Genomic DNA, 56812 nt, shown 5'->3' on the forward strand with positions numbered 1-56812 from the left:
GTTCGGCCTCGCCATCATGAGTATGAAGATCAGCGACCTTCAAGGACCAGTTGGGTGGCGAACATCCGAAGAACTGGCGAACGTTCCGTTCGGCGTGTTCGGCGTGGTCGGCCCGGATCTCGTAGGAAAGGACCGCGCCCTCGGGTCCGACGGCCTGCAGGAGCGAGCATGTCAGCGCGCCGGAACCCGCTCCGGCCTCCAGCACACGGGCGCCCGGGAAGATGTCACCCCACATGAGGATCTGGGCGGCGTCCTTCGGGTAGATCACCTGCGCCCCGCGCGGCATCGAGAGCACGTAGTCGGCCAGCCGCGGCCGCAGCGCGAGGTAGGGGGTGCCCACCCGCGAGATCACCACGCTGCCTTCCGGCTTGCCGATCAGGTCGTCGTGGGCGAGGCCGCCGCGGTGGGTGTGGTACTGGCCCCCTGTCTCCAAGGTGAGCGTGTAGTGCCGGCCTTTCGGATCGGTCAGCTGCACGCGGTCGCCGGGACGGAACGGGCCACCCCGCGCAGCGAGAGCGGGCGCCTCATCGGAGAGCGGTGGCAGCGGTCTGGACACGAGGCACAACGCTAAAGGGTGGGGACGACGCCGGTCGCAGCGCCCGGCCGGACCGATTCCCGTTCGTGATGCGGGCATCGGACGCAACGGCGTCGTCGCGACCCGCTGTACACGACGGCCCGGCTCCCGAGCGTCCCGGCGCCGCCCAGAAGTGTCGGGGGTGTCGCCTACCCTGCGGAGCGTGACGGACACACACGGCGCAGGCCACGGGCTCGGCACGGCCACCGCCGAACCCGCCACCCCGGATCCCACGGCGATCACGCATGGGTCGATCCCCGAAGAGACAGTCACCGAAACGTCCACCGAAGCCGGCACCGCGCCGTCCGCGACCCAGAGCGCCACTGACTCCACCACTGACTCCACCACGGGCCGTCCACGGCGCCGGCCGGCCCTGTCGCCGTCACGGGCGGGCGATTTCAAACAGTGCCCGCTGCTCTACCGGTTCCGCGCGATCGACCGGCTGCCCGAGCGGCCCACCAGGGCCCAGGTCCGCGGCACGGTCGTGCACGCCGTGCTGGAGCGGCTCTACGACCTGCCCGCTGCGCAGCGGTCCCTCGATGCCGCCTGCGAGCTCGTGGCGACGGCGTGGGAGCAGCTGTGTGCGCAGGAGCCGGAGCTGGTGGGGCAACTGTTCGAGGGCGCGGAGGATCCGGAGCTCACGCCGTGGCTGGAGTCCGCTGCGCCGCTTCTGGAGGCGTACTTCCAGCTCGAGGACCCTCGCCGGCTGGAGCCCGAGGCGCGGGAGCTGCTGGTCGAGACCGAGCTGGAGTCCGGCCTGCTGCTGCGCGGCTACATCGACCGGCTCGACGTCGCCCACACCGGGCAGATTCGGGTGGTCGACTACAAGACCGGCGCGGCGCCACGGCCGGTGGCCGAGGCGCGGGCGCTGTTCCAGATGAAGTTCTACGCCCTCGCGCTCCTGCACCTGCGCGGAGTGGTGCCCACCCAGCTGCGGCTGATGTACCTCGCCGACACCGAGTCGCTCACCTACGAGCCCGAGGAGGCGGAGCTGCGCCGCTTCGAGCGCACGCTCGACGCCATCTGGCAGGCCATCCGCACGGCAGGGGAGTCCGGGGATTTCCGTCCCAACCCTAGCAAGCTCTGCGAGTGGTGCAGCCACAAGGCGCTCTGCCCGGCCTGGGACGGCACCCCGCCGCAGTACCCGGGCTGGCCTGCCGACCCTGCCGACGTCAACGCCGAGGAGAGTGCCCTCGAGCGGGCAGGCTGAACCCACCGGCCTGGGCGGCGCCTGGCTCGGGGCATCATCGAGGGGTGCCAGCCGACGTGCCCGAGCTCGAGCCGTTCTACCGGCCGCTGGACGGCGCCGCCGGCGAGCGCTTCCACGCCACCACGTCCACCACCGGGCCGTGGTTCGCCGACGCACAGCACGTCGGGCCGCCCTCGGCGTTGCTGGTGCGGGCGCTGGAACGCTGCCCGAGCGAGGCGAGCACGCAGCTGTCCCGGATCACCGTGGAGGTTCTCGGTCCCGTACCCGCTGGAGAGGTCCGAGTCTGCGCCGGCATCGAGCGCCCGGGACGCACGGTCGAGCTGCTCTCGGCCGAGATGCACGCAGGCGGCCGCACGGTACTCAAGGCCCGTGCGTGGCGCCTGGCCCTCGGCGACACGAGCGACGTGGCCGTCGGAGAGGCCCAGCCGCTACCGCCGCCGGAGCGGGGGACACCCCGCCAGGAGCTGCCGACCGGCTGGCTGCCGGGCTTCATGAACTGTGTGGAGTGGCGCTGGCTGCGCGGCTGGTTCGGCGAGCCCGGCCCGGGCACCACCTGGGGACGGCTGCGGGTGCCCCTCGTCGAGGGCGAGAAACCCAGCCCGCTGCAGCGGCTGGCAGTGCTCGCCGACACCGCCAACGGCGCGGCCTCCCCGCTGGACCTGACGAACTGGCTCTTCGTCAACACCGAGCTCACGATGCACCTGCACCGGCCCCCGGCCGGGGAATGGATGGCCGTGGCCGCCGAGACCGTGCTCGGCCCGACCGGCACGGGCACGGTCTCGGGCCTGCTCTTCGACGAGCGCGGGCACACGGGGCGCTCCGCGCAGAGTGTGGTGCTGCGGCCCCGCTGAGAGAGCTCAGATCCCGATGCCGGTGCCGTCCACCGCTCGGCAGGAGCGGATCTCCGAGGTCAGAATGGCGCGCACGCCGAGCGCGGCAAGATCGTCCATCACCTTGTTGGCACACGACCGGCTCACCATGGAGCGGACCGCGAACCAGCCCTTCTGCATCAGCGGCGACACGGTGGGCGCCTGCATGCCGGGCGTGATGCGCTTGGCTTCCTCGAGCACGTCTTCCGGGCAGTCGTAGTCGAGCATCAGGTACTGCCGCGCGTAGACGACCCCTTGGACGCGTGCCGTGAACACCTGCTTGGCCGACTTGACCTCGACGGTCTCCTCGCGGTCGGGACGCGGCTCGCGCTCGATCAGCGTGGCCTGCGACGCGGCTATCGCCGCGCCGAACGGCTTCAGGCCGTGCTGGCGCAGCGTGCGCCCGGAGGAGACGACATCGGCGATCGCATCGGCCAGCCCGAGCTGGACGGAGATCTCCACGGCGCCGTCGAGCTTGATGATGTCGGCGCGGACGCGGTTGCGGGCGAGGTGGGCGCGGACCAGCCGGGGGTAGGACGTGGCGATCTTCTTGCCCTCGAGGTCCTCGAGCTTCCAGTCCCGGCCGTCCTCCGTGCGTTCGGGGGCCGCGAACCGGAACTTCGACGCACCGAAGCCGAGCTCGATGACCCGCTTCACCTGGCTGCCCGACTCGTCCATGAGGTCGGCACCCGTGATGCCCAGGTGCAGGTCGCCGGAACCGACGTAGGTGGCGATGTCCTTGGGCCGCAGATAGAAGAACTCGATCCCGTTCTCCTCGTCGAGCATGCTGAGGTCGCGCGAGTCCGACCGCTGCCGGTACCCCGCCTCACGCATCATCGTGGCGGCAGGCTCAGCCAGCGTTCCCTTGTTGGGGAGTGCGACGCGGAGCATCAGAGTTCTCCTAGTGCCTTGCTTGTGGTCTTACAGGTACTTGTAGACGTCTTCGAGCGAGATATTGCGCCCGAGCATGACGACCTGGATGCGGTAGAGCAGCTGGGAGATCTCCTCGGCCAACGCGTCGTCGGCCTCGTGCTCGGCAGCCAGCCACACCTCGCCGGCCTCCTCGAGTAGCTTCTTGCCCTGCTCGTGCACCCCCGCGTCGAGAGCCGCGACCGTGCCCGAGCCTTCCGCGCGGGTGGCGGCCTTCTCGGTCAGCTCGACGAACAGTTCGTCGAAGGTCTTCACGTTCGCTCTCTCCCTCACAACATCATCAGTCTGATACGTCGACAGGGTCGACGCGAACAGTGCCACCGAGCGTGCTGCGCCCGGCGCACGTGCTGCGCCGGATGGTTCGCCGAACGGTCGCTGTGCGCATTATGGGGTGCGCGATTCATTCGGCGAACGGCGGCATTGCCAACGCCCAACGGCGCCATCTCCGACAGCGCACACGGCCCGCTTTCGGCGTCAGGCCACGCGATCGGTGCGCACCCGAGCGTAGGCGTCGCGCACGTCGTCCGCCGTGAGTCCAGCGAGGGAGCGACGCTGGACACGCGCCGGACCTGCTGGAACTGCCACCTCACACGGCACCACGAGCACGGCCGCGCCCGCATGCTCGGCCGCGAGCGCCCCGGTCGGGGAGTCCTCCACCGCGAGGCAATCGTCGGGAGCGACACCGAGCAGTTCCGCCGCCCGCAGGTACGGATCCGGATCGGGTTTACCGTGTGGCACCTCATCGCCACAAACCGTGACGAGAAAATGCTCACGCCCGATGGTCTCCAGCGCCATCTCCGTGAGCACCCGCTCGGTGTTCGTGACCAACGCCATAGGCCAGCCCGCCGCACGGACCATGCGCAACGCGTCGAGCGCGCCCGGCCGCCATTCCAGGCCGGCCGCGAACAGCTCGCCCGTGCGCGCCGTCATCCACTTCTCGGCCTCCGCCATCCGGACCGGATCGCGGTCGAGCCCCAGGTCGTCGAACATGAGCACCAGCGTGCGGGCCATGTTCGACCCGATCATGGCCTCCCGGGCCTCCGGGCTCAGCTCTGCGCCGAGCCAGCGAGCCGTCTCCGCGAGCGAGATGCTCCAGACCTTCTCCGAGTCGACCAGCGTGCCGTCCATATCCCACAGCACGGCCGCGGGAAGATCGGCATCGATGTTCGGGCGCGGCAAGCGACCCTCAGCATCGATATTCGGGCCCGGCAAGCGACCCTCAGCCTGCATTGAAGTACTTCGCCTCGGGGTGGTGCGCGACCATCGCGTCGGTGGACTGTTCCGGATGCAGCTGAAGCTCCTCGGAGAGCTCCACGCCGATCCGCCCGGGCTCCAGCAGCTCGACGATCTTGGTGCGGTCCTCGAGGTTGGGGCAGGCGCCGTAGCCGAGCGAGTAACGCGCCCCGCGGTAGCCGAGCTTGAAGAACTCCTCGACGTCGGCGGGGTCCTCCTTCGCCACGGCGTCACCGGTCGGGAACCTCAGCTCCTCGCGGATGCGCCGGTGCCAGTACTCGGCGAGGGCCTCGGTGAGCTGGACGCCCAGGCCGTGGACCTCCAGGTAGTCGCGGTAGGCGTCCTTCGCGAACAGCTCGTTGGCGTAGTCGGCGATCGGCGAGCCCATCGTCACCAGGTGCAGCGGCAGCACGTCCACCTCGCCCCGTTCGACGGCCAGCGTGCGCGGCCGCCAGAAGTCGGCCAGGCACAGGTGCCGGTCGCGGCGCTGGCGGGGGAACTCCAGCCGGAACCGCTCCGCCGCGTCGGCGCGCGGCTCCTCCAGCACGAGCAGCGCGTCCTTCTCCGACACCGCCGGGAAGTACCCGTAGACGACGGCGGCGTGCGCGAGCACGCCCTCGGTGGACAACCGCTCCAGCCAGTACCGCAGCCGCGGGCGGCCCTCGGTCTCCACCAGTTCCTCGTAGCTCGGGCCGGAACCGCCCTTCGCCCCGCGCAGACCCCACTGGCCCAGGAACAGGGCGCGCTCGTCGACCATCCCGGAGTAGTCGGCCAGGGACACGCCCTTGACAACGCGGGAGCCCCAGAACGGCGGGGTGGGCAGCGGGTTGTCCACGGTGACGTCGGAGCGCTCCGGGAGCGGGCCTGCGACCTCGGCCTCGGCCGCCTTCCGCTTGGCCGCCACCCGCTGCGACCGCTCGTGGCGGGCGCGGCGCTCGGCCTTGCGGGCCTCCTCCTCGGAGTCGACCTCAGGTGCGTCACCGCGGGCGCGCGCCATGGTGGCGTCCATGAGGCGCAGGCCCTCGAACGCGTCGCGGGCGTAGGCGACTCGGCCGTCGTAGACGTCGGAGAGGTCGTTCTCGACGTAGGAGCGGGTGAGCGCGGCCCCGCCGAGCAGCACCGGGAGCTTCGTGGCGACCCCCCGGGAGTTCATCTCCTGGAGGTTCTCCTTCATGATCACCGTGGACTTCACCAGCAGCCCGGACATCCCGACCGCGTCGGCCCGGTGCTCCGCGGCAGCCGACAGGATCGTGGAGATCGGCTGCTTGATCCCCAGGTTGACCACGTTGTAGCCGTTGTTGGTGAGGATGATGTCCACGAGGTTCTTGCCGATGTCGTGGACGTCGCCCTTCACGGTGGCGAGCACGATCGTGCCCTTGCCGTCGCTGTCGGTCTTCTCCATGTGCGGCTCGAGGTGCGCCACCGCCGTCTTCATCACCTCGGCGCTGGCCAGCACGAACGGCAGCTGCATCTGACCGGACCCGAAGAGCTCGCCGACGGTCTTCATGCCCGCCAGCAGCGTGTCGTTGATGATCTCCAGCGCCGGGCGGGACTCCAGCGCCTCGTCGAGATCGGCCTCCAGCCCCAGCCGCTCGCCGTCGACGATCCGCCGCTCCAGCCGCTCGAACAGCGGCAGCCCGGCGAGCTCCTCGGCCCGGCCCGCCTTCGCCGACGAGGCCGTGACGCCCTCGAACAGCTCCATGAAGCGGTTGAGCGGGTCGTAGCCCTCCCGCCGCCGGTCGTAGACGAGGTCGAGTGCCACGGACCGCTGCTCGTCGTCGATCTTGGCCATCGGAAGGATCTTTGCCGCCGACACGATGGCGGTGTCCAGCCCGGCGTTCACGCACTCGTGCAGGAACACCGAGTTCAGCACCTGCCGCGCGGCGGCGTTGAGGCCGAACGACACGTTCGAGACACCCAGCGTGGTCTGCACGTCCGGGTAGCGGCGCTTCAGCTCGCGGATCGCGTCGATGGTCTCCAGCGCGTCGCGGCGGACCTCCTCCTGACCGGTGGTGATCGGGAACGTCAGGGTGTCGACGACGATGTCCTCGACGTGCATGCCGTGGTTGGTCGTGAGGTCGCGGATGAGCCGGTCGGCCACCCGCACCTTCCACTCGGCGGTGCGGGCCTGGCCCTCCTCGTCGATGCACAGCGCCACGACCGCTGCCCCGTGAGCGCGCACCAGCTCCATCGCACGCTGGAACCGCGAGCCGGGACCGTCGCCGTCCTCGTAGTTGACCGAGTTGATGATCGAGCGCCCGCCGAGCCGCTCCAGCCCGGCGCGGAGCACCTCGGGCTCGGTGGAGTCGAGCATCACCGGCAGCGTGGACGCGGTGGCCAGCCGCCCGGCGAGCTCGGCCATGTCGGCCACACCGTCGCGCCCGACGTAGTCGACGCACAGGTCGATGAGGTGCGCGCCGTCGCGGGTCTGCTCCCGGGCGATCGCGACGCAGGCCTCCCAGTCCTCGGCGAGCATCGCTTCGCGGAACTTCTTCGACCCGTTGGCGTTGGTGCGCTCGCCGATCATCAGCACCGACGTGTCCTGGCGGAAGGGCACCGACGCGTACAGCGAGCTCAGCCCGGGCTCCGGCCGAGGAGACCGCGGCGCGGGGACGAGGTCACGGACCGCCTCGGAGACGGCACGCACGTGCTCGGGAGTGGTGCCGCAGCAGCCGCCCACCAGGCGAAGGCCGTAGTCGCGCACGAACGTGGACAGCGCCTCGGCGAGCTCCTCTGCGGTGAGCGGGTACTCGGCGCCGTTCGGGCCGAGCCGCGGCAGGCCGGCGTTGGGCATCACCGACAGCGGGATGCGCGCGTGCTTGGACAGCGTGCGCAGGTGCTCGCTCATCTCGGCGGGGCCGGTGGCGCAGTTGAGCCCGATCAGGTCGATGCCGAGCGGCTCCAGCGCGGTGAGCGCCGCCCCGATCTCGCTGCCCAGCAGCATCGTGCCGGTGGTCTCGACGGTGACCTGCGTGATCAGCGGGACCCGGCGGCCCTCGTCGGTCATCGCCTGCTTCATGCCGAGGACCGCGGCCTTGACCTGCAGGAGGTCCTGGCAGGTCTCGACGACGAGGGCGTCGGCGCCGCCGGCGAGCAGCCCGCGCCCGCACTCGGCGTAAGCGTCACGCAGCCGGGCGAAGGTCTCGTGGCCGAGGGTCGGCAGTTTGGTGCCCGGCCCGACCGAACCCAGCACGTAGCGCGGACGGTCCGGCGTGCTCATCTCGTCGGCGACGCCGCGGGCGAGCTGCGCACCCTTCAGGGCGAGCTCCCGGATTCGTTCCGCAATTCCGTACTCGGCCAGGTTGGGCAGATTCGCCCCGAAAGTGTTGGTTTCGACGGCGTCGGCGCCCGCCTCGAAATAGGCGCGGTGGATGCTGCGCACGACGTCGGGGCGGGTGGCGTTGAGAATCTCGTTGCAGCCGTCGAGGCCGTCGAAGTCGTCGATGGCGAGGTCGGCGGCCTGCAGCATGGTGCCCATCGCGCCGTCGGCGATCACCACCCGCTCCGACAGGGTCTCCATCAAGGTGGTGTCGAAGGCAGGCGGTGACTGGGTGCGGATGTCAGGCTGCACAGTGGACACGGTAGCGGCCGGGGGAGGCGGCCATCGCGCTGCGGCCTCCGGCCGTAGGCTGGGCGGATGACCGATCGCGAGCCGGAAACCGGAGCGGAGAACGAACTGCCCCGCCTCGTCGACCCGGTGCTGATCGCCGCGTTCGAGGGGTGGAACGACGCCGGAGAGGCGGCCAGCACGGCGCTGGAGCACCTGGAGCTGAGCTGGGACGCCGAACCTTTGGTCTCGATCGATCCGGAGGAGTACTACGACTTCCAGGTCACCAGGCCGCATGTGCGGCATGCCGGAGGTGTCACGCGCAAGATCGAGTGGCAGACCACCCGGCTCTCGGTGGCCACACTTCCCGGCACCGACCGGCACGTCGTGCTCGTCAACGGAATCGAGCCCAACCTGCGGTGGCGCACCTTCTGCGCCGAGTTGCTGGGTTATGTCGAGAAGCTCGGTGTGACAAAGGTCATCACCCTCGGCGCCCTGCTCACCGACACCCCGCACACCCGGCCCACACCGGTCAGCGGGATCTCCTACGACGTGTCCTCGGCGGGCGACCTTCAGGTGGAGCCGTCGAGCTACCAGGGACCCACCGGGATCGTGGGCGTCTTCCAGAACGCCTGTGTCGAGGCGGGCATCCCCGCGGTGTCGTTCTGGGCGGCGGTGCCGCACTACGTGTCGCAGGCCCGGGTGCCCAAGGCCGCCGTCGCGCTGCTGCACCGCGTCGAGGAGCTGCTGGACGTGGAGGTCCCCCTCGGGGGTCTTCCCGAGCAGGCGGAGGAATGGGAGCGCACCGTCTCGGAGATGGCGGAGGCGGACGACGAGGTGCGTGAGTACGTCCGGCAGCTCGAGGAGCAGGCCGAGGCCGACGCCGACGTCCTCCCCGAGGCCGACGGCGACGCCATCGCCGCCGACTTCGAGCGTTACCTGCGCCGGCGCGGCACCGGGGGCTCGGGCAACTGATCGACCCGCCGCTAACCCGCGCGTCCCCCCGGACGCGTCTCGCCAGGGCCGGTCTCTACGCCGGAGCAGCTCTGGGCCCCTTCGGAGGCGGGATCACCGTCGCGATGCTGCCGGAGCTCGGTGCGTCGTTCGACGTGTCGGGGGCTACGGCGTCGCTGTCGATCACGGCCTACACAGCGCCGTTCGCCGCCGTGATGCTGGTGTCGGGCACGCTCGGCGAGCGCTGGGGACGCCGGCGAACGGTCACGCTCGCCTACGTCGCGTACCTGATCACGTCGGTCGTGTGCCTGCTGGCGCCCACGCTGCCGCTGTTCCTCGCGGCTCGCGCGTTGCAGGGAGCCGCGAACGCGTTCACCACTCCCCTGCTGCTCGCGGCGCTGGCCAGCAGCGTGCCCGCAGGCCGCCTCGGCCGGGCGCTCGGCTGGTTCGGCTCGATGCAGGCGGTGGGTCAGACCTCGGCGCCGCTGATCGGGGGCCTCGCGGCCGAGGTCGACTGGCGGATCGCGTTCGCCGGGGTGGCAGTGGTCGCCGCCCTGCTCGCCGTCATCGGTGTCCCCTCGGACAAGCCGGTCGGGCAGCTGGCTGCACGGCCCAGCCTCCGAACGGCGTGGCAGCCCTCGGTCCTGCGTGCCGGCGTGGTCGCGGCCGTGGGTTGGGGCTGCATCTCCGGGCTGAACTTCCTCGTCGCGCTGCGGCTGGAGGAGGAGTTCGGCGTCGGCGCCGGGGCGCGAGGCCTGCTGCTCACCTCACTCGGGGTCGCCGGCCTGCTCACGGCGCGGCTGGTCGGCGGCGGGATAGACCGGATCGGGGCCCGGCGCAGCGTCCTGCTCGGCTCCGGGCTCGGGGTACTCGTCGTGATCGGGGTGGGGCTCGCACCGACGGTGTGGCTGATCGGCATCGTCTGGGCGGTGGGCGGGGTGGCCACTCAGTTCGTCCTCGTGGGCGTCAACGCCATGGTGTTGCGCCTTGCCCCGGAGAACACGGGCGGCACGATGTCGACGGTGCAGGCGGTGCGCTTCAGCGGAGCGGCGCTCAGCCCGGTGGTGATCACGCCCGTCTATCACGCCGAACCGCTGGCGGGCTTCCTGCTGCCGGCCGTGCTGCTGGCAGTGGCGGTCCCGACGCTGATCCCTCCCGAACGCCGCACCTGACGAGGCGCCCGACAGCCGCGACATGGACACGTGACGCTGTTCGTACGCGCGCAGAACAGCGATACGTGTCCATGTCGCGGCAAGGTCACGCTGCCCGGAGTGCCGCCTCTACCGTGTAGATCATCTTCCTGGGGTTGGCCAGCAGCGGTTGCGTCACGAACACGACGTCCCACCCGGCGGCATGCACCCGGTTCAGCCGCTCCCGGTCGTGGTTGAGCGCCCAGAGCTGCCCGTCGCGCCACTCACCGTCGTACTCGACCGCGACCTTCCGCTCGGGAAAGGCGAGATCGACACGGGCGAGCCGACCAGAACGGTCTTCGATCCAGTACTGCGGAACCGGATGCAACCCGGCCAGCTCGAGCCACACACGCACCTTCGACTCGGGCCTCGACTCCGCCCTGGCATCGGCCAGCTCGACGACCCGGCGGGCGGTGACGATGCCGCGGTCCGACCGTGCCCCGACCAGCGCGGTCAAGGCGGTGCGCTCGACCAGCCCGGCCCGGAGAACGGCATCGAGGTCGGCGACGGCGTCCGGGAGCGGACGGGCGAGCATGAGGTCGAGCGCCATCCGCAGCGGAGAGGCGATCCGGCCGCTGTGCCACGGCTCGGACTCCTCGCGGGCGAGCTCGGTGCGTCGCAGCCGAATCCCCTCGCTCCAGGTGATCCGGCGCCGCAGCGGCGCGACCACCTCCACCGGGTCATGCGCCCGTGCGAGCTCGCAGCCGCGAATCGTGGCAGCGGAGCGGCCCGTGATGACGGCGTCCGGTGGTAGCACGAGGGTGGCGCCCCGGCAGCGGACCGGGTGCGTCACCGCGATGCGGCCATCCGCGTAGACGTCCCGGAACAGGTTCGTGACCAGCGGGCCGCGTAGTTGGGCATGGGTGAGATGACCGGCCGCAACGGCCTCCGATCCCCGAAAGATCATGGGCACACGATCGGCGGGATGCCGTGCTGCGTCGAACGCCTGTCCACACCCCGCGAGCCCGGAGGGCAGATGTCCCCAGAGCCGGGATTCCCCTTGTGCCGGCCGCGCATCCTCGTCCCCGCGCGACATGGACACGTGACGCTGTTCGTACGCGCGCAGAACAGCGATACGTGTCCATGTCGCGCGCCCGGGGCCCTGTGTCAGCCCGAGGTCGCAGCGTGGCGGCGCAGGTCGTCGAGGTCGACCCAGTCGAGGGTGCGGACGTGCGTGGCCTCCAGCACCACGGGCGGTGCGACTCCCGCTTCGAGCGCCTCGGCCCAGCGGGAGGCGCAGACGCACCAGCGATCGCCCGGCCGCAGTCCGGCGAAGCCGTACTCGGGGCGCGGAGTGGACAGATCGTTGCCGCGCTGGGCGCTGAACCGGAGGAACTCCTCGGTGACCATGGCGCACACGGTGTGCACGCCGGCGTCTTCCGCGTCGGTCTCGCAGCAGCCGTTGCGGGTGAAACCGGTCATGGGGTCGGTGCTGCAGGTCTGCAGCTCACCGCCCAGCACGTTGCCCGCCATGTGCTCCACCCAACCAGAACGGGTAGGCCGACGACATGACGCAATCGCCGCATCCCGACCCGGAACCGCCCCGCCCACCCGGCGTACCGGAGCGGGACCTGGAGATCCCGATCGACACCGGCGACAAGGAGGTGCCGGACGACACGGACGTGCAGCCCGACGCGGGAACGGTCGAGCCGCCGGACTGAGGTCGTGCCCCGCCGGCGGCCCGAGCTCCCTACAGCGCCACCCCGAGTAACGCGTCGACGGCGTCGCGGACGAGAGCGGGCGCGTTCGCGTCGCCGCCGCGGCGCTCCAGCGCCTCGGATGCCCACGCGTCGACGGCGGCCAGAGCCGCGGGGGTGTCCAGGTCGTCGGCGAGGTGGGTACGCAGCCGGAGCACGAGGTCCTCGGCGCTGGGCCCGGCGTCGAGGGCGGCGGCTTGGCGCCAGCGGGCGAGCCGGGCCTCCGCCTGTGCGAGCAGGTCGGCGGTCCACGGCCGGTCCTCGCGGTAGTGGCCCGAGAGCAGCGCGAGGCGTATAGCAGCCGGATCGACGCCTTCCGCCCGGAGCTTCGAGACGAAGACCAGGTTGCCGCGTGACTTGGACATCTTCTCGCCGTCGAGACCGATCATCCCGGAGTGCGTGTAGTGCCGGGCGAACGGGTGCTCGCCGGTGAACGCCTCGGCGTGGGCGGCTCCGAACTCGTGGTGCGGGAAGATCAGGTCGGACCCGCCGCCGTTGAGGTCGATCTGGGTGCCGAGCCGGTTGAGCGCGATCGCGGCGCACTCGACGTGCCATCCGGGCCGTCCCGGGCCCAGGTCCGACGGCCATGACGGCTCGTCCGGACGGGCCATGCGCCACAGGAGGGCGTCGGCGGGGTGCCGCTTGCCCGGGCGGTCCGGGTCGCCCCCGCGCTCACGGGACAGCTCGATCATCGTGGCTTCGTCGAGGTTCGACTCGTAGCCGAAATGACCGGTGACGGAGCTGTCGAAGTAGACGTCCGGGTACTCCGGGTCGTCGATCCGGTACGCCGCTCCCGAGGCGAGCAGCTTGCCGACGAGCTCGGCGATCTCCCCCATCGCCTCCACGGCGCCGATGTAGTGGCGCGGGGGAATCACCCGTAGCGCCTCCATGTCCTCGCGGAAGAGCGCCGTCTCGCGCATGCCGAGCACGACCCAGTCGTCATGGTCGCGGGCGGCGCGCTCGAGAAGGGGGTCGTCGATGTCGGTGACGTTCTGGACGTAGTGCACGTCGTGGCCCAGGTCTCGCCACAGCCTGTTGACCAGGTCGAACGCCAGGTAGGTGGCGGCGTGGCCGAGGTGTGTGGCGTCGTACGGGGTGATCCCGCAGACGTACATCGTGGCGGTGGGCCCGGGCGCGGTCGGGCGGGTGCGGCCGGTGGCGGTGTCGTGCAGGCGCAGCGGCGGACCTCCGCCGGCGAGCCGTGGGACGTCGACGGTTGCCCAGGTTTGCATGACGAACAACTTACGCGTTCAGGACGGCCGACCCGCCACCGTCGTCGCCCGCTTCACTGCCGACCGGCAGGCAGCCTTGCCTCGATGTCGCGCAGGTGCCGTCGCGTGCAGTCCGGGCAGAGCCAGCGCACTTGCCCGTCGGGCTCCCGCTCGTGCACCCAGGTCAGGGTGGCTGCGGTGCCGTTCTCGCAGATGGTGTGGCAGTGGTGACAGGTGGGCACGCCCACAGCATGCACGCTTGCCCAGCACGGGCGGCGTCTGCCAGTCTGAGGCAAGTCGTCTAGACCAAACATCTAGCCGGGTAGGAGTGCAGTTGCGGACCGTCATCGGCATCGACATCGGTGGCTCCAAGACCCACGGCGTCCGCTCCGTGGACGGAGTGCCGGTGGGCGAGGCGGTCGCCGGGAGCGCGAACATCGCTGCTGTCGGCGTCGCCGAGGCGGGGCGCCAACTCGACGCGCTGATCGCCCGTCTCGATCCTGCGGGCGTCGACGCCGTGTGCGCGGGGGCAGCAGGCGCCGACGGGGCCGACTCGATCGGAGCCCTGGAACGCCTTCTCGCGGAGCGCGTGCCGGGCGCGAGCGTGCTGGTCGTCCACGACGCACGGCTCGTCCTCGCCGCCGCGGGGCTCGACGCGGGGGTCGCCCTGATCTCCGGCACCGGCTCGGTGGCCTGGGGGTCGCGTGCCGACGGCACCGAGGCCCGCGCCGGCGGCTGGGGCCACCTCCTCGGCGACGAGGGCAGTGGCTACCGCATCGCGCTCGACGCCGTGCGGCACGCCCTCGACCGGATGGATGCCGGGGCGCCGGTCGACGCGCTCACCGCCGCGCTGCTGGAACGCTGCGGCCTCGCGGCTCGTGAGCAGCTCATCGACCACGTCTACGCCACGCAGGACCGGCGGTACTGGGCAGGTCAGGCAGGCGCCGTCGTCGAGCTGTCCGGTGCCGGTGACCCGGCCGCCGGCGCGATCCTCGACGAGGCCGCCGACGCGCTCGCCGCGCTGGCCGCGCGGGTACTCGACCGGTTGGGGAACCCAGGGCCCGTGGTGCTCGGTGGTGGCGTCCTCGTGCACCAGCCGCTGTTGCAGGAGGCGGTCCGCAACCGGCTCTCACACGTCGAGGTCCGGGTGCTCACCGAGGCGCCGGTGGCAGGTGCCGTGCGGCTCGCGGCCACGCTCGGCGCGGCGCGTTCCGAGCAGCCGCGGATCGGCGCGGGCGCCGGGGAGCCGGGGAGCATGACAGCCGTGGCAGCGCAGAGTCCTGGCCGACTCATGGCGGCCGAGATCGCCGAACAGCCCGCCGTCTGGCGCAGGCTGCTGGCGGACGGGCCAGGTGCCGGGCTGGACGCCGCGGCCGCGGAGATCCGCCACCGCGCGCCGCGCACCGTGCTGTTCGTGGCCCGCGGCACCAGCGACCACGCCGCGCTCTATGCCAAGTACCTCGTCGAGATCGGCCTCGGGCTTCCTGCGGGGCTCGTCTCCCCCTCGACGATGACGGCCTACGGCGCCCGGCCCGATCTGCGCGACGTGCTGATGATCGGGGTCAGCCAGTCCGGTGGCTCACCGGACCTCGTCCGGTCGCTGGAGGTCGCCCGTGCCCAGGGCGCGCTGACGGTCGCGGTCACCAACGACGCCGGCTCCGCCCTCGCCCGTGTCGCCCACGTCCACGTCGACGTGCTGGCCGGCGCGGAACGGTCCGTCGCCGCCACGAAGTCCTACACGGCCCAACTGCTCGCGCTGTACCTGCTGCTGGAACGGGTGCGGCAGGCCGGCGGGGCCGGACGGGGCGGTGAGCTCGCCGCCGCGCTGCCAGACCTGGCCGACGGGGTGCTGGCCCGCGACCGTGAGATCGCCGCGACCGCCCAGCGCTACCGGTTCGCCCAGCGGATGATCACCACCGCCCGTGGTTACTCCTACGCCACCGCGAGGGAGGCCGCGCTGAAACTGATGGAGACGGCCTACGTGTCCGCGCAGGCGTTCTCGGGCGCCGACCTGCTCCACGGGCCGCTCGCGCTCGTCGACCCCCAGGTGCCGGTGCTCGCCGTGATGGCCGAGGGCGTCGGTGGCGCCGCGATGGAGCAGGTACTGCCCCGCCTGGCCGAGCGCCGGGCCGACGTGTGCTGCGTGGGGCACCCGGCGGCCGTGGCGCAGGCCGCGGCAGGCTTCGCGCTGCCGGCCGGTGTGCCCGAGGCGCTGTCCCCGTTGCTGGAGATCATCCCGTTCCAGCTGCTCGCCCTGCACATGGCCGTCGCCCGCGGCGGCGACCCGGACGCTCCCCGCGGCCTGAGCAAGATCACGGAGACGCTGTGAGCGCAGGTGCCGCGAGAACGGGTACCGCAACGACGCTCCTGGCCGCCGACACGGTCGTCACCCCCGCTGCGGTCGGGCCGGGATGGGTCGAGCTCGCCGGCAGCAGGATCGCCGCCGCAGGCATGGGCGCCCCACCCCGGCGCGCCGACGTGGATCTCGGCGACGCCGTGCTGGTCCCGGGTTTCGTCGACATGCACGTCCACGGCGGAGCAGGGGCGGCGTTCCCCGACGGCGACCCCGAGCAGGCCTTGCAGGCGGTGCGGTTCCACCGGGCGCACGGGAGCACCACGATGATGGCGAGCCTCGTCGCGGCGTCACCCCCGCAACTGCTGCGCGCGGTGGACGCACTCGCCGATCTCGTCACGGACGGCGAGCTCGCCGGCGTGCACCTGGAGGGACCGTGGCTGGCCGCCGCCCGCTGCGGCGCCCACGATCCGGGGCAGCTGCGCGACCCCGACCCGAAGGAGCTGAACCGGCTCCTGCGCGCCGGTGACGGCGCCGTGCGGATGGTGACGCTGGCACCCGAACGAGCGGGCGGGCTGAACGCGGTGCGGCGGATCGCCGACGCCGGCGTCATCGCCGCACTGGGCCACACCGACGCGAGCTACGCGCTCACGCGCTCAGCGGTCGCCGCGGGTGCGCGCGTGGGAACGCACCTGTTCAACGCGATGGCGCCGGTGCACCACCGCGAGCCAGGGCCCGCGGTCGCCCTCCTCGAGGACGCCAGGGTGACCGTCGAGCTGGTGACGGACGGACTGCACGTCCACCCGGCCCTGTGGGAGCACGTCCTGCGGAGCACGAAGGGGCAACGGGTGGCGGCGGTGACGGACGCGATGGCGGCCGCGGGGATGCCCGACGGCGAGTACCACCTCGGGCCGTTGCGGGTGGCGGTGACCGACCGCGTGGCGCGGGTGGCCGACACCGGCACCATCGCCGGCAGCACGGCCACCACCGATGCCCTGTTCGCCAACATCGTGCGGCACGCGGCGTTGCCCCGCGAGGAGGCGCTCTCGCGGGCCGTCGCGATGACGGCGGAGACACCCGCGCGGGCGCTCGGGTTGACCGAGGTCGGGGCGATCGAGCCCGGCCGGCGGGCGGATCTCGTCGTACTCGACCCCGATCTGCGCGTACGGGACGTCTACCGGGCCGGAATCCGGCTCAGCTCCCTGCCACTCGCCGGGTGAGAGGCCCGGGGCTCACCGGTGGATCGGTGAGCCCCGGGGCCGGTCAGCGACGGGTGCGCAGGTAGTCCGACACCACCTCGGCGCCGAGACCGTCCAGCGTGGGTGCGACCACTCGTCCGCCGCAGCGGCGGGCCACGTCGTCGATGAAGGCCGCCAGTCGCGGGTCGTCACCGAGCATGAAGAACGTGAACGACGCCTGCAGCCCGGTGAGCCGATCGATCTCGGCCACGGTGGCCCGCAGCGTCTCCCGGCTCGGTGGCCAGTGGAACAGCGCCTCGCCGTCGGGCTCGAGGTGTGCCGTGGGCTCGCCGTCGGTCACGACGAGGACGACGGGCTGTGCGTCGGGGTTGCGGCGCAGGTGCTGCCCGGCGAGCAGCAGCGCGTGGTGCAGGTTGGTGCCCTGCTCCCACACACCCTCCAGCCCGACGAGCTCCCCCAGCTCCACCGACCGGGCGTGCCGGCCGAAGGTGATCAGCTTCAGGTCGTCGCCACGGAAGCGCGTGGAGATCAGCTGGTGCAGCGCGAGCGCCGTGCGCTTCATCGGCACCCAGCGCCCGTCCTGCACCATCGACCACGACGTGTCGACGCACAGCGCCACCGCCGCGCGGGAACGCTGCTCGGTCTCGACGATCTCCACGTCGGTGACGTCGAGCACCCGTGGGTCCCCGGCCGCCTGACGCAGCTGCGCGTTGAGGAGCGTCCTCGGCACGTTCCACGCCTCGGTGTCGCCGAACGCCCAGGGCCGGGTGGCCCCGGTGGCCTCGGCCGACGCGCCGGACCGGTGCGTCTCACGCTCCCCGCGCCGGGCGCCGATCTTGTCCACCACATCGCGCAGCGCCGCCTCACCGAGACGCCGGAGCGCCTTCGGCGACAGCTGCAGCGACCCGTCCGGCGCCCGCTCGAACAGGCCTTGGCGCTCCAGCTCGCGCTGCAGGTCGGCCAGCGCGCGGGCGTCGACCCGTGCCTGGTCGCCCAGGTGCTCGCCGAGGGCGTCGAGGTCGATGTCCTCCATCCGCGCGCCCGGGTAGCTCTGCGAGAGCTGCTCGGCCAGCGCGTCGAGCTGCCCGAGCTGTTCCATCGCACGGGTCGCCTCGCCCATGCCGAGCGGGTTGTCGCCCCGGAACCGGCCCTGCCCGTCCCAGTCCTCGCCCGGCCGCAGGCCCTGCAGCTGCGCGTCGAGCTGGGCGAGCGCCTGCGCGAGCCGCGGGTCGCCGAAGGCCTGCTGCGAGAGCTCCATCAGCTCGGCCCGCTGCTCGGGCGTCATCGAGTTCAGCATCCGCTGGGCCGCCGCCGCCCGCTGCGCGAGCAGGTCGACGAGCTCCTCGGTGTTGCGCGGGTTCTCCGGGAAGAACTCGCCGTGCTTCTGCATGAACTCCTGGAACTGCTGGCCCGTGTCCTGTCCGGCCGCGTGGTTCGCGAGCAGGTTGTTGAGGTCGTCGAGCATCTCCCGGATGCGCTCGACCGCGGCCTGAGCGACGTCGGCGTTCTGCTGCATCGATTCGAGGGCCTGCTTCATGCCCGCGAAGCGCTGGTCGAGCATCTCGCGGCCGAGCAGGTCGCGGATCTCCTCGTAGGCCTCACGGGCGTCGCTGGACTGCCAGTCGTAGGAGTCGAGCTCACGCACGGCACCGCCCGTGTCGGACGGCAGCGCGTCGAGCTGCATCTCGCGGAACCGCGCGTCGTCGGTGTCCTGGCGCCCGAGCGTGTCGCGCTCGGCGTCGAGGGCTCGCCGGAGCAGCTCGCGGACCTCCTGCAACGTGCCGTCGAGCCGGTTCTCCCGCTGCAGCCGGCTGCGCCGCTGCCAGACCTCGCGGGTGAGCTCGTCGAGCCCACGCCGGTTCTCCATGCCGCGGCGCAGCAGTTCCTGGAGTGCCGAACGCGGCGAGGCCCCCTCCATGACGTCGCGACCGATCTCGTCCATCGCGGCCCGGAGGTCGACCGGCGGGGCGAGCGGATCGGGCCCGTCGATGTAGGGCCCGTAGGCGTAACGGCGGTCGCGTCTAGCCATAGCTCACCGTGTCACCGTCGTCGGACTCGTCCTTGGCCAGGCGCCGGGTGAGGAACAGCAGCTCCAGGGCAAGCTCGGCGGCGCTCGCCATCGGGCCGGGGTTCTCGGTCCCGCCCGCGTCGAGCCGCTTCGCCACCTCGGTGAGGACCTCGACACCGGGCAACGCCGCCACCACCTCGTGGGCGGCCACGCGCTCCCCCGTGCGCACGGGCGAACCGGAGACGGCCTCGGCGAGCGGGTTGAGGTCGATGCCGCGCAGACGGGCCCGGGCGGTGTCGGCGGTGGCCCGGCGCAACAGGTGCTCCAGGTGCTCGGACTCGCGCCCCTCCTCGCCGGAGGCGAACTCGAGCTTGCCCCGCAGCACGGCGGGCACCGACTCCAGGTCGACCGGACGCGCCACGGCGCGCTCCTCGCCGGTGATCGCGGCCCGGCGCAGGGCGGCCGCTGCGACCGTCTCGGCGGCGGCGACGGCGAACCGCGCCGACACACCCGACCCCTGGTCGACCGCGCTCGACTCGCGCAGCGACCGCGTGAACCGGGCGACGATCTCGATCAGGTGTCGCGGCACCTCGGCCGAGAGTTCGGCCTCCTGCCCGACCAGGGCGATCTCGTCGACGAGCTCCAGCGGGTAGTGGGTACGGACCTCGGCCCCGAAGCGGTCCTTGAGCGGGGTGATGATCCGCCCGCGGTTGGTGTAGTCCTCGGGGTTGGCCGACGCGACCAGAAGCACGTCCAGTGGCAGGCGCAGCGTGTAGCCGCGCACCTGGATGTCGCGCTCCTCCATCACGTTGAGCAGCGACACCTGGATGCGCTCGGCGAGGTCGGGCAGCTCGTTGATCGCCACGATCCCGCGGTGGGCGCGGGGAACGAGGCCGTAGTGGATGGTCTCGGGGTCGCCCAGCGAGCGGCCCTCGGCGACCTTGACGGGGTCGACGTCGCCGATGAGGTCGGCGACGGCCGTGTCGGGGGTGGCGAGCTTCTCGGTGTAGCGCTCGTCGCGGTGACGCCACGCGACGGGCAGGTCGTCGCCCAGCTCGGCGGCACGCCGACGGGACGCGGGGGTGATGGGGTCGTAGGGGTGCTCGCCGAGCTCGGAGCCCTCGATGACGGGGGTCCACTCGTCGAGCAGGTTGACGATGGAACGCAGCAGCCGAGTCTTGCCCTGGCCGCGCTCGCCCAGCAGCACGACGTCGTGCCCGGCGATCAGTGCGCGCTCCAGCTGCGGGAGAACGGTCGACTCGAAGCCGACGATGCCGGGCCACGGGTCGCGCCCGTCCCGGAGCGCGAGGAGGAGGTTCTGGCGGATCTCGTCCTTGACACCACGAAGCTCGTGGCCGGACGCCCGGAGAGCACCGAGGGTGCGGGGAAGATCATGGGACACGTAATCAACGTTACGCCGCGATCCACACCCTCCGCGCGTGGGCACGAGACCCCAAGCCCGATCTTGACCTCAAGTCGAGTTCAGATCTTACGGTCATCGCTGCAGGTCACTGGACGTGAGGGAGAATCATGAAGGCGATCCGGCAGTACGAGTTCGGACCGGCGGACAACCTACGGTTCGAGGAGGTCCCCGATCCCGTACCCGGTGAGGGTCACGTGCTCGTCCGGGTGGCCGCCGCCGGCGTGCACCTGCTCGACACGTTCATCCGGGCAGGCATGACGGGTGGCCCCTTCCCGCCGCCGCAGCTGCCGATGACACCGGGCCGTGAGGTGTCGGGCGTCGTCACCGACGTGGGGCCCGGCGTGGAGCCCAGCTGGGTGGGACGCCAGGTGGTGGCCCACCTGGGGATGGCCAGTGGCGGGTACGCCGAGCTGGCACTGGCCCCGGCCGCTGCGCTGCACCCGCTGCCCGAGAACCTCACCCCCGAGGCGGCGGTCGCGATGATCGGCACCGGGCGCACGGCGCTGGGAATCCTCGACGCCGCCGAGATCGTCGCCGAGGACGTCGTGCTGGTTCCGGCGGCCGCGGGCGGCTTGGGGACGCTGTTCGTCCAGGCCGCGCGTTCCGCGGGCGCCACCGTAGCGGGACTGGCCGGAGGGCCGGACAAGGTGGCACGCGTCCGGGCGCTCGGCGCCGACGTCGCCGTCGACTACCGGGCGGCGGGCTGGCGTGACGAACTCCTCGCCGCACTCGGCGAGCGCAAGCCGACGCTGCTGCTCGACGGCGTCGGCGGCGAGGTGGGCCGGGCTGGGCTGGAGATGCTCGACGTCGGAGGCCGGATCGTCATGTTCGGCTGGTCGGCCGGCGAGCCCACGCAGTTCACCACCGCCGACGTCGTGGCGGGGAGCCTGTCCATCGTGTGGGTCACCGGGCCGCGCATGCTGCGCCGCTCCGGCGGCCTCCGCCGGCTCGAGACCCGCGCCCTGGCCGAGGCCGCAACCGGCCGGCTGGTTCCGGTGGTGAATCCACCGTTCCCACTCGCCGACGCAGCACAGGCTCATACCGCGTTGGAGGAACGGGCCACGACGGGGAAGGTCGTGCTCACCCCGTGATCATCATGTGATCACCATCCGGCGGATATCGACAGTCACGCCGGCACCACGGTCCGTGGCCGGGCCGGGGAACTGCACCACTCCCTGAAGAACCGTCGGGTGACGCATTCCGCAGCATCACTTCTCGTTGCTGTCGAGCCCGTCGGCAGGTGTGCCGGTTCCGTACTTCACCCGCCCGATCGGTTTCAGTCGAATGAGGACGGATCGGGGGTGAACCGCAGCCGCCGGCACACGATGTCGTGGGCCACATCGGTGAGCAGCCGCTGCTCGCTGAACGCATGGGCGCGCATTCTCGCGAGCGCCTCCGTGGCGCTGATCCCGAGCTGCGCCAGGACCATGCCGGTGGCCTGGTGGACCTCCGCGCGGTTCCCGATCCCGGCGTCGAGCCACGGGCTGTCACCGGGGTCGGTGCGGGATCCGAGCATCATCGACGTGGCGGCGCTCGCGGCGCGCAGCGCGTCCCCGCGCTGGTCGGGCGGCAGTGACCCCGGCGTCCGGCGGTACAGGTGGAGCACGCCGAGGTTGACCGGACCCCACTGGAGGGGCAGCGCGAAAAGGGCCCTTGCCGGGGTCCGCTCGACGACCGCGGCAGCGAAGACCGGCCAGCGGCATGCATCGGCGGTGTCGCAGACATCCGGGACGAGCACCGGACGACCGGACGCCGCGGCCTCCGTGCAGGCCCCTTCTCCGAGGCTGAACTCGAGCTCGTCGAGCAAGGTGGCGGTGCCGTCGCTGGCCCACAGCATCTCGCGCGCGACGCTCGCCGGCCGCAGCATGAGCGCCGCCCCGTCGACGTCCTGCCCGGTCAGGCATGCCCGGCAGACCCGCTCGGCGAGGTCACGGTCGTCGCGGACGGTTCCGGCGCCCGCCAGCACCGCCCGGGTCACCGGGCCGACCTGACCGTCGGCCGGGCCACTCATCCGCTGCACGAGACGCCACTCGATGGGCTTGCCACCGTGTTCCCTTTCGGACGGAGCTCGCTTGTGGACCAGCACGGTACGTCACTCGTCCCACGGACAGATGACCCGGGTGGACACGAACGCCACAAACGGGCTGGTCCAGGCAGCGGAGCGCAGCGGCGAGGCCACTGCGTAGCTCGATCTCGGAATCGATAGTATTTGGCTCGGATTCGGCGCCCGACCCGATCTCGGGTACCTTCCTCGATCCGTATACCAACGGACCTTGTAATGTTTTCGAAAGGTCTGGCGAGGAAGTAGTGTCAGCCGTTCTGACGATGATCCGGACATGCCGGACAGGGGTTGGTCCGAGAGCGTTCTTGGGCAAGGAGAAACGGGCGATGAGTGAAACGATCAGTGGCCGCGAGGGGCTCTTGAGCAAGGCCTTCGTCGGGCTCGCGGACGCCCTCATCGACGACTACGACATCGTCGATCTCCTGAACCAGTTGGTCGGCCACTGCGGCACGCTGTTCTCCGTCGACGCCGTGGGCATCCTCCTGGCCGACTCCCAGGGCTTCCTGCAGGTCGTGGCCTCGTCGGACGAGGACGTGAGCCAGATGGAGCTGTTGCAGCTCCAGGCCGACGACGGCCCTTGCGTCGAGTGCGTACGCACGTCGAGCCCGGTGGCCGTACCGGACCTCGCCGAGATGGACCACCGCTGGCCTGCGCTCACCGAGGCGATGCGGACGCGGCGGCTCTACAGATCGGTCCACGCGGTCCCGCTGCGGCTGCGTGGCACGGCGATCGGCGCGATGAACCTCTTCCGCTGGGAGCCCGCCGCGCTGCCCGACGACGACCTGGCGCTGGCCCAGGCGCTCGCCGACGTGGCCACGGTGGCGATCCTCCAGGAACGAGCGGTCCGGCGCGGGGAGGTGCTGATCGAGCAGCTCCAGACCGCCCTGAACAGCCGCGTGATCATTGAACAGGCCAAGGGCGTGCTCGCCCAGCACGGCGGGCTCACCATGAGCGCGGCCTTCGAGCGCCTGCGCAGCCACTCCCGCAACCGCAACCAGCGCATCAGCGAGGTCGCCCGGCGGATCGTCGAGGGCGACCTCGAGCTCAGCGCGCTCGACGCGCCCCGCACCGGGTAGCGCCCCTGCGGTCCGCACCAGGACCGCACGGGGGTACACCCCACCGGTATCCGGGGGCGCACCGGCTCATCATCCAGCCCGCGCCCGCGCAGGCTCGCCGCATGACCACCGACACGGCCCTGCCTGACGACACCGCGCTGCCCGACGGATCACTGCGGTCCGGGAGCGACTACGCGCAACTGTCGCGCCGGGTCGCCGCCGCCGGTCTGCTGGATCGCCGGCCCGGCTACTACGTCATCCGCTTCCTCCTCGTCGGCGCGCTGATCGCCGGGACGATCGCCGCGTTCGTCCTGCTCGGGAACTCGCCATGGCAGTTGCTCGTCGCCGCGGTCGCCGCCGTCGTGTACGGACAGGTCGCGCTGCTCGCCCACGACGTGGCGCACCGGCAGGTCTTCCGGACCAGGCGTCCCGCCGTGATCGCCGGCAGGCTGCTCGGCAACCTCGGCATCGGGATGTCCTACGGCTGGTGGATGGACAAGCACACACGCCACCACGCGAACCCCAACCACGAGGGACTTGACCCGGACGTGGAGGCGGGGGCGCTGGCCTGGACCGGCGAGCAGGCCTCGGCGGCCCGCGGCATCACCCGGTTCGTGAACCGCCACCAGGCGCTGCTGTTCTTCCCGCTGCTCACCCTGGCCGGTATCGATCTACGCAGGAGCAGCGTGCGGGGGCTGCTGGGTGAGCGCGGCGCGACGGTGCGCGGCCGCAGGCTGGAGCTCTGCCTGCTGGCCGCGCATGCCGTCGGGTATCTGACGGCCCTGTTCGTCGTGCTCCCCCCGGCTCTCGCGATCGGCTTCTTCGTGGTGCACCAGGCCCTGTTCGGCGTGTACCTCGGCTCGATCTTCGCGCCCAACCACAAGGGGATGGCGATGCCCGAGGAGCGTCTGGACTTCCTGCGCAAGCAGGTGATCACCTCGCGGAACGTGCGGGGCGGCTCCTTCACCGACGGCCTGCTGCACGTGGCGATGGGCGGGCTCAACCACCAGATCGAACACCACTTGTTCCCGAGCATGCCGACGCCGAACGTGCGCCGCGCGCGCCCGATCGTCCGGAGCTTCTGCTCCGAGATCGGGGTGCCCTACCACGAGACGAGCTTGGTGCGGTCCTGGGCGGAGGCGCTGGGACAGCTGCGCCGCGCCAGCGCGCCGTTGCGCGCAGAGCGCGGGTGACCGGAACGTTCACGACACGCGCCGCGCGGAACGCGAGGCTCGTCCCATGACTTCGCATCCGACGATCGACCTCACCGCTGCCCGCGACTTCATGGCGACCCACGCCCGCCCGCTCGACCGCCACAGGTTCCGGCTGATGCTCGGTGAGGGCGCGCCGCAGGCCGCCCTTGCCGCGCTGGAGGCCTACCGCAACGCCGACGGCGGGTACGGCTGGGGACTGGAACCGGACCTGCGGTCGGGAACCAGCCAGCCGGGGGCGGCACTGCACGCCTTCGAGGTGTTCGCGGAGATCGGGCCGGCAACCTCGCCCCGCGCCGCCGCGCTGTGCGACTGGCTGGAGTCGGTCTCGCTCGCCGACGGCGGCCTGCCCTTCGCGCTTCCGGTGAGCGATCCGGCGGGGACGGCGACGTGGTGGGCGCAGGCCGACCCGCGGACGTCGTCGCTGCAGATCACCGCGATCGTCGCCGCCGTCGCGCTGGAGGTGGCCCGGCACGATCCGGCCGTCGCCGCGCATCCGTGGCTCGCGGCGGCGACGCGGTACTGCCTCGATGCCATCCAGACGATGACCGATGTCCCGCACGCGCTCGTGCTCGCCTTCGCCTTGCGGTTCCTCGACGGCGTGCACGACACGGAGCCCGCTGCCGCCGCTCTCGTCGAGAAGCTCGGCGTCCATGTGCCGGCGAGCGGCGTCATCCCGGTCGAGGGTGGCACCGCGAACGAGGTGATCCGTCCGCTGGACATCGCTCCTGTGCCGGGACGCCTGGTGCGAGCCCTCTTCGCGTCCGAGGCCGTCGCCGCGGATCTGGATCGGCTCGCCGCCGCCCAGCAGGACGACGGCGGCTGGCGGGTGGACTACGCGCAGTTCTCGCCCGCCGGCGCTCTCGACTGGCGCGGTCACGCCACGGTCTCGGCGGTGACGGTGCTGCGGGCGAACGGGCCGGCCTGAGCCGCTCGGGGACGGGCCTGGTCAGGGGCAGAGCAGCAAGGCCGTGGGTAGCGCCACCAGCGCGGCCGCAACGAGCCGGACGAGCACCCGGACCGCGGGCGGCAGGGGCGGCGGCGGGGCCGTGATCCGGCCCAGCCGGTCGTTCAGCCCGTCGGTGAAGGAGCTCAGAGCGGCCGCCGGAGCGGCACCACCCATCGTCCGCAGCGCCCCCGTCAGCTCGTGCGGGGTGACCGAGCTTGCTGCCACGTCGTCGGCACGCATCTCGATCAGCGTGGCCACCGCCAGCTGCGCACAGACCATCCCGCGGATGAACGGCGCCGTGGCCCCCCACGCGACGAACGGGAGCACCACGAGATCGTGACGCTCCCGCAGGTGGGCCCGCTCGTGGGCGAGCACGGCCTGCACGGCGGGTGGGTCCAGGACGTCGAGGACCCCGGCGGAGAGCACGAGCCGCGACCGCAGGCCGGGCAGGCAGTACGCGACCGGAATCGGATGGTCGAGCACATGTGCACCGGGGACGGCGGGCCACGGCGTGCCCAGCAGGTCGAGCAGGTCACGGTGGCGGCGGCGGGCCCGCACGGTCCGCACGGCGACCGCCGCCAGCACCCATAGCAGCCGCAGCGCCAGCGCCAGCGCCGCCAGCAACGCGATGAAATGGACGAGCGTGAGCGCCCGGGGAACCTCGCCGACCGCCAGTGCGTCGAAGGCCCCGGACGCGGCGACCGGCAGCGTCGGCCCGAGCGGTGAGAGGCCGTACACCACGCCGGAGCCGAGCAACGCCAGCCCGCCGGCGAGCCCGACCGCCTGCCAGACGAGCAGGGCGCCGACGGGGTCGCGCGCAGGCCAGTGGGCGGCTGCGAGCGCTCTGCTGGCCGGCTCGGCGAGGAGCACGCCGAGCACGAGCAGACCGAGCGCGGTAAGCGTCATCGGTAGCAGATTGGTTCAGTCGAGCAGCTTGCGCAAAGCGGCACGCTCGTCCGCGGCGATCGTGCCGAGGAAGCGGGCCAGCGCAGCCCCCCGGTCCGGCGCCGCGTCCAGCGCGTCACGCATGAGCTCGGCCACGTGATCCTCACGGCTGGCCACCGACCGGTAGCGGTGAGCCCGGCCCTCCCGTTCCCGGGTGACGAGGCCTTTGCGCTCCAACCGCCCGAGCACCGTGAGCACCGTGGTGGTGGCCAGGTCGCGGCTGGCCAGAGCCTCCTGCACATCGCGCGCTGTGACAGGTCCGCTGGCCGACCACAGGGTCTCCATCACGGCCCGCTCCAGTTCCCCCAGTGTCGGCACTCATCCATTCTACTTCAGGTAGAAGGCTTCCGGGGACCTCCATCTGGGGATCTCCACAACGAGTCTTTACCCCCGGGCAACAGATGTCGACGACCATGCGACGGCCCGTGGCCGACCTCACTCGGCTCTCGAAGCCGAAGGCATAGTTGAGGTCATGGCTGAGGCAGGCGGCATCCGTATGGGCACGGCGCGGGGCCGATGGGTGCTTCTCACGACGGTGCTCGGATCGAGCCTCGCGATGATCGACAGCACCGTGGTGAACGTGGCGCTGGCACACATCGGCGCCGAGTTCGACGCCGGGTTCGTCGCCCTGCAGTGGACCGTCAACGCGTACACGCTCACCCTCGCCTCCCTGATCCTGCTCGGCGGGTCACTCGGTGACCACTTCGGCCGTCGCCGCATCTTCGTCATCGGCGTCGTGTGGTTCGCGGTGGCGTCGCTGCTGTGCGGTCTCTCCCCGAACGTCGAGACGCTCATCGTGGCGAGGGCGCTGCAGGGCATCGGCGGGGCGCTCCTCACGCCCGGAAGTCTGGCACTGATCTCGGCGTCGTTCCACGGACCGGACCGGGCCGCTGCTGTCGGCGCCTGGTCGGGCCTCAGCGGGATCGCAGGCGCCATCGGCCCCTTTCTCGGTGGCTGGCTCGTGGAGTGGGACTGGCGGGCGGTGTTCCTCATCAACCTCCCGCTGGCCGTGCTCGTCGTCGTGGTGGCGCTGCGGCACGTACCGGAGAGCCGGGATACCGAGTCCGTCCCCGGCCTGGACATCTCCGGCACGGCGCTCGCCGTGCTCGGCCTCGCCGGCCTGACCTACTCGCTCACCGGGCTCAGCGAACGCGGCGCGACGCCGGACCTGATCGTCGGACTGGCCGTCGGGATCCTGGCGCTGATCGCGTTCGTACTGGTGGAGCGGCGTTCGCACCACCCGCTGGTGCCACCCGAGCTGTTCCGCAACCAGACGTTCAGCGCCACCAACGCGGTGACGCTGCTGATCTACGCCGCCAACGGCGTGGTGTTCCTGCTGCTGGTGCTCCAACTGCAGACCGTCGCCGGCTTCAGCCCGCTCGCGGCGGGCACGTCCCTGCTGCCCGTCACGGTGATCATGCTGGCGTGCTCCGCACGCGCCGGAGCCCTCGCCGGACGGATCGGCCCCCGATTGCCGCTGACGATCGGTCCGCTGATCAGCGCGGCAGGCTTGCTGCTCATGCTGCGGATCGGTGCCGACGCGACATGGCTGACCGATGTCCTGCCCGCCGTGGTCGTCTTCGGCGCCGGCCTGGCGCTGACCGTCGCGCCGCTGACCGCCACCGTGCTCGACAGCGCCCCGGACCGCTACGCAGGATCGGCGTCGGGCGTGAACAACGCGGTCGCCAGGGCAGCGGGGTTGCTCGCAGTGGCCGTGATCCCCGGTGCCGCCGGCATCCGGGGTGACGACTACGCCGACCCCGCAGCCCTCGATGAGGGGTTCGGGACCTCGATGGTGATCGGGGCGGCCCTGCTCGCGGGGGCGTCGCTGCTGGCGTTCGCGGTGGTCCGCAGCCCGCTGCGGGCCACGGAAGCCGATCAGACCGATGACGGCGTCTCGCACCGGGTGCCGGTAGAGGACTATCCGCACTGTGGTGTCGTCGCCCCGCAGGTGTGCCCCCAGGCGGAGCAGGCGTGCGACTGAGCCGATCAGGGCCGATCAAGGCCGATCCGGCGCCGTCGGGAACCCGCTCGCGCGCAGCGCGGTCAGGGGGCCGGGGCCACGTGCGAGAACACGGAGGCCGCCGCGTGCCGGGCGCGGCGGGCGGCGGCCTCGTGAGATGTCAGTTCGTGCGGATCAACGGAGCTTCAGCGCATCCGCAAGCTCACGCAGGGCGGGGAGCGGGTCGTCGGCGTGGGGCAGCACCTGTGCGCACACGTGGTCGGCACCCGCGTCGAGGTGCTCGGTGAGCCGAGCGGCCACGGCGTCGGCGTCGCCGTGGGCGACGAGAGCGTCGATCAGCTGGTCGCTTCCGCCGTCGGCCACGTCCTCGTCGCTCCACCCCAGCCGCTTGAGGTTCGACACGTAGTTGCGCAGGCCGAGGTAGGGCTTCGCGACGACGGGACGCCCGATGGCGCGGGCGCGCTCCGGGTCGGTGTCGAGCACGACCTTGTGCTCGGGCGCGAGCAGCGTGCCCGCACCGAGGATCTTCCGCGCCTCACGGGTGTGCTCCGGCGTGGTCAGGTACGGGTGGGCACCTGCCGTCCGCTCGGCCGACAGGGCGAGCACCTTGGGCCCCAGCGCGGCGAGCGCGCGGCCCTCCACCGGCACCTTCGCGACGTCGAGGCGGTCGAGGTAGTCGACGATCGTGTCGTAGGGCTTCCGGTACTCCGTGGTCGCCTCGGGGTGTCCGATCCCCACCCCGAGCAGGAAGCGGCCGGGGTACGCCGCCTCGATCCGGTGGTAGGACGCCGCCACCTCCTCGGCGGGGGTCGTCCACATGTTGACGATGCCGGTGGCCACGGCGATGTGCTTCGTTGCGGCGAGCATCGACTCCGCGAGGGCGAGGTCCCCGGGAGGCGAGCCGCCGATCCAGATGGCGCCGTAACCCAGCGCTTCCACCTCCGACGCAAGATCAGGGCTGAGCCCGGTCGCGCCCCGCCAGATTCCGTACCGCCCGAGTTCTACCGTCATGTCCGCGCCAACCGCGCCGCGTCCCGGCGCATTCCGGGCACTGTCGGTGGCGGCGCATAGGGTCACGCCGTGAACCGAGAGCTGACCACTCGGGCCGCTCCGCTGCGGATGCGTCCGCGGGTGGTCGTGCCCGCCGACACGCGTCTTCCGCGTGACGCCCCGGCCGGTACCGAGGCGGTGATCGTCGGCGGCGGGGTGGCCGGAGTCACAGCCGCGGTCGTGCTCGCCGAACGCGGCGTGGCGGTCACGCTGCTGGAGGCCGCACCCACGCTCGGCGGTCGCCTCGGCGCGTGGCCCCACACCCTGCCCGACGGCACGGAGCAGGTGGTCGAGCACGGTTTCCACGCCTTCTTCCGCCACTACTACACGTGGCGCTCCGTGCTGCGCCGGATCGACCCGGAGCTGAGCTTCCTTCGTCCGGTCAGCGGCTATCCGGTGATCTCCCGGGAGTACCCGCCCGAGCAGCTCACGGGCCTGCCCGGGGCGCCCCCGCTCAACCTGCTCACGCTGTTCGCCCGCTCCCCCAGCCTGGGTCTGCGCGATCTCCTCGGCTCCCGGCAGGCGCTGGCGGCCGAGCTGCTCGCCTACGACCGCGAGCGCACCACAGCGCTGTTCGATGCCGTACCGGCAGCGGAGTTCCTGGCCGGTCTGCGGATGTCCGACCGCGCGCTGGCGATGCTCTTCGAGGCGTTCGCACGGTCGTTCTTCGCCGAGCCTGCGGCGCTGTCCTCGGCCGAGCTGATCGCGATGTTCCACTACTACTTCCTCGGCAACCCCGAGGGCATCACGTTCGACGCACCCGTCGCCGACCACCTCACCTGCATCTGGGAGCCCCTGCAGGCCCTGCTGGAGAAGCGCGGTGCGGAGGTCCGCACGTCCACCTCGGCGAGCGCGATCGTTCCGGCCGACGGCCATCGCTGGCGCGTCGAGCTCTCCAACGGTTCCACGCTCGACACCCGCCACCTGGTGCTGGCCGTGCACCCGGGTGCCCTACGGAGCCTCTTCGCGGCGTCACCGCGCGCCGCCGAGGCCGCGCCGCGCTTGGCGAGGAAGGCGGCCGCGCTCCCCCTGGCCCCGCCCTTCGCCGTCACCCGACTCTGGCTCGGCTCCGACGTCGCAGCCGAACGTCCCGTGTTCAACGCGGTCAGCCGGGAACCCACGCTCGACTCGGTCACCGTCTACTCCCGGCTGGAGCAGCCGTGCGCCGAGTGGGCGGCACGCACCGGCGGGGCGGTGCTGGAGCTGCACTCCTACGCCTGCTCCGCACCCGACGCCCACACCGCCACCGCTCGCATGCGCGCCGAGCTCGCCGCGCTGTGGCCGGAGACGCGCGACGCGCCTGTGGCGCATCTCCAGCAGCGGTACGAGGCCACGGCCCCCACTTTCCCGCCGGGCGGTGCCGGCGCCAGGCCCACGGTCAGCGGAGACGCCCGCGGGATCCGCGTGGCCGGCGACTTCGTCGACACGCCCTTCCTCACCGGCCTCATGGAGCGCGCATCGGCGTCGGGAGTGCTGGCGGCCAACGACGTGCTCGCCGAGGTCGACGCCGGTCCGGAGCAGATCCTGAGCGTGCCGCAGCGCGGGTTGCTCGCCGGGCTGCTACCTCGCCGCTCCGCCGCGTGGCGCGGATGAGGATCGCGCTCGACCCCGGGCCGCGCGACGGCCCGGCCCGGATCCAGCGGCTCGACCACGACGGCGCGCCGCTCGGATCCCCGGAGACGCTCGGGCCGCTGGCCCGCGTCGCCGACATGGAGCGTGACAACGCTCCGCGGTGGGTGGTGGCGCGAGCGCGCACCTATCGGCGGTTGCTCGCCGCCGGGGTACAGGTGGCACGCGCCCATGACGTCGAGCTGGTGGAAGGGCTTCTCGTGGGAGCGGCGGGCCGCTTCGGAGATCCGCACGGGCTCGCCGCGGCGCTCGCCCGGCTCGATGGGCGCCCGCCCGAGCCCGACCCGCCCGACGCGGACGACGGTCCGCCGGCCTTGTTCGAGACCACGGCGGCTACCGACGAGCTGGCCGGCCTGGTGGCCGTACACGCCGCGCAGCAGCAGGCCCTCGCCGCGGCCGCGCCGGGGATGCGGCTCTTGGCCGCAGCGGAGTCGGCCGGGATGCTCGTGGCCGAGGAGATGACCTGCCACGGGCTCCCGTGGCAGGCCGACGTGCACGACCGGCTGCTCACCGATCTGCTCGGCCCCCGCCCCGTTCTCGGTGGCCGGCCGCCGAAGGTGCAAGCGCTCGCCGACGAGGTGGTCGCCGCGTTCGGTGGCCGCGCACTCAACCCCGACTCGCCTGCCGAGGTGATGCGCGCGTTCGCCCGGGCCGGCTACGAACTGCAGACCACCCGGTCATGGGAGCTGCGGCAGATCGACCACCCGGCCGTGGAGCCTCTGCTCGCGTACAAGGAGCTCGCCAGGCTGCACTCCGCACACGGATGGTCGTGGCTGCGCAGCTGGGTCGCCGACGGCCGGTTCCGGCCCGAGTACGTGGTCGGCGGTGTCGTGTCCGGCCGCTGGGCCACCCGCGGTGGGGGTGCGCTGCAGATCCCGCGTGCCCTTCGCCCGGCCGTGCGCGCCGATCCGGGATGGCGCCTGGTCGCGGCCGACGCCGCCCAACTCGAGCCCCGCGTGCTGGCGGCACTGTCGGGCGACCATGCGCTCGCCCCCGGTGAGGACGACCTGTACTCCGCGCTTTCCGTCCGCGAGTTCGGCGGCGAACGCGCCACGGCCAAGCTCGCGCTGCTCTCGGCGATGTACGGACAGACCTCCGGCGGTGCCGGCACGTTGCTGGCCACTCTGCGCAAGCGGTTCCCGGCGGCGATGGCCTACGTCGAGGACGCCGCGAAAGCGGGCGAGGAGGGCAGGCTCGTGCGCTCGCACCTCGGGCGCACCTGCCCGCCGGCACGGCCGGGCCACGAGCAACCGGCCGCCGCACGGGCGCGTGGCCGGTTCACCCGCAACTTCGTCGTGCAGGCCACCGCGGCCGAGTGGGCGCTCGTGCTGCTGGCCGAGCTGCGGCTGTCACTCCGGGCGGCCGGCAGCCCGGCGCAGCTGGTGTTCTTCCAGCACGACGAGGTGCTGCTGCACGTGCCTGCCGAGGCGGCCGAGGAGACCGCGGCAGCCGTCCGCGCCGCAGCGAGGACGGCAGGCCGCCGGCTCTTCGGCGCGTCGCCGGTGCAGTTCCCGATGCACCCGCGGATCGTCGAGAGCTACGACGAGCGCTGACCAACGCCGCCGCGCCGGTGGCGGCCCCGCGCATCGAGAAAAGCTCAACCGAATGGTTGACGATTCTCCGTCCGGCTCTCTATATTCAACCGAGTGGTTGAACGACTCGATGAGGTCTTCCACGCCCTCGCCGACCCGACGCGCCGGGCGATGGTGCGACGGCTCGCGGAGCGCGAGCAGACGGTCACCGAGCTCGCCGCCCCCTATCCGATCTCTCTCGCGGCCGCGTCGAAGCACGTCAAGGTGCTGGAGCGGGCCGGGCTGGTGCGCCGCACCGTGCACGGCAGGCGGCACGTGTGCCGCCTGGATCCCGCGCCGCTCGCTGCGGCCACCCACCACCTGCGCTTCTACGAGCAGTTCTGGACGGGCCGCCTGGACGCCCTCGAAGCGTTCGTCACCACGCCAACGGAGGAAAGCCCATGACCCTCGTCCCGCACACGGTCTCCGTCTCCCGCACCATCGCGGCGAGCCCCGCCACGCTCTACTCCGCGTGGACCGAGCCTGACCAGATGCGCCGCTGGTACGCCACGGTCGTCGACGCCGACGTGCGGGTCGGCGGTCGCTACCGCATCGAACTGCACGAGGCGGACGGCAGCGTCAACGGTTTCGTCGGCGAGTACCTGACACTCGAGCCCCACTCCCGGATCGCCTTCACCTTCACCCATCACTCGCAGACGCCCGCGGACCAGATCAGCGACGAGACGGTGACCGTCACGTTCCGCGAGGTCGAACCGGGCCGTACCGAGGTCACGATCACCAACAGCTGGACCGGTCCCGAGTTCGAGCCCTCGTACTACGACACGCTCCGGGAGGGCTGGGAGGAGTGGATCAGCCGCCTGGAGAAGATCTTCTGAACCCCACCCCGGGCTGGGCCCGCAGCGCCCGCTCCAGCGCCGTGCGCAACCACGCGGTCAGCACCGGCTCGTCCTGCGGACCCCGTATCAGGGCAGTGAGCATCAGGCCGTCGAGCGTGGCTGCCAGCTCGTCGGCCGATCGGTCGGGGTCCGCCGCTCCGAGGGGTCGCACCAGGTCCGCGGCCAGGCGGCGGATCGTGTCGCCACCCCGCTGCAGCTCGGCGCGCAGGTGCTCGTCACGCACGGCCGCGAGGGTCAGCTCGTAGCGAGCCAGGGTGCGGTACCGCTCCCGCGTCACCATCGCGACGCAGACGGAGGCGAGCACCTCCGCAAGGCCCACGACGTCCGTAGCTCCGGACTGCACGAATGGGAGGTCGACGAGCATGTCGATCTCCAGCAGCCGCTCGACGCACCCGGCGACCAGGGCGGAGCGGCTGCGGAAGTAGTACGAGGTGCTTCCAGGCGGGATGCCGGCGGCGGCGTCGACCGCGCGATGGGTGAGGCCGCGCATGCCCTGCTCCGCCAGCACGTGCAGCGCGGCGTCGAGTATCTCCGTGCGTCGATCGCTCAATTCCTCTACCTCGCGTAGAACGTTATGCGGTACCGTCTCTACAAGCGTAGAGGGGGCTACGGATGCACATCGTTGTGGTCGGAGCAGGCCTGGGCGGGCTGGCGGCAGCACTCGCCGTCCACCGGGCGGGACACGAGGTCACCGTGCTCGAGCGAGCGCCCGAGCCCCGGGAGACCGGCGCCGGAATCGGCCTCCCGCCCAACGGGGTACTGGCGTTGGACGCGCTCGGGCTCGGGGAGCCCGTGCGGTCCCGTGCCGTACCGCTCGACGGTGGCGCTGCCCTGCGGGACCGGCACGGCCGCCCCCTGCTCACAACCGACCAGGTCGCCATGGCCGCGCACGTCGGCGCACCGTTCGTGGCCGTGCCCCGGCCGTGGTTGCACGGTCTACTGGCCGAGGCGCTCCCCGCCGGCACCATCCGCACCGGCTGCGCGGTCACCGCGGTGCGTGACGCGGGGGCGCACGTCGAGCTCGGTGGGGCGGCGGACCTGCGGGCCGACGCCGTCGTGGTCGCGGACGGCGCCGGCAGCAGGCTCCGGGGAACACTGTTTCCGGGTCATCCCGGCCTGGCCGGATCCGGTGAGAAGGCCGCGCGGGCCATCGCCGCCGTCACGCCGGCGAACGTGCCGATGGTGGCCGGCGAGCTGCTCGACCACCGCACCGGTGACCGGTTCGGCTGCCTTCCGATGGCCGACGGGGTCTACTGGTACTCGGCCTGGCTGGCGAGCGCCGAGGACGGAGCCGCGATCGCCACGGCGGACGAACGGCACCGTTGGCTGCGCAGCCGCCGAGCCGACTGGCACCCGAGCGTCGCCGCGCTCATCGACGCGACCCCGCCCGAGGGCGTGCACGTGGTCGAGACGTCCCAGCTGGCACGGCCGCTTCCGGTGTTCGCCATCGGGCGGGTGGCCCTGCTCGGCGACGCGGCCCACGCGATGACCCCCGACCTCGGGCAGGGCGCCTGCCAGGCGTTCGAGGACGCTGTGGCCCTCGGGAACGAGCTCGCCGACGCGGGCCCCGCGGACGTGCCCCGAGTCCTGCTCGCCTACTCCGCCCGCCGGCACCGTCGCACGGTCGACCTGCAGACAGCCGCCCGCCGGATGAACCGGGTGCTCCGGCTCACCGGCGCCCGCGCGCGCCTACGGGACACGGTGCTGCGGTCCGTCCCGCAGGCTCTCGCCACGCGGGCGCTGGCAGCGCAGTTCCGGTTCGACGCCGAGCCCGGATGACCCTCGTCCGAGGCAAGCGTCAGATGTCCACGACCGGCACGGAGCGCCCCGCCAGCGTCTCGATCACCGCGGTGGCCATCGCGGACATGCCCAGCGCGTTCGGGTGCACCGGCGCGGCGGGAGCCGTGGGGATCAGGCCCTCGATCCACTTGGTCCCCGGCAGCGTGCACATGTCGTGGCCGATGAAGGCCGTGTAGGTGTCGATGTACTCGACGCCCGCGTCCTCGGCTTCGTCGGCGAGCATCTCGTTGAGCCGCTTCTCGGTCTCGCGCAGGTAGGCCACGTCGCCCGGGCTGAACGGGACGGCCGGGAAGCAGCCCGGGCCGGAGTCGGGGAGGATCGCCGGGTAGCCGACGACGAGCACGCGGGCGTCGGGAGAGCGCTCCTCGATCTCGTGCAGGGCCGCGGCGATCTTCGGCGCCGTGGCGTCGATCCGCTCCGCGAGCTCGTCGTTGCCGTCCTTCGTGTAGAAGTCCCGGCACGCGGCTCCGGCGGGTGCCAGCGGGGAGCGCGTGGCGCATTCGCTGATGATCTCGCCGAAGCCGATGTCGTTGCCGCCGATCGTGAGCGTCACGAGTCCGGTGTCCTCCGACAGGGCGTCGAACTGCGGATCGTTCACCCCCGGCTTGACGGGCTGGGGAGCCGCGAGGTGCTCGGTGGTGGCCGCACTGCACGTCACGTCCCGGAAGTCGGGCAGGGCGAGGACGCTCGCGACGATCGCCGGGTAGTTCTCGGTGGAGCGCTGACACCCGGCGGGCTCCCCGGTCTGCACCGGAATCAACGGGCCTGCCGCGTAGGAGTCGCCGAGTGCGACGTAGCTGGGCGCCCCGTCACTCTCCGACGGGGCAGGCTGGGCATCCGCGACCGCAGGTGCAGCCGCGCCCGCCGTCATGACAGCAGCCAGAACCACGGGCAGGGCCCAACGGCGGGCGTGATGGCGCACGCTGCGCCAACGACGACGAGGCGATCACGTTACGGCGGATCACATCAACGGTCATCGCAGTCACTCGCTCAGGCGGGCCGCACGACGTTCTCGACATGTCCGTTCTCGATACCGTCATTCCGCCCGGATGCACCGGCGGCCCAGCGCTGGCAGGGTCGACACCGAGGTGAGAGCCGTGGAGCAGGAACAGCCGGGCGCCGGGCCGGTGCTGATCGTCGGCGCAGGCCCCACCGGACTCACCGCCGCCCTCCTGCTGGCCCGGCTCGGGGTTGCCTGCACCGTGCTGGAACGGCGGGCCGGGATCCACCCGCTGCCACGCGCCGTGCATCTCGACGACGAGGGGGCGCGGATCCTGCAGCGGGCCGGCATCGGCGACGCGTTCGCCGGGATCAGCATCCCTGCGGCGGGCCTGCGGCTGCTCGACGCCCGGCTGCAGCCCTTCGCGCAGTTCCGCCACGACCGGCCCGCCGGCGTGCACGGCCATCCTGAGTCCAACCTGTTCCATCAGCCGGATCTCGAGCGCCTGCTGCGTGAGGAGCTGGCCCGTCGGCCACTGGCCCAGCTGCGCGAGTACACCGAGGTCAAGGACGTGAGCCGGCCCGACGGGCGTCCCGAGGGCGTGCTCGTGCACCTCACCGACGCGCGCACCGGCGTACGCGAGCAGCTGCGCGCGGCGGCGGTGCTCGGGTGCGACGGCGCCGGCAGCACCGTCCGCGACGCCATCGGTGCCCGGCTTCGTGACCTGCGGTTCACCGAGCGGTGGTTCGTCCTCGACGCCCGCTCGGACCGGCCGCTCCCCACCTGGGGTGGGGTCGACCAGATCTGCGACCCGCGCCGCGCGGCCACGTTCCTCCCGCTGCCCGGCGACCGGTACCGGTGGGAGTTCCGGATGCGGCCCGGCGAGACCGCCGAAGACATGATGCGCCCGGAGCGGATCGCCACACTCACCAGACGATGGGGGACGCGGGTCGGCGACCTCGATGTACTGCGGGCCGGCGAGTACACGTTCCGTGCGCGGATCGCCGACCGGTGGCGGCGCGGGCGGGTGCTGCTGCTCGGTGACGCCGCCCATCTGACGCCCCCGTTTATCGGACAGGGCCTCGGGGCCGGGCTGCGCGATGCGCACAACCTCGCCTGGAAGCTCGCCGCCGTCTTGGAGGGCGGTGACGAGCACACGCTGCTCGACAGCTACCAGGCCGAGCGCGGGCCGCACGCCGAAGCGGTGATCCATGGAGCGGTCCTCGTCGGTCACGCCATGACCGGTGGCCAGGATCTCGCGGCCGCGCTGCGCCGCCCGGCGGCCGGCGTGCTCCTGCGGATTCCGGGCGTGCGGACGGCGGCGCAGCGCGGCATCGCGACGCGCTACGGCCCGGGGCCTCTCGTCGAGCGCCGCCGGCACCGCCGGGATCTGTCCGGGACCCCTTGCCCGCAGCCGACCGTCCGGGTGGACGGACGCCAGGCACGGCTCGACGAGGTCCTCGGCGACGGCTACGCACTCCTCGCCACCGGCTCGGCGCCGCGTTCGGTGCTGGTCAGGGCACGCCGGCTCGGTGCCCGGACGCTGCATCTCGGCCCCGGCCCGCACGTCGGCGACGTGACGATCGAGGAGGGCGAGGAGCTGCTCGCCTGGCTGGAGCACGGCCGGGCGTCAGCCGCTCTGCTGCGCCCCGACCGCATCGTGCTGGCAACAACCCCGCGCTGACCCTGCGAGCCGCCCGTTCCGGCCCCGAGACCGCACCCCGTGCTCAGCCTTGCCGCAGCAGCGCGACGTACAGCGTCAGGCCGGGCCCGAATGCCATGGCCACGACGGCTCGACCCGCTCGGGAGCGACCGGCGGCGCGCAGCGCGTCGAGCACGAGGAGAACGGTGGCCGACGAGCAGTTGCCACGTTCGGCGAGTACCGCCTTCGAGGCGTCCAACGCATCCGCGGGAAGGGCGAGCTGCTCGGCGACCGTGCTCAGGATCCGCGGCCCACCGGGGTGCACAGCCCACCCGTCGACGTCCGCCGTGGTCAGCCCGTGCCGCCCGAGCACCTCCGACACCATGGCGCGCACGTGCCGCGCGAGCACCCGGGGCACCTCGGGCGAGAGGCCCATGCGGAAGCCCAGGTCGGTGACCTCCCAGGTCATGTGGTCGGCGGTCGCCGCGTCGGTGAGTGCGGCGATCTCGAGGACTTCCAACCCGCGCCGTGCCCCCGGCGCGTCCGGCAGCACGACGATCGCGGCGGCGGCGTCGCCGAACAACGCGTGGGAGACGACCTGGCCGAGGTCGATGCGGCCGTGGTCGTCGGCGGGCGGCTGCACGTGCAGCGACGTGAGCTCCAGGCACAGCACGACAGCGGGCCGGTTGCGGGCGACGACGTAGTCGCGGGCCGCGCCGAGCGCCGGGATCGCCGCGTAGCAGCCCATGTGCCCGATGAACAGCCGCTGCACGTCGGGTGCCATCCCGAGGTCGGCGGCCACACGGATGTCCAGGCCGGGCGTGACGTATCCGGTGCACGAGGCCACCACGAACAGGCCCACCTCGTCAGGGGCGAGGCCGGCGTCGGCGAGCGCCGCGGCCACGGCCTCCTTGCCCAGCGGGAACGCCTCGCTGACGTATCGCCGCATTCGCTCGCCCGTCGACCAGCCCGAGACGTCCTCGTCCGCCGGGTTCACCGCGGCGTGCCGGTGCTGCACGCCGGCGCTGCGGAAGATTCGCTCCGCCATCCGGTCGCCCGCGAAGTGGCGCGCGAAGAACCCGTCCCACATCTCGATCTGGCGGAGGGCGCAGCCGGGCACGGCGGCGCCGAAGCCCGCGATGTACCCCGATCCGCTCACGGCGTCGACTCCCCGCCGGTCCGGGGCGTCAAGCCCGCCTCCCGACGGCCTGGAACAGCACGGCGGTGGTCGGCACCGTGACCATGGGCACCGTGTCGGCCCGCCCGGTGAGCCAGCGGGCGAGCCCCGACAGCGACGGACGGATGCCGCGCAGCTGCAACGTCACTCCGTGGCGTGCGCACTCCCGCACGAGGAGGCCGCGGTCGACGAACAGCGCTGGGTCGTGGATGCCGGGTGGCGCCGCGCCGGGTATGCGTTCGGCCAGCGTCACGGCGACGAAGCGGCTCAGCGCCGTGGCGGCGAGGGTGTCGATCACGAGCAGGCCGCCGGGACGCAGCAGCCGGCAGGCCTCGCGCACGGCGCCCGGCAGGTCGGGTACGTGCTCGAGGATCTCCCCCGCCGCGACGACGTCCGCGCAGCCGTCGGCCAGGGGCACGGCGGTGACGTCCCCGCGTACGACGGTGACCCCGTGCGCCGCGGCTTGGACCAGCGCGGACGCGCCGATGTCCACGCCGACATGCCGGTAGCCCGCGCCGGCGACGTGGGGGGCGAGCAGACCCGCCCCGCAGCCCAGATCGACCAGGACCGCGCCGGGTCGGGTCGCCGGTGGCACCAGCGCGCCGCGTGCGGCCACGAGCCAGTGGAGCATCGCGAAGGGGCCTCGCGGTTGCCACCAATGCTGCGCGAGATCGTCGTACTGCGCCGGATCGTTGCGCGCTAGCTCGCTGGTGCGGTGGTTCCGGAGCGCGGGCACGAGCATCAGGCTGCCAGACTGGGCCGCATGCGGCCTGTCGCCGCGACCACGGTCGCGCTGCTGCGCTCCTCGCACCCTGAGCCCACCGTTGCGGTCACCGTCATGGTCACGGCGCTCGCCGTCACCACGGGGCGCGACCTGCCCGGGGTGCTTCTGGTGGTCGCGGCGGTGCTCACCGGGCAGCTGTCGATCGGCTGGCTCAACGACCTGCTGGACGCCGAGCGTGACGTCGCCGTGGGGCGCCAGGACAAGCCGGTGGCCGCAGGCGCCGTCACGACACGGACCGTGGCGGTGGCCACGGTGCTCGCCGCGGTGGCCTGCGTGCCGCTCTCGCTCGCGTCCGGTATCGCCGCCGGGCTGGTGCACATCGTCGCCGTCGCGGCCGGGTGGGCCTATGACCTGGGGATGAAGTCCACCGCGCTCTCGGTACTGCCCTACCTGGTCTGTTTCGGGCTGCTACCGGTCTTCGTCGTGCTCGGGCTACCGGGCGCGCCGGTGCCGCCGTGGTGGCTCCCGGCGGCCGGCGCGCTGCTCGGCGCCGGTGCGCATTTCGCGAACGTGCTGCCCGACCTCGCCGACGACGCGGCCACCGGTGTCCGCGGCCTGCCCCACCGGATCGGGATGCTGGGCAGCCAGGTCGCCGCCGCAGTGCTGCTGTTCGCGGCCACGGTGCTGCTCGCGCTGAACGCGCCTCTGCCGGCCGTGTTCAGCTGGGGCGTCCCCGTGCTCGCCGTGGTGATCCTCACGGCCGGGTTCCGTGCCGGGCGCCGACCAGGCTCGCGCGCACCGTTTCGTGCGGTGCTCGTGGTGGCCGCCGTGGCGGTGGTGCTGCTGGTGGCGTCGGGCCCCGCCCTGCTCGCCCAGCCCGGGGTCGCTGCCGCCGTCAGCCGCGGCCCAGGGTGACGTACGCGGCAGCCACCCGGGCCAGGGCGGCCACCGGCGCCGTGCCGCGCCCGAGGCCGAGGTCCACGGCGGCGTCGAAAACGGACTGGTGGCGTTCTGCGGCGGTGACGGCCGCGTCGAGGAACCGGGCGTTCGACACCAGACGGGAGAGGAAGGCTCCGTGCTGGTGGTGCAGGGCGAAGGAGCGCGTCATGGCGCGCCGGTGGGCCGCGCCCGCGGCTGCTCCCAGGAGCGCGGCACGGCCGGCGAGGACCCCGGAGGCCACCGCGTCGAAGATCCCCTCACCCGTCAGCGGGTTGATCATCGCGGCGGCGTCACCGGCCAGCAGTACCCGGCCGTCGGGATGGTGGCGCGGCCCGGTGGAGAGCGGAAGGTGGTGCCCGCGCACGGTCTCCGGGGTGGGCTCGTGTCCGGGCAGCAGCGTGCGCATGGCATCGAGCAACTCCTGCCGGGACCCCGCTCCGCGGCGGTCGAACACCCCGTATCCCACGTTGGATCCGCCGCCGGGCAGCGGGAACGACCAGGCGTAGGCCGGGTAGCGGCCGCGGGCGAACTCGATCACCAGCGCGTCGGGTCGCAGCGTGGTCGGCGCGTAGCCGCGGATCGCGACCGCCGTTGCCGCTGACGGGGTCTCGGGCGCGCCCAGCAGGCGACGGACCGTCGAGTTCGCGCCGTCGGCACCGATCACGACCCGCGCCCGGATGCTTCCGTCGAGCACCACCTCGTCGGCGCGGACGTCGACGCGGCGCACCCGATGGCGGCGCAGCTCCGCGCCGCGCGCGACTGCGGCGGAGACCAGCTCCGCGTCGAACACCGCCCGCGGAATCACCCGGTTGGGACGCGCACAGATGCGCGAGACCAGGCGCCCGCCCGGGCTGCGCAGCTGGAGCCGGGGCACAGCGGGACCCAGACGGGCCAGGTTCGGCACACCGAGGGCCTGGAGCAGCTCGAGCACCTGGGCGGCTATGCCGTCGCCGCAGGTCTTGTCGCGCGGGAACGCCGCCGCGTCCAGGAGCAGAACACGCGCGTCGGGGCGCAGCTGCAGCACCCGTAACGCGCTTGCCGACCCTGCCGGTCCGGCGCCCACAACGGCGACGTCGTACGTCTCGTCCACCCTGAGGTTCTACCCGAGTGCGTCGAGACCCACCGTGGTCATGTACCCCGATACACACCCGAGTCGCCCGTTTCCCGTCAGCGAGGCGCCCGGGGGGCTGCGCTAGCGTCCGCGCCATGAAGCAGCAACGGCGCGCCCGCGCGATCGCGATGACGCCGGACGAGGTCGACGCGTTCCTCGCGGAGCAGCGCACCTGCCGGGTCGCCACCGTCGGCAGCACCGGCCCGCATGCCACCCCGCTGTGGTTCGTCTGGCAGGACGGGGCGCTGTGGCTGACCTCGCTGTCACGCAGCCAGCGCTGGACCGATCTGCAGAACGACCCGCGGATCGCGGTCGTCGTCGACGCCGGGGAGGACTACGGCGAGCTGCGCGGGGTGGAGCTGCGTGGGCGGGTGGAGGTGGTGGGCGAGGTGCCCCGCACCGGCGAGCCTGTGCCCGAGCTGGACGGGCCCGAGCAGGCCTTCGCCGACAAGTACAGCGGCGGCACCGTCGTCCGCGACGGGCGCCATGCCTGGCTGCGTCTGCTTCCCGAGAAGATCACCAGCTGGGACTTCCGCAAGATCGGCAGCTGAGGAATGATCATCGCCGGGGACGCCGGAGCACTCCCAGCACGAGCACGATCACCGCGGCGAGCGTGATCTGACCGCCGAGGACGATCCGGTTGACGTCGACGGCCGGGTGCCAGCTCACCTTCCCATCAGGGGTGACCGAGAAGGCACCCATCGGCCGCGCTATCGCCGCCGCCCCGGTGCTCGCCGCCCCCGGCCGCATCGCACCCACGCCACCGCCGGCCCGCACCCGCGCGACCGGTACCAGTGTGGTGCCCGACGCGCTCGTGACCGCTGGGCCGAACACCTGGTCGCGCCCCAGTCGATCGGCCACAGCGGCCACGACCTCCGACGACACGGACCGGGCGGGAACGTTCTGGGCGGGGCGAGCAGGAGTCGAGTCGGTCATGCCGCACAGCCTGCCGCCCGCCCCGGAACCGGGCTACGGCAGGATCGAGTCGACGTAGCCGCCGTCCACCCGCAGCGCCCCTCCGGTTGTCGCCGAGGCCAGGTCGGAGCTGAGGTAGGCCACCATGTTGGCGATCTCGGACGGCTCGATCAGCCGCTGCAGCAGCGACTGCGGCCGGTGCTCCCGCATGAACCGGCGCTGGAGCTCGTCCCATGGCAGGTCCTCGTCCACCATGCCCGCCACGAAGTCCTCGACACCGCCGGTGTGCGTGGGGCCGGCCAGCACGGAGTTGACGGTGACGCCGGTGCCGGCTGCGGCCTTCGCAAAGCCGCGCGACACAGCCAGCTGCGCCGTCTTCGTCACGCCGTAATGCACCATCTCCACGGGGGTCACCACCGAGGAGTCGCTGCTGATGGAGAGCACGCGGCCCCAGCCGCGCTTGATCATCCCGGGCAGGTAGGCGCGGGTCAGGCGCACCCCGGCCAGCACGTTCACCTCGAAGTAGCGCCGCCATTCGGCGTCGTCGATCTCCAGCACGGGCCGGGCCTCGAAGATCCCCAGGTTGTTCACCAGCACGTCCACCTGGGGCAGCTCCCCGATGAGCGTCCCGGCCCCGTCCTCGGACGCCACGTCCGCCGCGATGCCGAGCACGTCGGCGCCGGGCACAGCGGCACGCACGCGCTCGACGGCGTCCTTGACGCGTTCCTCGCCTCTCCCATTGACCACCACCCGCGCGCCCGCCTCGGCGAGCCGGATGACGATGGCGTGGCCGATCCCCTGGGTGGAGCCGGTGACCAGTGCCGTTCTCCCGTTGAGGTCGATGTTCATGCCTCGTGCAAGGTTCACGGCCGCGTTTCCCTTCCCACGCGCCGGGTCAGAACAGCTCGTAGGACGCCCTGGCGACGTTGAACCCGTGCCCGGTCCCGGGGTTCTCGCAGCGCATGCCGCTCTCCTTGCTCACACAGACCACGTCACCGAACCGGACGCCCTGCCCGTAGTCGAGGACGGAGAGGGAGGAGTCGGCCAGGGTGTCTCCGACGCAGGACAGCTGCCCCTTCCCCGACCCGGCGAGGATCGCGCCGGTGCCGTAGGACTGGGTGCAGTCGGCCGGCGGCGGTGGCACCTCCCACGTGCGCTGGACGACGTCGCACCGCACGTTTCCGGTGGACATGCGGCACGCGATGTTGCGGCTCGGGGTGACGAACTGCGCGGATCCCGTGCCGAAGCGGTGGTCCGTCTCGCCGTCGATCACCGTGACGTCCGGGTCCGTCGATCCCGCCGAGTCCGCCGAGGGGGCCGCCGATGCGGTACTGCCCGGGCCTTCGGCCGCCGGGGCCCCGGCGTCGCCACCGCCGACCGTGAACACCGCGGCCAGGGCGATGCCGGCTCCGGCCAGGGCTGCGACGACGACCGCGGCGATGATGCCCCACTGCCGCCGCGTCAAGCTGCCGAGACCGCGCGCCGGGCGCTCCGGCAGCAGGACGGGCGCTCCGACGAAGGTGGACGGCCCGGACCGATCGGGCGTGCGAGGAACGGGAATGGCGCCGAGGGGAACCGGTGACGGCGGAATGGGCGCCGTTCCAGCTCGTGCCGGGGCCGCTCCGCCGGGTGCCGGGGCCGGGCGCGCCGGGACCGGGACCGGCGGAGCCGGGACGGGCGACGGCGGTGCGGCAGGCGCCGGGACAGAGACCGCCGGAGGCGGCCCGGCCGGCGCCGGTGCGTGGGGAACGGGCACCCGAGCTGCCGTGACGCGCGGCGGCCCGGCCGGTGCCGCCACGGCGGCGGGCGCGGCGGCCGGTTCCGGCTGGTCCAGGAGCCGCAGCAGATCACGCAGGCGGGCGGCCGTCGGTCGCGCGGCGGGGTCCTTCGTGAGGCACGCCAGCACGGCATCGCGCAGGGGCCCGTCGATCGGCCCGAGATCGGGGGCGGTGTGCGAGACGCGGTGCATCACGCCGGGAACGGAGTCGGCGGCGAACGGGGAGCGACCCATGGCCGCGAAGCCGATCAGCGAGCCGAAGGAGAAGATGTCGGCGGCCGGTCCGACGTCCCGGTGCCCGGCGACCTGCTCCGGCGCCAGGAAGTCGGGGCCGGCGACCACATGGCCCGTCTGGGGCGCTCCCGCGGGGGGCTGGGCAGCCCGGGCGACACCGAAGTCCATCAGCCGCGGCCCGTCCTCGGCCAGCACCACGTTCGACGGCCTGAGGTCCCCGTGCGCGAGGCCCGCGCCGTGCAGGGCGACGAGCCCGTCGGCCATCCGGACGGCCAGCGCCACCGTGCCCTGGCGGCTCAGCGGACCGTTCGCCTCCACGTAGGCCTGCAGCGTCGGACCCTCGACGTAGGCGGTGGCAAGCCACGGTGGGTCGCCGTCAGGGCCGGCGTCCAGCACGGCGGCGGCGAACCACGGCGGCGCCGTGGCCGCGAGCTGCACCTCCCGCCGGAACCGCTCGCGGAACCCGGGCTGGGCCGCGAGCTGCGGATGCACCACTCTCAGTGCCGCGCGCCTGTCACCGTCGTCGACGCCGAGCAGGACGCGGCCCATCCCATCTGTCCCAAGTCGGCCCGTTACCCGGTAGCGACCCAGAACGCGGGGGTCGTCCGCTGCGATCTGTTCCATCGCCGGGGCACGCTACCGGGCCCTGTTGATCATGGACGTCCGGTCACCAGCGGCCAGAGTCCCTCGGGTCCGGCGGCCAGTGCGGCCGCTCCGATCTCGCTGTTCCACTCGGCGTCCGCGCCGTCCTCGTCACGCCACGCCCACAGGCGGGTGGTGAGGAGCCGCAGGTCGTGCTCGCGGGTGAAACCGATGGCCCCGTGCACCTGGTGCGCGATCCGGGCGACGGCACCAGCGGCCTCGCCGGTGCGCGCCTTGGCCGCGGCGACAGCGAGCCGCGATGCCGGGTCCGCGAACCCGTCCGCGGTGACGGCTGCAGCCGCGGCGGACGCCGCCGCCGATGCCGCGGCCACCTCGGCCGCGGCCAGGGCGAGCTGTTGCTGCACCGCCTGGAACCGGCCGATCGGGCGGCCGAACTGCACCCGCTCGCCCGCGTAGCGCACAGCGGCGGCGAGTGCACCTCGCGCGGCCCCGGCGAGCAGCTGGGCCCGCCCGAGCGCGGCGCGCAGCCGGAACTCTTGCGTCGCCCCCTCCGGCACGGCTGCGACGGCACCGGAGGGCACCTCGCCGTCGACGACGACCGCGTCGCGCGGCTCCTCCGCAAGGTTGCTGCCGTCGGTGACGGTGATCTGTTCCGGCCCGAGCAGGACGACGTGGTGCGGGGCCAGCACGGCGATCCCGGCCGCGGCGCGCGCCCACGGCACGCGTTGGAGCGTGCCGCGGACCGTCGAGCCCTCGACATCCAGCGTTGCGGTCACGGCCGTCAGCGGCCCGGCAGGCACGCCGATGCCCGCGGCGTGCAGCAGCCAGCCCGCCAGCAGATCGGTCTCCACAAGGGGAACCCGCGCGGCGTACGCACCGGCCTCGGCCAGCACCACCGCCGCGTCGGAGAAGCTGCCCTCGCTCCCACCCGCGTCGGACGGCAGGGTCAGCCGGGCGAGTCCGGTGCCTTCGAGGGTCTTCCACAGCTCGGCGTCGAACCCCGTGCCCGCGTCCCGGGCGTCGGCGAAGATCGACTCCGCCAACTCGCGCAGCTCCGAGTTGTCGGTCATCGCAGCCCCATTCCGCGCGCCACGATCCCGCGCAACACCTCGTTGGTCCCACCGCGCAGCGTGAAGCCGGGGGCGTGCAGCACCGCGTCGGCCAGAAGCCGTGCGTAGCCACCCTCGGCAGCGGGGTCCGGCGGGATCGAGACGAGCAGCCGGGCCACGTCGATCACCTCGTTCTCATACCGCGTGCCGAGATCCTTCACCACGGCTGCGGCCAGCTCCGGCGCCTGCCCCGACTCGAGCGAGCCGGCCACGGCCAGCGACATCCGCCGCAGCGTCCACAGGCGGCTGACGAGGCCACCGAGCTCCTGATGCGGCGTGGACCCATTGGCGAGAAGCTCCCCGACGAGAGCGGTGAGCAGCGGGAACGTCGAGAGGAACCGCTCCGGTCCGCTGCGCTCGAACGCGAGCTCGCTGGTGACCTGCCGCCAACCGGCGCCGATCTCACCGAGCACCATGTCGTCAGGCACGAACACGTTGTCGAACACGACCTCGTTGAAATGGTGTGCGCCGGTCAGCAGCGGGATGGGGCGGATCTGCACACCGGGCGAGTCGAGCTCGACGATGAACTGGGACAGGCCCGCGTGCCGGTTCTGTTCGTCACGGGGCGCGGAGCGGGCGAGCGCGAAGAAGGCATGCGCGTGGTGGGCGCCGGACGTCCAGACCTTCGTGCCGGTCAGCTCCCACCCACCGCTGACCTGCACGGCCTTGGTGCGCACGGCCGCCAGGTCGGAGCCGGCATCGGGCTCGCTCATCCCGATACCGAAGTACACCTCGCCCGCCGCGATTCCGGGCAGGAACTTGCGTCGCTGCGACTCGGTGCCGAACCGCATGAGACTGGGGCCGATCTGGCGGTCGGCCACCCAGTGCGCGGCCACCGGAGCACCGGCGGCGAGGAGCTCCTCGGTGACCACGTAGCGGTCCAGCGGCGAGGCGCCATGGCCGCCGTACTCGACCGGGATGGTCATCCCGAGCCAGCCACGGCGGCCCAGTTCCTTCGTGAATCGCTCGTCCCAGCCCGAGAGCCACACGTCGGCGCGCGGTGTCCACGCTCCTGCGGCCCGCTCCTGCTCGAGGAAGGCCCGCACGTCGGCACGCAGCTGCGCCGCGCGCGGCGGGAGGTCGGTCGGGGGCGGCACCAGCGCCGGCAGCCGCGCCATCGTCTCCGTCACCACCCCATCCTGCGACATTCCCCCAGCCGCGGCAGCGGTGATCGGGTCACAGATCGGCGACCTGCAGGCTTCGCGTCACCACGTCGGTGCTCCCGCCCGGCCGGAGAAGGTGCCCATGGGCCCGCGCATCCCTGGAGTCGCAGGGACAGCCACGTCCGGCCGACCGTGATTAGCCTCGAATCGTGGACAAGGTCAACGCCCTCGGCGAGTACCTGCGCGCCCGACGCGGTCAGGTGCGGCCCGAGGACGTGGGGCTCGTCGCCGGCCGGCGGAGACGGGTGTCCGGCCTTCGCCGCGAGGAGCTCGCGATGCTGGCCGGCATCAGCTCCGACTACTACCTGCGCCTCGAGCAGGGACGCGACCAGAACCCGTCCGCCCAGGTGATCGACGCACTGGCTCGGGCGCTGCTGCTCGACCCAGCCGCGACCGCCCACCTGCACGAGCTCGCCGGCGCGCGCACCCGCCGCCGGGCGCGCCCGCGGATCGAACGGATACCGACCGGCACCGCCCTGCTCATCGACCAGCTCCCGATGCCCGCGTACGTGTCCGGCAGGTACCTCGACGTGCTGGCCGCCAACGCGCCCGCCCGTGCCCTGTCGCCGAACTTCGCACCCGGCAAGAACCTGTTGCGACAGGTGTTCCTGGATCCCGGCGACCGCGAACTGCACGTGGACTGGGAGCGCGCCACGGCGAGCGTGGTCGGCGGCCTGCGTGCCGCGGCGGGAGCCGACCCCGAAGACCCGAACCTGGCGGCGCTGGTCGGTGAGTTGTCGATGCGCAGCGATCGGTTCCGCAGCCTCTGGGCCCGCGCTGACGTCGGGCATCGCCGGGACGGCACGAGTCACATGCAGCATCCGCAGGTCGGTGAGCTGCACCTGCGTCGCGAGAAGCTCGCCGTCGTCGGCGCCGACGGACAGCAACTCGTCATCTATCACGCGGAGCCCGGCACCGACTCCGCCCGCGCACTCGCCCTGCTCGGATCCATCGCGGTGACCGACGCGCGCGACAACGCACGCGCGGACGAGGACGCCACCCGCTGACCTGGGCCGACCGAGGCAGGGCGTGGAGGAATATCACGTCGGGTGCGCCCGCCCGTTCACGGTGAGAGCATCGGGCCATGACGAACTCCGGCCTGACCAGCAACTCGACTGCAGATGAGGCGCGGGTCGTCGACGCGGTCCCCACCGGGCTGTTCATCGGCGGCTCCTGGCGGCCCGCCGCGTCCGGCCGCACCCTGACCGTCGACGACCCGGCCACCGGGAAGGTCCTCTGCGAGGTGGCCGACGCCTCGCCTCAGGACGGGATGGACGCCCTCGCCGCGGCGGTGGCGGCCCAGGCCGCGTTCGCGGCGATGCCACCCCGGGAGCGCGGCGAGATCCTGCGCCGTGCCTATGAGCTGATCATGCAGCGCATCGACGACCTCGCCCTGCTCATGACCCTGGAGATGGGCAAGCCGCTCGCCGAGTCGCGCGGGGAGATCTCCTACGCGGCGGAGTTCTTCCGATGGTTCGCCGAGGAGGCCGTGCGCATCGACGGCGGGTACGCGGTCGCGCCCAACGGTGCGAGCCGTTTCCTCGTGCAGAAGCAGCCCGTCGGCGTGTGCCTGCTCATCACGCCGTGGAACTTCCCTATGGCGATGGGCACCCGCAAGATCGGGCCGGCGATCGCGGCCGGCTGCGCGATGGTGCTCAAGCCTGCGGCCCAGACGCCATTGTCGATGAACGCGCTCGCCGCGATCCTCGCCGAGGCGGGCCTGCCCGACGGCGTGCTGAACATCATCACCACCTCGGACGCGGGCGGCGTCATGGAGCCCCTGATCCGCGACGGACGGGCGCGCAAGCTGTCCTTCACCGGCTCCACCCAGGTCGGGCGCAAGCTCCTGGAGCAGGCCGCCGAGAAGGTGCTGCGCACGTCCATGGAACTCGGTGGCAACGCGCCGTTCCTCGTGTTCGAGGACGCGGACCTCGACAAGGCCGTCGAGGGCGCGATGCTCGCCAAGATGCGCAACATGGGCGAGGCCTGCACGGCCGCCAACCGGTTCCTCGTGCACCGTTCCGTCGCCGGGGCGTTCGCCGACCGGCTCGCGGAGCGGATGAGCGCTCTCACCGTCGGCCGCGGCACCGAGGACGGCGTGGACGTCGGACCGCTGGTCGACGCGAAGGGCCGCGACAAGGTCACCGAGCTCGTCCGTGACGCGGTGGACCGCGGCGCCACCGTGCGCGTGGGCGCCGTGCCGGTGGACGGGCCGGGCTACTTCTACCAGCCCACGGTGCTCACCGACGTTCCGCTGCAGGCACGGCTCAGCGCGGAGGAGATCTTCGGGCCGGTGGCCGCGATCAGCGTGTTCGACGACGAGGACGAGGCCGTCGCCGCGGCGAACGACACCGAGTTCGGACTGGTGAGCTACCTGTTCACGGAGAACGTGACCCGGGCGCTGCGGGTGTCGGAGCGGCTGGAGGCGGGGATGATCGGCCTCAACACCGGTCTGGTCTCGAACCCTGCGGCCCCGTTCGGCGGGATCAAGCAGTCCGGCCTCGGCCGCGAGGGCGGCAAGGTCGGGATCGAGGAGTTCCTCGAGACGAAGTACGTGGCGATCGGTTTCGGAGGCTAGGGGTTGCCGAGCAACTCGGCCCTGGCAGGCCGAGTTGCTCAGCGCACGCCTGGCGCCGCCGGCGGCGCTACGGGAGCTCAGCCTCCCGGCGGCGCTGCGGGGTTGGCAGCCGGAGCTGCCGGTGCGTTCGCGTCGGCCGGCGCGTTGGGGTCGGCCGGCGCGTTCGGATCCGCAGGGGCGTTCGGATCCACAGGCGCGTTCGGGTCGGCGCCGGCATCCCCGGAATCTGAATCGCCGGAGTCCCCGGCGTCAGGGCCGTACACCTTCGTGGCCGGGTCGGTGCCGGTGATGACCGACTCGACCAGCAACGCCCCGCCCTGCACCGCGATGAGCGACATCAGCCCGACGAGTACGAGCACCGACGTCGCGGTCAGGAGCTTCACCTTGACGGGGGTGCGCCCCAGCCTGCCCTGGCCGGTCTCCACGACCCACGCCCGCGCCGCCACCACCACGAGGAACAGCGCGAACGTCAGCCAGACCCAGATGTCCTGAGCCGGATTGATGACGAGGTTCTGAGCCAGGATCATGCTCAGCCTCCCGGGGTCGGGGCCGGAGGTGCAGCCGGCACGGTCTTCTTCAGCACGGCGTCGAAACCGTCCTGGTAGGTCACCACGTACTGCCCGGAGGCCACCAACTGGCGGATGACCTCGAGAGTCCAGCCGGGCTGCATGCCGTTGAGCACCACACCCTGCTTCTCCACCGAGGTGAAGGTGATGAGCACGTCCGGGGACTCGGCCTCGATACAGCGGATGGGGTCATCCGACAGCTCGGAACAACCCTCGACCACCGAGCCCATGCTGTGGGTGTCGATGCCCTCCACGCCGTACGGCCCGACGTTGCCGAGCGGCAGGATCTCCTGCCCCGGTGGAGTCGTCTCGATGGTCTGCCGGGCCAGCGCCACTTCCTGCGGGTACACGACCTGGTAGGCGTCGTTGCCGCCGCGGATCAGGATCAGCAGGGGGAACAGCGCCGCCATACCGATCGCGAGCACCACCTCCCGGGAGCGCTTGCGCCGCACGAACGCACGCAGCGCGTCCGCCCCGAGAATCGAGAGAACCGGGAGCCCGTAGAGCACGATCCGCAGGAACACCTCGCCGCCGTAGCCCTGTGCGGCGAACGCCATCGGCACCACGGCGAGCGCGATCGGCACGAGGTCGCGCTTACGACGCCAGTAGACCCACGCCCCAGCGATCGCGAGCATCCAGGTCAGCCCCGGCATGAGGATGCGCAGGTACTTCACCACGACCTGGCCCGTGTCACCCGTGAGCCGGTCGGCGACGCCTGCCTGCAGCGCGGCGCCGGCGTCGTCCGACCCCGTGATCAGGCTGAGCTGGGTGATCCAGAACTCCCGCGCGGAGATCACGAAGTACACCGCGAAAGCGACCATGGCCAGGAGCACCAGCCCGCGCCCCCGGAACCGGCCGACCACGGCCAGCACCACGAGCTGACCGATGATCGCGAACGGGGTGAGCTGGTGCTCGGGGATCACCGCTACCAGGCACAGCGCGGCGCAGAAGTAGATGAGCAGCAGCTGGCGCGGCGGCAGCGACGGTCTGTTCGGCGGGGTCATCGCCGACACCAGCCAGCGGCGCAGCAGCGGCAGCCGCTTCGACTCGGGATGTGGGAAGGGCCAGCCGGGCACACCGGCCGAGTCGGTACGGCGGGTGGCCAGCGGGCCGAGCGCGAACGTCAGCACCGTGAGCATCAGCACGATGCCGGTGGCCTGGGGCGAGAAGTAGTCCTGCTCGATCCAGTTCAGCCCGATGAACAGCCACGCGGCGGCCCACGGGGCACGCGAACCACCGAGCATCGAGCGGGCCAGCGCGTAGATGCCGATCGCCCACACCGTGACGACGACCGGGGGGAACCAGCGCAACACGCTGTCGAGCTGCTCGACCCCACCCGCGTCCCGGAAGAACGCCCACTGGGCGAAGAAGGCGGGCCAGTAGAACCGGGCGTCGATCCCGGTGGGCGGGATGCCGTCGTGGGCGAGCGCATCGGTGAAGCCGGCCAGCAGCCATGCCGTGGTGAACCGGGCCACCGGCTCCACCACGGACGGCATGCCGACCGAGCAGAGGATGAGCACGCCGGTGGCGGTGGACAGCATCGGGATCCGCGGCCGTGGCGACCACAGCTCCGCCACACAGGCCGCCACCGCACACAGCACCGACGCCCAGGCAGCCGGACCGAGGACCGTGGCCAGGCCCCAGCCGTCCATCGCGTGCAGGTCGGTGGTGGCCGCGGCCACCGGCAGCAGTGCCACGGCCGCCAGCGCCAGGATCGGCGAGAGCCAGCGGTAGATCCCGGGCTCGGGCGGCGCGGGCGGAGCCGGCGGCGGACCGCTGCGCGGGCGAGGTGGCTGGGCCTGCAGCATCGTGGTGGGAGCGTCGACACCGGCGGGCCGCATAGCCGTTGTGGCCTGGTCGACGTCGCTCCGCGGGCGCCTGTCATCGCCCGTGGAGCGGGTATCCGTCGAAGTCACGGCCTTGCCACCTCCACATCGAACCGGCGACTCGCCGGCGTGAACATCACGACCACCGCGCAGACGACCTGGACGGCGATGTAGCCGATCGCCACGGGGACGAGCGCGGACGCCCCCGCACCGGTGACCGGGGTGACGAGGGCAGCCACCACCACCAGGATCGAGCTGCTCAGCTGCAGGCGTGCGTAGCTCATGGCCGCGCCGGTCGCCTGCCGCACACCCAGCTCGTGGGCCACCACCAGCCGGAACGCCAGACCCAGCAGGAGCAGGCGCAGCACGTCGGCGCCTTCCGCGTAATCCTCACCGAAGATCAGCAGCAGCGGGTAGGCCAGTGCGGCACCGACCGCCAACATCGGCAGGAAGATCCCGAGCAACCGGCGCCGCGCAGCCGCGGCCAGCTCACGCGCGCGGTGTGGCTCCCGGGCCACCGTGACCGCCAGGGAGTTCATGAAGAACATCCCGGCGAGGTCGATCACCGCGACGGCCTGCCACGCGATGAAGAACACGGCGCCGGTCTCCGGCCCGAACCGCAGGTTCACCAGGATCGGGACCTGGTTGTACAGCAGCGCCCCGCCGGCCTGCCCCACCGCTGTCGGGACGAGGAACGCGATCATCGCGGAGCGGCTCGGGAGCTTGCCGCCCGTGGCTCGTTCGGTGGCGCGACGCGCAAGAACGAAGATCACCAGCGAGCCGACGATGATCCAGAGGACGACCGGGCCGATCCACGACAGCACGATGCCGAAGGAGCCGAGCGCGAGAGCCCCACCGAGGAACACCAGCAGCGCCAGGCGGACGACCGCGAAGATCGCGTTGCGCCAGACCGCCCACCACGGCTTGCCGAGGGCCACGAGGAGGAAGTCGTGGACCGGGAACACGCCCCACCCCGCGGAGGCGATCGCGAACAGCAGGAATCCGGCCGCGACCGGCAGGGCCGGGCCCGCCGAGATCATGGCCAGCCGGGGCGCGAACAGCGCGTACAGGAGCCCGACCAGCCCGGACAGCGGCATGATCAGCAGCAGGCTGCTCCAGATCAGCTTGGCGGTGCTGCGCCCGGCGGGCGGGATCCACCGCATCATCGCGACACCGAGGTTCAACTGGGCGGCGCCGCCGACGAGGATGAACGCGGACGCCACGAGCTGCGCGTCGCCGACAGCGGCGGTGGGCAGGATGTGGGCCGCGATCAGCCATCCGACGAAGCCGGCCAGCGACCCCAGCACCGAGCTCAGCGAGAGCGCCAGCCCGTCGCTCAGCCCTCCGTCGCCGCTGTCCTCCTCCGGCGTGACGCCCCGCGCGACGCTCGGGATCCGCACGGTGTCGGCGACCACGGAGGGCAGCCGCACGGTTTCGGCCACCACGGACGGGAGCCGGACGGTGGGCGCGGCGGACGGGTCGAACACCTCTGTCGGCGGATCGGCGCGCGGATCGGGGTGCGGCCGGCCGTCATGATCCGGTCGCACGATCGCCGACGGCCCCGGGGACGGCTGCCGCTTCGTCACGACGTGAGGACCAGTGAAGCGCGGGGGAACCGGGAAGAGACGATCACTGTATTGACAAGCACTGACGCGACGATCAATGTATTAGCGATCACTGAGCGACCACCGCATGGCGGAGCAGCAAGGGGACGCTCAGCGCCGTCATCACGTACAGCGCCACCGCTGGTCGCCAATGCTCAGTACTCACCATGAACTGGGCGACCAGCAGCGTGGTGGCCACACCGACCCCCACGGTGAGGAGCCAGACGTGCGCGGCCGGGGCTCGACGCAGGAAGCCTGCGGCGGCCCAGCCGGGCCCGAGAATGAGGAAGACGGTGGTGACGACGAACCGGACGTCGCCGATCACACCACCCGTGATCTTCAGAACGCTCAACACACACGCCGTGATCCCGGCCACCACCAGGAGAATGGCCACAAAGCGGCGCGCGAGCCGCGCCCGCGTGAGCTCAGCGCTTGAGGGCACGCTCACCTGGCACTCCGTTCGTCACCAACTCGCGATCTTCTGGCCGCAAGCATCTGGCGGATGGTCACCGGACACCCCGGCGGACCCGGTTGGCGTCGAAGTGTAGGGGTGCGTCCCGATCAGGACGCTTCCTCCTCCAGTGCAAAGCGGAGGGCGACGCTATCGCGTCCCTCACGATCCACCGGAGCCGGGCGGGGCGGCGGCATCGGACGGCGGCCGTTCACGGGGTCGGCAACCGGAGCAGCGCCGTTCAGCGACCCGGTGGAAAGTGACCCAGCCCCGATCGGCCCACCGTTGATCGGCCCACCGTTGGAAGCGGGGTCGGCGAGCGGCGGAACCACGGGGATGCCGCCGGCGGGCGTGAGAGCCCGGGCCTGCTCCTCGACCTGAACCTTCTCGGCACGACCACGCAGCGCGCGGCGACGCTCGGCGGCCAGCGTGCGCAGCACACGGGTGCCGTCGGCGAAGGTACGCAGGTTGGACTGGCCGAAGATCCGCTCGCGCTCCATCGACGGAACCTCGGTGATCTTCAGTCCCGCAGCGGCGACACGGCAGTTGAGCACGGTCTCGATCTCGAAGCCGTCGCCCCACAGCATCCCCTCGGGCGGGGCGGGCGCGTCGATGGGCGGAAGGTCGAGAACCGGGAGGATGTCGATCCAGAACGCGTTGTAGCCGTAGCAGAGGTCGGTGTAGGAGGTGCCGAAGAGCGCGTTCGCCACGCCGTTGAGGCCCGCGTTGCCGGTTTTGCGCAGCAGCGTGATGTCGTCGCTGCCCCCACCGCGCACGAAGCGGCTACCCTTGGCGAAGTCGGCGCCGTCGATCAGGGCGCGGACGAACGCCGGGATCTCCGCGGGGTCGGCCGACCCGTCGGCGTCGAACATGACGATGAGGTCCCCGGTGGCTGCGGCGAACCCGCACGCCATCGCGTTACCCTTGCCCTTGCGGGTCTGCGTGATGACCTTGACCCAGGGCAGGACCCGTTGGGCGGCCTCGACCGTGCCGTCGACGGAGTTACCGTCAACGACGATGATCTCGTGGACCGCCGGACGCACCGCGGCGATCGCAGGGAGCACGACCTCCAGGTTCCGCGCCTCGTTCCGGGTCGGCACCACCACGGACACCCGCGGGTTGCCGTTCCGCTGCATCGCCGTTCTCCCCCCCACCGCCCATGCGGTGATTTCGCGTCCTCGGCCGCGTCGCTGAACGTTGCCGTGCCCCAGGACGATCTCCATCACTGGGTTTATCTCCAAAACACCCCATCGCGTTACGTAACAATCTAGCGACGCTGTACCCCAATCGGGCCATCTTTGCTAGTGCAACTGCCGGAGCAGCGCGGGGCCGCCGATCGGCACTCTACGGATCGTGGACCTTGGTCGTCATCGAGGTACCCGATCGGGCAGTAGCGGGGGCCAGGGGCTTCCGCGCCGTCCCTGAGCGGTACGGTCGCGGCGTCCTGGAGTCGGCTGGAGAGAGGCCCGAGTTGCTGCCGATGGCGAGCGTGTCCGTCTGCATTCCGGTCTACAACGGCGCACGCTTCTTGGCCGAGACGATCCGTAGCGTGCTTGATCAGACGTACCGCGACTTCGAGCTCATCGTCCTCGACAACGCGAGCACGGACGGCAGCGGCGCGATCGCTCAGTCCTTCGCGGAACGGGATTCCCGGGTCCGCCTCGAGCGCAACCCGACCACCTTGTCGCAGCCCGACAACTGGAACCGGGTGGTCCAGCTCAGCCGTTCGCCCCTGGTCAAGGTCGTGTGCGCGGACGATCTGCTCCACCCGCGCTGCCTCGAGTTCCAGGTCACGCCCATGGAGGCCGACCCGGGCCTCGCGCTCGTGGCGTCGCGGCGGCACATGATCGACGAACAGAGCCGTGTGATCGTGCCCAACCGAGGCCTGGCCGGGCTCACGGGCGTGCGCACCGGGGTGGAGGTGGCGCGGAAGGTCGTCCGCAACGGCTCCAACCCGATCGGCGAGTCCAACAACGTGTTGTTCCGCCGCGAGGACTTCTTCGCCGTGGGCGGGTGGCGGGCC

The 56812-nt window shown here is 72.3% G+C and carries 53 protein-coding genes and 1 pseudogene (2 of these 54 only partly in view); 24 read left to right on the forward strand and 30 right to left on the reverse strand.

From position 1 onward, the window contains the following. Nucleotides 1–556 carry the 5' portion of a tRNA (adenine-N1)-methyltransferase gene (locus tag MMF94_RS18010; RefSeq protein ID WP_277398755.1) on the reverse strand. It extends 323 nt beyond the left edge of the window, so 556 of the gene's 879 nt are visible here — the first part of the coding sequence; its start codon is at nucleotides 554–556; its stop codon lies beyond the left edge, outside the window. Between the two features lie 271 nt (nucleotides 557–827). Between MMF94_RS18010 and MMF94_RS18015 the strand changes: the two genes are divergently transcribed. Beyond that, nucleotides 828–1784 (forward strand): RecB family exonuclease, encoded by a 957-nt coding sequence (locus tag MMF94_RS18015; protein ID WP_379660603.1) that lies wholly within the window; start codon nucleotides 828–830, stop codon nucleotides 1782–1784. A gap of 44 nt (nucleotides 1785–1828) precedes the next feature. Then, complete coding sequence (locus tag MMF94_RS18020; protein WP_241038038.1) at nucleotides 1829–2635, forward strand: thioesterase family protein; 807 nt, start codon at nucleotides 1829–1831, stop codon at nucleotides 2633–2635. 6 nt (nucleotides 2636–2641) lie between these two features. Here the strand turns inward: MMF94_RS18020 and hisG are convergent, their stop codons facing one another. From hisG to metH, 4 genes are all read right to left on the reverse strand, one after another. After that, on the reverse strand, nucleotides 2642–3544 hold the full coding sequence (gene hisG, locus MMF94_RS18025; RefSeq protein ID WP_241038039.1) for an ATP phosphoribosyltransferase: 903 nt from the start codon (nucleotides 3542–3544) through the stop codon (nucleotides 2642–2644). A gap of 30 nt (nucleotides 3545–3574) precedes the next feature. Next, the gene (locus tag MMF94_RS18030) at nucleotides 3575–3838 is read right to left on the reverse strand and encodes a phosphoribosyl-ATP diphosphatase (protein WP_241038040.1); all 264 of its coding nucleotides are present in this window, start codon (nucleotides 3836–3838) and stop codon (nucleotides 3575–3577) included. Between the two features lie 219 nt (nucleotides 3839–4057). Next, entirely contained in the window at nucleotides 4058–4762 is a 705-nt protein-coding gene (locus MMF94_RS18035; protein ID WP_277398756.1) for an HAD family hydrolase, read from the reverse strand. Between the two features lie 40 nt (nucleotides 4763–4802). Continuing rightward, nucleotides 4803–8336, reverse strand: coding sequence for a methionine synthase (metH, locus tag MMF94_RS18040; RefSeq protein WP_241038275.1), 3534 nt, complete (start codon nucleotides 8334–8336; stop codon nucleotides 4803–4805). 117 nt (nucleotides 8337–8453) lie between these two features. Between metH and MMF94_RS18045 the strand changes: the two genes are divergently transcribed. Both MMF94_RS18045 and MMF94_RS18050 read left to right on the forward strand, forming a co-directional pair. Then, nucleotides 8454–9338, forward strand: a complete 885-nt coding sequence (locus MMF94_RS18045) for a PAC2 family protein (protein WP_241038041.1) — start codon at nucleotides 8454–8456, stop codon at nucleotides 9336–9338. Further along, nucleotides 9338–10489 (forward strand): MFS transporter, encoded by a 1152-nt coding sequence (locus MMF94_RS18050; protein ID WP_338104255.1) that lies wholly within the window; start codon nucleotides 9338–9340, stop codon nucleotides 10487–10489. Before MMF94_RS18045 ends, MMF94_RS18050 begins: the two co-directional genes overlap by 1 nt. An 85-nt stretch (nucleotides 10490–10574) precedes the next feature. On the opposite strand, the gene MMF94_RS18055 is transcribed toward MMF94_RS18050, so the two are convergent. Continuing rightward, nucleotides 10575–11414: a hypothetical protein gene (locus MMF94_RS18055; protein ID WP_241038045.1), complete on the reverse strand. Its 840-nt coding sequence runs from the start codon at nucleotides 11412–11414 to the stop codon at nucleotides 10575–10577. 200 nt (nucleotides 11415–11614) lie between these two features. Continuing rightward, nucleotides 11615–11980, reverse strand: coding sequence for a DUF2237 family protein (locus MMF94_RS18060; protein WP_241038047.1), 366 nt, complete (start codon nucleotides 11978–11980; stop codon nucleotides 11615–11617). A 35-nt stretch (nucleotides 11981–12015) separates the two neighbouring features. On the opposite strand from MMF94_RS18060, the gene MMF94_RS18065 reads away from it, so the two are divergent. After that, nucleotides 12016–12168: a hypothetical protein gene (locus tag MMF94_RS18065; protein WP_241038048.1), complete on the forward strand. Its 153-nt coding sequence runs from the start codon at nucleotides 12016–12018 to the stop codon at nucleotides 12166–12168. A gap of 29 nt (nucleotides 12169–12197) precedes the next feature. Here MMF94_RS18065 and mshC read toward each other — a convergent pair whose 3' ends face one another. Next, nucleotides 12198–13436, reverse strand: a complete 1239-nt coding sequence (gene mshC / locus MMF94_RS18070) for a cysteine--1-D-myo-inosityl 2-amino-2-deoxy-alpha-D-glucopyranoside ligase (RefSeq protein WP_241038049.1) — start codon at nucleotides 13434–13436, stop codon at nucleotides 12198–12200. A gap of 53 nt (nucleotides 13437–13489) precedes the next feature. Next, entirely contained in the window at nucleotides 13490–13657 is a 168-nt protein-coding gene (locus tag MMF94_RS18075) for a hypothetical protein (protein ID WP_241038294.1), read from the reverse strand. 86 nt (nucleotides 13658–13743) lie between these two features. Here MMF94_RS18075 and MMF94_RS18080 point away from each other — a divergent pair. The 3 genes and pseudogenes from MMF94_RS18080 to nagA all read left to right on the forward strand — a co-directional run. After that, a pseudogene (locus MMF94_RS18080) lies at nucleotides 13744–14583 on the forward strand (N-acetylglucosamine kinase); the annotation flags it as partial. 123 nt (nucleotides 14584–14706) lie between these two features. Then, complete coding sequence (locus MMF94_RS18085; RefSeq protein WP_379660602.1) at nucleotides 14707–15744, forward strand: SIS domain-containing protein; 1038 nt, start codon at nucleotides 14707–14709, stop codon at nucleotides 15742–15744. Continuing rightward, nucleotides 15741–16928, forward strand: a complete 1188-nt coding sequence (nagA, locus tag MMF94_RS18090) for an N-acetylglucosamine-6-phosphate deacetylase (RefSeq protein WP_241038050.1) — start codon at nucleotides 15741–15743, stop codon at nucleotides 16926–16928. Before MMF94_RS18085 ends, nagA begins: the two co-directional genes overlap by 4 nt. A 43-nt stretch (nucleotides 16929–16971) precedes the next feature. On the opposite strand, the gene MMF94_RS18095 is transcribed toward nagA, so the two are convergent. Next, on the reverse strand, nucleotides 16972–18936 hold the full coding sequence (locus tag MMF94_RS18095; protein ID WP_241038051.1) for a vWA domain-containing protein: 1965 nt from the start codon (nucleotides 18934–18936) through the stop codon (nucleotides 16972–16974). Next, nucleotides 18929–20317 carry an ATP-binding protein gene (locus MMF94_RS18100; protein ID WP_241038052.1) on the reverse strand — a complete coding sequence of 463 codons (1389 nt, stop codon included), beginning with the start codon at nucleotides 20315–20317 and terminating at the stop codon, nucleotides 18929–18931. The genes MMF94_RS18095 and MMF94_RS18100 overlap by 8 nt, the downstream gene beginning before the upstream one ends. 128 nt (nucleotides 20318–20445) lie before the next feature. Here MMF94_RS18100 and MMF94_RS18105 point away from each other — a divergent pair, with 128 nt between their 5' ends. Next, nucleotides 20446–21429: a zinc-binding dehydrogenase gene (locus MMF94_RS18105; protein ID WP_241038053.1), complete on the forward strand. Its 984-nt coding sequence runs from the start codon at nucleotides 20446–20448 to the stop codon at nucleotides 21427–21429. 185 nt (nucleotides 21430–21614) lie between these two features. On the opposite strand, the gene MMF94_RS18110 is transcribed toward MMF94_RS18105, so the two are convergent. Next, a complete protein-coding gene (locus MMF94_RS18110; protein WP_241038055.1) occupies nucleotides 21615–22349 on the reverse strand; it encodes a GAF and ANTAR domain-containing protein in 735 nt (244 codons plus the stop codon). 377 nt (nucleotides 22350–22726) lie between these two features. Here MMF94_RS18110 and MMF94_RS18115 point away from each other — a divergent pair, with 377 nt between their 5' ends. The 3 genes from MMF94_RS18115 (at nucleotide 22727) to MMF94_RS18125 (ending at nucleotide 25594) form a co-directional block, all read left to right on the forward strand. Beyond that, complete coding sequence (locus tag MMF94_RS18115) at nucleotides 22727–23476, forward strand: GAF and ANTAR domain-containing protein (protein WP_241038057.1); 750 nt, start codon at nucleotides 22727–22729, stop codon at nucleotides 23474–23476. A gap of 101 nt (nucleotides 23477–23577) precedes the next feature. Next, on the forward strand, nucleotides 23578–24648 hold the full coding sequence (locus MMF94_RS18120) for a fatty acid desaturase family protein (protein ID WP_241038058.1): 1071 nt from the start codon (nucleotides 23578–23580) through the stop codon (nucleotides 24646–24648). Between the two features lie 46 nt (nucleotides 24649–24694). Continuing rightward, a complete protein-coding gene (locus MMF94_RS18125; protein WP_241038060.1) occupies nucleotides 24695–25594 on the forward strand; it encodes a prenyltransferase/squalene oxidase repeat-containing protein in 900 nt (299 codons plus the stop codon). A gap of 21 nt (nucleotides 25595–25615) precedes the next feature. Here the strand turns inward: MMF94_RS18125 and MMF94_RS18130 are convergent, their stop codons facing one another. Next, nucleotides 25616–26521: a M56 family metallopeptidase gene (locus MMF94_RS18130; RefSeq protein WP_241038062.1), complete on the reverse strand. Its 906-nt coding sequence runs from the start codon at nucleotides 26519–26521 to the stop codon at nucleotides 25616–25618. A gap of 15 nt (nucleotides 26522–26536) precedes the next feature. Then, entirely contained in the window at nucleotides 26537–26878 is a 342-nt protein-coding gene (locus MMF94_RS18135) for a BlaI/MecI/CopY family transcriptional regulator (protein ID WP_241038064.1), read from the reverse strand. A 154-nt stretch (nucleotides 26879–27032) separates the two neighbouring features. Here MMF94_RS18135 and MMF94_RS18140 point away from each other — a divergent pair, with 154 nt between their 5' ends. Then, nucleotides 27033–28544, forward strand: coding sequence for an MFS transporter (locus MMF94_RS18140; RefSeq protein WP_241038065.1), 1512 nt, complete (start codon nucleotides 27033–27035; stop codon nucleotides 28542–28544). 153 nt (nucleotides 28545–28697) lie between these two features. Here MMF94_RS18140 and MMF94_RS18145 read toward each other — a convergent pair whose 3' ends face one another. Then, on the reverse strand, nucleotides 28698–29534 hold the full coding sequence (locus MMF94_RS18145) for an LLM class F420-dependent oxidoreductase (protein WP_241038068.1): 837 nt from the start codon (nucleotides 29532–29534) through the stop codon (nucleotides 28698–28700). A 69-nt stretch (nucleotides 29535–29603) separates the two neighbouring features. Between MMF94_RS18145 and MMF94_RS18150 the strand changes: the two genes are divergently transcribed. The 4 genes from MMF94_RS18150 (at nucleotide 29604) to MMF94_RS18165 (ending at nucleotide 33609) form a co-directional block, all read left to right on the forward strand. After that, nucleotides 29604–31166, forward strand: coding sequence for an FAD-dependent oxidoreductase (locus MMF94_RS18150; RefSeq protein WP_277398757.1), 1563 nt, complete (start codon nucleotides 29604–29606; stop codon nucleotides 31164–31166). Further along, nucleotides 31163–32755: a bifunctional 3'-5' exonuclease/DNA polymerase gene (locus MMF94_RS18155; protein WP_241038070.1), complete on the forward strand. Its 1593-nt coding sequence runs from the start codon at nucleotides 31163–31165 to the stop codon at nucleotides 32753–32755. The genes MMF94_RS18150 and MMF94_RS18155 overlap by 4 nt, the downstream gene beginning before the upstream one ends. 93 nt (nucleotides 32756–32848) lie before the next feature. Beyond that, entirely contained in the window at nucleotides 32849–33178 is a 330-nt protein-coding gene (locus MMF94_RS18160; protein ID WP_241038072.1) for an ArsR/SmtB family transcription factor, read from the forward strand. Beyond that, complete coding sequence (locus MMF94_RS18165; protein ID WP_241038074.1) at nucleotides 33175–33609, forward strand: SRPBCC family protein; 435 nt, start codon at nucleotides 33175–33177, stop codon at nucleotides 33607–33609. Before MMF94_RS18160 ends, MMF94_RS18165 begins: the two co-directional genes overlap by 4 nt. On the opposite strand, the gene MMF94_RS18170 is transcribed toward MMF94_RS18165, so the two are convergent. Beyond that, nucleotides 33584–34180, reverse strand: a complete 597-nt coding sequence (locus MMF94_RS18170) for a TetR/AcrR family transcriptional regulator (protein ID WP_241038076.1) — start codon at nucleotides 34178–34180, stop codon at nucleotides 33584–33586. The two genes, MMF94_RS18165 and MMF94_RS18170, sit on opposite strands and share 26 nt — an antisense overlap. A gap of 62 nt (nucleotides 34181–34242) precedes the next feature. Here MMF94_RS18170 and MMF94_RS18175 point away from each other — a divergent pair, with 62 nt between their 5' ends. Next, on the forward strand, nucleotides 34243–35409 hold the full coding sequence (locus MMF94_RS18175; protein WP_241038078.1) for an FAD-dependent oxidoreductase: 1167 nt from the start codon (nucleotides 34243–34245) through the stop codon (nucleotides 35407–35409). Nucleotides 35410–35428: 19 nt separating this feature from the next. Here the strand turns inward: MMF94_RS18175 and MMF94_RS18180 are convergent, their stop codons facing one another. Then, a complete protein-coding gene (locus tag MMF94_RS18180) occupies nucleotides 35429–36301 on the reverse strand; it encodes an SGNH/GDSL hydrolase family protein (protein ID WP_241038080.1) in 873 nt (290 codons plus the stop codon). A 226-nt stretch (nucleotides 36302–36527) separates the two neighbouring features. Here MMF94_RS18180 and MMF94_RS18185 point away from each other — a divergent pair, with 226 nt between their 5' ends. Then, entirely contained in the window at nucleotides 36528–38054 is a 1527-nt protein-coding gene (locus MMF94_RS18185; protein ID WP_241038082.1) for a bifunctional 3-(3-hydroxy-phenyl)propionate/3-hydroxycinnamic acid hydroxylase, read from the forward strand. 43 nt (nucleotides 38055–38097) lie between these two features. On the opposite strand, the gene MMF94_RS18190 is transcribed toward MMF94_RS18185, so the two are convergent. Together MMF94_RS18190 and MMF94_RS18195 are read right to left on the reverse strand one after the other, a co-directional pair. Next, nucleotides 38098–39171, reverse strand: coding sequence for a type III polyketide synthase (locus MMF94_RS18190; RefSeq protein ID WP_241038084.1), 1074 nt, complete (start codon nucleotides 39169–39171; stop codon nucleotides 38098–38100). 28 nt (nucleotides 39172–39199) lie between these two features. Next, a complete protein-coding gene (locus MMF94_RS18195; RefSeq protein WP_241038086.1) occupies nucleotides 39200–39931 on the reverse strand; it encodes a methyltransferase domain-containing protein in 732 nt (243 codons plus the stop codon). A gap of 21 nt (nucleotides 39932–39952) precedes the next feature. Between MMF94_RS18195 and MMF94_RS18200 the strand changes: the two genes are divergently transcribed. Further along, nucleotides 39953–40828, forward strand: coding sequence for a UbiA family prenyltransferase (locus MMF94_RS18200; RefSeq protein WP_241038087.1), 876 nt, complete (start codon nucleotides 39953–39955; stop codon nucleotides 40826–40828). On the opposite strand, the gene MMF94_RS18205 is transcribed toward MMF94_RS18200, so the two are convergent. Continuing rightward, entirely contained in the window at nucleotides 40809–41942 is a 1134-nt protein-coding gene (locus MMF94_RS18205) for a geranylgeranyl reductase family protein (protein WP_241038088.1), read from the reverse strand. The genes MMF94_RS18200 and MMF94_RS18205 overlap by 20 nt on opposite strands. A 116-nt stretch (nucleotides 41943–42058) precedes the next feature. On the opposite strand from MMF94_RS18205, the gene MMF94_RS18210 reads away from it, so the two are divergent. Next, nucleotides 42059–42514: a pyridoxamine 5'-phosphate oxidase family protein gene (locus tag MMF94_RS18210; protein WP_241038089.1), complete on the forward strand. Its 456-nt coding sequence runs from the start codon at nucleotides 42059–42061 to the stop codon at nucleotides 42512–42514. Nucleotides 42515–42521: 7 nt separating this feature from the next. Here the strand turns inward: MMF94_RS18210 and MMF94_RS18215 are convergent, their stop codons facing one another. The 5 genes from MMF94_RS18215 to MMF94_RS18235 are packed head-to-tail and all read right to left on the reverse strand — an operon-like array spanning nucleotide 42522 to nucleotide 47731. Continuing rightward, nucleotides 42522–42899, reverse strand: coding sequence for a hypothetical protein (locus tag MMF94_RS18215; protein ID WP_241038090.1), 378 nt, complete (start codon nucleotides 42897–42899; stop codon nucleotides 42522–42524). Between the two features lie 33 nt (nucleotides 42900–42932). Continuing rightward, the gene (locus MMF94_RS18220) at nucleotides 42933–43727 is read right to left on the reverse strand and encodes an SDR family NAD(P)-dependent oxidoreductase (protein ID WP_241038278.1); all 795 of its coding nucleotides are present in this window, start codon (nucleotides 43725–43727) and stop codon (nucleotides 42933–42935) included. A gap of 46 nt (nucleotides 43728–43773) precedes the next feature. Continuing rightward, the gene (locus MMF94_RS18225) at nucleotides 43774–45513 is read right to left on the reverse strand and encodes a serine/threonine-protein kinase (RefSeq protein WP_277398758.1); all 1740 of its coding nucleotides are present in this window, start codon (nucleotides 45511–45513) and stop codon (nucleotides 43774–43776) included. A gap of 29 nt (nucleotides 45514–45542) precedes the next feature. Then, entirely contained in the window at nucleotides 45543–46562 is a 1020-nt protein-coding gene (locus MMF94_RS18230; RefSeq protein ID WP_241038092.1) for an acyl-CoA dehydrogenase family protein, read from the reverse strand. Next, a complete protein-coding gene (locus tag MMF94_RS18235) occupies nucleotides 46559–47731 on the reverse strand; it encodes an acyl-CoA dehydrogenase family protein (RefSeq protein ID WP_338104243.1) in 1173 nt (390 codons plus the stop codon). Before MMF94_RS18235 ends, MMF94_RS18230 begins: the two co-directional genes overlap by 4 nt. Nucleotides 47732–47913: 182 nt before the next feature. On the opposite strand from MMF94_RS18235, the gene MMF94_RS18240 reads away from it, so the two are divergent. Next, nucleotides 47914–48771: a helix-turn-helix transcriptional regulator gene (locus MMF94_RS18240; protein ID WP_241038094.1), complete on the forward strand. Its 858-nt coding sequence runs from the start codon at nucleotides 47914–47916 to the stop codon at nucleotides 48769–48771. Nucleotides 48772–48848: 77 nt separating this feature from the next. After that, nucleotides 48849–50342, forward strand: coding sequence for an NAD-dependent succinate-semialdehyde dehydrogenase (locus MMF94_RS18245; protein WP_241038096.1), 1494 nt, complete (start codon nucleotides 48849–48851; stop codon nucleotides 50340–50342). 77 nt (nucleotides 50343–50419) lie between these two features. Here MMF94_RS18245 and MMF94_RS18250 read toward each other — a convergent pair whose 3' ends face one another. From MMF94_RS18250 to MMF94_RS18270, 5 genes are all read right to left on the reverse strand, one after another. Then, nucleotides 50420–50869, reverse strand: coding sequence for a hypothetical protein (locus MMF94_RS18250; RefSeq protein WP_241038098.1), 450 nt, complete (start codon nucleotides 50867–50869; stop codon nucleotides 50420–50422). A gap of 2 nt (nucleotides 50870–50871) precedes the next feature. Then, on the reverse strand, nucleotides 50872–52824 hold the full coding sequence (locus MMF94_RS18255) for a hypothetical protein (RefSeq protein ID WP_241038100.1): 1953 nt from the start codon (nucleotides 52822–52824) through the stop codon (nucleotides 50872–50874). Further along, nucleotides 52821–54320 carry a lipopolysaccharide biosynthesis protein gene (locus MMF94_RS18260; RefSeq protein WP_241038102.1) on the reverse strand — a complete coding sequence of 500 codons (1500 nt, stop codon included), beginning with the start codon at nucleotides 54318–54320 and terminating at the stop codon, nucleotides 52821–52823. The genes MMF94_RS18255 and MMF94_RS18260 overlap by 4 nt, the downstream gene beginning before the upstream one ends. Before the next feature lie 88 nt (nucleotides 54321–54408). Next, nucleotides 54409–54786, reverse strand: a complete 378-nt coding sequence (locus MMF94_RS18265) for a hypothetical protein (RefSeq protein WP_241038104.1) — start codon at nucleotides 54784–54786, stop codon at nucleotides 54409–54411. Between the two features lie 113 nt (nucleotides 54787–54899). Then, a complete protein-coding gene (locus MMF94_RS18270) occupies nucleotides 54900–55925 on the reverse strand; it encodes a glycosyltransferase family 2 protein (protein ID WP_241038106.1) in 1026 nt (341 codons plus the stop codon). A 344-nt stretch (nucleotides 55926–56269) separates the two neighbouring features. On the opposite strand from MMF94_RS18270, the gene MMF94_RS18275 reads away from it, so the two are divergent. Continuing rightward, nucleotides 56270–56812: the 5' portion of a glycosyltransferase family 2 protein gene (locus MMF94_RS18275; protein WP_241038107.1), read on the forward strand. Its footprint extends 312 nt past the window's final position; the window shows 543 of its 855 coding nt (coding positions 1–543); the start codon lies at nucleotides 56270–56272; its stop codon lies beyond the right edge, outside the window.

It is taken from the genome of Pseudonocardia alaniniphila (assembly GCF_022524485.1).
In the GTDB taxonomy this organism is placed as follows: Bacteria; Actinomycetota; Actinomycetes; order Mycobacteriales; family Pseudonocardiaceae; genus Pseudonocardia; species Pseudonocardia alaniniphila.

Excerpts from the sequence above, each read along its gene's own strand:
- MMF94_RS18175 (WP_241038078.1), top strand. The coding sequence starts at position 34,243 with ATGCACATCGTTGTGGTCGGAGCAGGCCTGGGCGGGCTGGCGGCAGCA.
- metH (WP_241038275.1), bottom strand. The coding sequence starts at position 8,336 with ATGGAGACCCTGTCGGAGCGGGTGGTGATCGCCGACGGCGCGATGGGC.
- MMF94_RS18125 (WP_241038060.1), top strand. The coding sequence starts at position 24,695 with ATGACTTCGCATCCGACGATCGACCTCACCGCTGCCCGCGACTTCATG.
- MMF94_RS18245 (WP_241038096.1), top strand. The coding sequence starts at position 48,849 with ATGACGAACTCCGGCCTGACCAGCAACTCGACTGCAGATGAGGCGCGG.
- mshC (WP_241038049.1), bottom strand. The coding sequence starts at position 13,436 with ATGCAAACCTGGGCAACCGTCGACGTCCCACGGCTCGCCGGCGGAGGT.
- MMF94_RS18060 (WP_241038047.1), bottom strand. The coding sequence starts at position 11,980 with ATGGCGGGCAACGTGCTGGGCGGTGAGCTGCAGACCTGCAGCACCGAC.
- MMF94_RS18065 (WP_241038048.1), top strand. The coding sequence starts at position 12,016 with ATGACGCAATCGCCGCATCCCGACCCGGAACCGCCCCGCCCACCCGGC.
- MMF94_RS18155 (WP_241038070.1), top strand. The coding sequence starts at position 31,163 with ATGAGGATCGCGCTCGACCCCGGGCCGCGCGACGGCCCGGCCCGGATC.
- hisG (WP_241038039.1), bottom strand. The coding sequence starts at position 3,544 with ATGCTCCGCGTCGCACTCCCCAACAAGGGAACGCTGGCTGAGCCTGCC.
- MMF94_RS18110 (WP_241038055.1), bottom strand. The coding sequence starts at position 22,349 with ATGAGTGGCCCGGCCGACGGTCAGGTCGGCCCGGTGACCCGGGCGGTG.
- MMF94_RS18165 (WP_241038074.1), top strand. The coding sequence starts at position 33,175 with ATGACCCTCGTCCCGCACACGGTCTCCGTCTCCCGCACCATCGCGGCG.
- MMF94_RS18045 (WP_241038041.1), top strand. The coding sequence starts at position 8,454 with ATGACCGATCGCGAGCCGGAAACCGGAGCGGAGAACGAACTGCCCCGC.
- MMF94_RS18230 (WP_241038092.1), bottom strand. The coding sequence starts at position 46,562 with ATGACCGACAACTCGGAGCTGCGCGAGTTGGCGGAGTCGATCTTCGCC.
- MMF94_RS18105 (WP_241038053.1), top strand. The coding sequence starts at position 20,446 with ATGAAGGCGATCCGGCAGTACGAGTTCGGACCGGCGGACAACCTACGG.
- MMF94_RS18145 (WP_241038068.1), bottom strand. The coding sequence starts at position 29,534 with ATGACGGTAGAACTCGGGCGGTACGGAATCTGGCGGGGCGCGACCGGG.
- MMF94_RS18210 (WP_241038089.1), top strand. The coding sequence starts at position 42,059 with ATGAAGCAGCAACGGCGCGCCCGCGCGATCGCGATGACGCCGGACGAG.
- MMF94_RS18220 (WP_241038278.1), bottom strand. The coding sequence starts at position 43,727 with ATGAACATCGACCTCAACGGGAGAACGGCACTGGTCACCGGCTCCACC.
- MMF94_RS18250 (WP_241038098.1), bottom strand. The coding sequence starts at position 50,869 with ATGATCCTGGCTCAGAACCTCGTCATCAATCCGGCTCAGGACATCTGG.
- MMF94_RS18115 (WP_241038057.1), top strand. The coding sequence starts at position 22,727 with ATGAGTGAAACGATCAGTGGCCGCGAGGGGCTCTTGAGCAAGGCCTTC.
- MMF94_RS18120 (WP_241038058.1), top strand. The coding sequence starts at position 23,578 with ATGACCACCGACACGGCCCTGCCTGACGACACCGCGCTGCCCGACGGA.
- MMF94_RS18270 (WP_241038106.1), bottom strand. The coding sequence starts at position 55,925 with ATGCAGCGGAACGGCAACCCGCGGGTGTCCGTGGTGGTGCCGACCCGG.
- MMF94_RS18055 (WP_241038045.1), bottom strand. The coding sequence starts at position 11,414 with ATGATCTTTCGGGGATCGGAGGCCGTTGCGGCCGGTCATCTCACCCAT.
- MMF94_RS18140 (WP_241038065.1), top strand. The coding sequence starts at position 27,033 with ATGGCTGAGGCAGGCGGCATCCGTATGGGCACGGCGCGGGGCCGATGG.
- MMF94_RS18195 (WP_241038086.1), bottom strand. The coding sequence starts at position 39,931 with ATGCTCGTGCCCGCGCTCCGGAACCACCGCACCAGCGAGCTAGCGCGC.
- MMF94_RS18215 (WP_241038090.1), bottom strand. The coding sequence starts at position 42,899 with ATGACCGACTCGACTCCTGCTCGCCCCGCCCAGAACGTTCCCGCCCGG.
- MMF94_RS18095 (WP_241038051.1), bottom strand. The coding sequence starts at position 18,936 with ATGGCTAGACGCGACCGCCGTTACGCCTACGGGCCCTACATCGACGGG.
- MMF94_RS18200 (WP_241038087.1), top strand. The coding sequence starts at position 39,953 with ATGCGGCCTGTCGCCGCGACCACGGTCGCGCTGCTGCGCTCCTCGCAC.
- MMF94_RS18225 (WP_277398758.1), bottom strand. The coding sequence starts at position 45,513 with ATGGAACAGATCGCAGCGGACGACCCCCGCGTTCTGGGTCGCTACCGG.
- MMF94_RS18130 (WP_241038062.1), bottom strand. The coding sequence starts at position 26,521 with ATGACGCTTACCGCGCTCGGTCTGCTCGTGCTCGGCGTGCTCCTCGCC.
- MMF94_RS18180 (WP_241038080.1), bottom strand. The coding sequence starts at position 36,301 with ATGACGGCGGGCGCGGCTGCACCTGCGGTCGCGGATGCCCAGCCTGCC.
- MMF94_RS18085 (WP_379660602.1), top strand. The coding sequence starts at position 14,707 with ATGGCGGCCGAGATCGCCGAACAGCCCGCCGTCTGGCGCAGGCTGCTG.